Genomic DNA, 54422 nt, shown 5'->3' on the forward strand with positions numbered 1-54422 from the left:
GAGCGACATGATCGCCTGCGCGACTACCTTGCCCATGGTGCCTCCACTTTCTCAGGTGTGTTGTGGCCGGTAGATGTGAACCACGGTGCCGCTGGGAAACGGCAGGGCCTCGATGAGGTTCAGGTGCCTGGAGTCTGGCAGTTGGTCGAACAGGGCCTGTCCTGTTCCGAGCACCAAGGGCTGGACGAGGAGGCGGTATTCGTCGATCAGGTCGGCCGCGGCCAGAGCGCCGGCGAACCGTGCACCGCCCCACACGATCACGTCCGCGCCGGGTTCGGCCTTGATCGCGGCGATCTCGGTCGCGAGGTCGCCCCGCGCGACCCGGGTGACCGGCCAGGTCGCCTCTGCGTCGCTGAGCGTCTTGGAGAACACGACCTTGGGGATGTCGTTCATCGGGGTCGCGTACTCGTCGTCCGACTGCGGCCAGTACGACGACATCTCCTGGTACGACGTGCGGCCCATGAGGTGGGCGCCGGCCTTGCTGATCCGGTCGAGTTTCCACTGCTTGAGTTCGGCGTCGGGGATCGCGGTCCCGGGGTGCTCACGGTCGCTGCCGACGAACCCGTCCAGCGACATCGACATGTACAGAATGACGTTTCGCATGACCTATCTCTCCTCTGTCTTGTTCCCGTCGGGCCGACGGTCGTCGAACAGCTTCCCGAACCCTCGTACGGTCACCGGTGCTCCGGCGTGCTGGAGGACGGACCACAGGAGGACCTGGTTCGCCTGCAGAACGAGGCGTCCGGTCCGGGACTCCAAATGGTGGATGGCGCGAGCGGCTCGCAAGCCGTTCCCGCCGATGAATACTGCTTCGGCGCGGTGGCGGAGGTGCTGCGCGACCCACTCGACGACCATGGCCGGCTGGACTTGATCCGGGTCGTCGGGAAGGGCTGCCAGCCGAGCATCGACGACCTCGAAGCCCTGGCTGCGGAAGTACTCCGCGCCGAGCTCGTTGAGCGAGGACCCGAACCACGGCGGGTGGACGAGGCTGATGCGCTTGACCTGTCGGGATCGCAGCGCCGACACCGCTGACAGGGAGGTGGCGCACACCGGCACGTCCCACCGCTCCCGGAGTCGCCTGACGAGCGCGGACTCCTCGTCGTAGCCCAAGGCGTACCCCGAGCCCGTCGACGCGAAGGCGAGCACGTCCACGGCAGGCAGCAGCGCTGAAGCCTCCTCGTCGAGGGCCGTCGCGCCCGCCTGTGCCCGAAGGCCGTCCGGTGAGGTCGACGCGGCGTCACGAGAAGAACAGGACATCGCGTTCCGGGTCCTCGAGACCTCAACGCGGACCTGCCCCGGCGCCATGTCCGGCATCTCGGTCTCCGGACCAGGCGCCGCGTGGGGTGTGAGTACGCCCACCGTGAACACCTTGTCGAAGTCCATGCCCCGACCCTCGCAGGGTGAGCGGGCGCCATCAAGATCGAGTTGCTGCACGCGATGCGTAGCATCGCTTCACGATGCCGGGACGTTGAGTTGCGTGAGCTGCGCTTGTTCCTGGTGCTCGCCGAGGAGCTGCACGCCGAGCTCGTCCCCGCGGTGGCGGGCCTCGCCGTATCCCGCAACTGATGGTTGTGTTGCATGGCCTGCAGCCTGAACCTGCTCGACGCCTCCGGCTATTCACCTCCAGTCGATGACGGTGCGGTAGACCGCCTCGAAGCAGTGGTCCCGAGCCGGACCACCTGGAGCCAACTGAGCCTAAGGTCTTGGTCATGAGTGAACGTGTTTTCGTCCCGGACGACTTCGTTGCGCCGATCGAGTTTGCCGGACCGGGGTTCCGGCTCGAGCCGCTCGGCCCGCAGCACAACGTCTCCGATCACGCGGCCTGGAGTGGCAGCATCGAATACATCCGGGCGACCGCCGAGATGGGCAACTGGCCGCCGGTGGAGGGGTTGTCGCTGGAGAAGAACCTGGCCGACCTCGACCGCCATGCCGCCGATTTCGCGGCTCGCCGCGGCTTCACCTACACGGTGCTGGAGCCGGGGACGAGCACGGTCATCGGGTGTGTGTACATCTACCCGGCCAAGGAAGCGGAGTACGACGCTCGTCTCAACACCTGGGTGCGAGCCGATCGGGCCGAGTTGGACGAGGTTCTGCACCGAACCGTCGTGGACTGGATCAGCACCTGGCCGCTAGGCACGCTGCGGCATCGGTGAGGCGAGTTGACCCACTCCCGCCATGTACTACGCGCTCGTCAACGGCGCCCCCGCCATCCTCTTCGTGGTCGGCGACCAGGTCGTCGGCGCCGTGACGTTCGACGTCGCCGACGGCAGGATCGCGACCGTGCGCGGCATCGCCGCCCCCACCCGCCTCGCCCGCCTCATCGAAGCCTGGCGGCAGCACGAACCGGACAGGCCACTCATCACTCACTGGTAATGCGGATGCTGCGCGAACACGACGACAGGCCGCCGGGGATGGTAATTCCGGTGCAGCGATGAACTGCGAGCCCTAGATTGTGTGGATGAACCTTTCGCAGCTCGGCGCGCCGATCGGGCCGGTGATCCGCGTCCACGGTGGGTTCGCCAACCGGATGTACCGGCTCGACACCGACCAGGGGTCGTTCGCGGTGAAGGAGTTGAACCTCGTCGACCGCCGCTGGACCTACCGCGTCGAGGACGTGTTCAGGTTCGAGCGGGCGGCCTTCGCTGCCGGCATACCGATGCCAGAGCCGATCTCGGCCGACCACCAAACGCTTGTCCACCGATGGGTCGAGGGGGAGAAGGTGCCGGAAGCGCCGGTGTCGGCGGCGTACGCGTTCGAGGTCGGTGAGATCCTCGCGCGCATCCACGCGCTCGACGTCGAGTGGACCCACGGGTCGATCGAGGACCCGGCCTCACGGGACTGGCCCGAGCTTGCCGAGCGGGCGGCGGCGACCGGACAGCCGTGGGCCGACGAACTCGCCTCCCGCGTCGAGATGTTCCTCGCGATTGCCCACTTCGTCGACAGCTGCCAACGGCCGGGCCCCGTCGTGCTGACCCACAAGGACATCCAACCGTGGAACCTGCTCGCTCGAGACGGCCGGCCGGTGGTGCTCGACTGGGAGCTCTCGGGGAGGCTCGACCTGTCCGGTGAGCTCGGCTCGACCGCGCTGAGTCTCGCGAAGGGACCTGGCTTCGACAACATCGAGCCCACCATCTTCCGCTCGGTCCTCGACGGCTACGTCGCAGCAGGCGGAGTGCTGCCACCGTCGGGTCCAAGCTGGTTCGTGTTCATGATCGGCGGCTGGCTGGGGCACACGAGGTGGAACATTCTCCGCTGCCTCGCCGGTGTCGAGGCGAGCACCGGCCCTGACCTCGCGCTGTCGCACGAGTCCGTGCGCAACGGCGTACGCGGCCTCCCCGACCTGTTCGGCCGACTTCCGGAACTCGAGACGCTGCTCGTGTGACAGGTACTGGCGGTCTGGTCAGAATGTGGCGATCGGGTTGACTGGGCTGCCGGAGGTGCCGGCGAAGCGGACTGGGGCGACGGCTAGGTGGAAGTCCCACTGGTTGAGCTCGGCAGCTGTTGTTGCGCAGGCCTCGAGGTCGCAGTTGTCGAGTAGCCATAGGCCCATCGCGACGAGGCTTACGGCGTGGACCGGCATCAATATGTCTTCGTAGCCTGACGGCTGGACGTCTTGGGGGGTGTCGGCGGCGATCAGCGCGACCTGCCGTTCATGTAGCCACGGCAGGCAGGACGCGTGCCAGCCGGCCTGCGTGAAACCGCCGGCATCGCCGGCCTCGTGCCGGGCGCGGCCGTAGCCGGTCCGCAGGAGTACCGCGTCGCCGGGCCGCACCTGCACACCTTGGCACCGCTCGGCCTCTTCGAGATCTTCGGGGAACACACCCTGGCCCGGTTCGAGCCACGGCACGTGGCGGGCCCTCGCGATGTCGAGCAGGACGCCACGCGTGACGATGCCGTTCGCCGCTGCCGTGACAGCCGCCCAGGCCGATCCCGTTGCGGCGTCGACCAGCGAGTGCGACCGCCCGTTGTACATCGTGCCGTCCCAGAAGATGTGGCACGGCGAGTCGATGTGGGTGATCGTGTTGCCGTGGAACATGATGCCGAGTCGCTCGTTCGAGAAGCCCCAGCGGCGGTCGTTGCGGAAGGCGGCCACCGGCATGTTCTCGGCACCCGGCATGTCGGCGGCGCACGGGCACGTCGTTGTCGAGCGCTCCATTTCTTCCGGTACGGCGACCTCCCAGGCGCACGACACGCTCCTGCCGTGGCGCACGGCCCGTGCCGCCGCCAGCCGGACGTCGTCGGTGATGTGGTTCAGAGTGCCGCGCTCGTCGTCGTCGCCCCACCGTCCCCAGTTCGACAGCGTGTCGAAGTACCTGAGCACTTCGTCCTGTGTGGGTAGCGATCGCCCTGCCGTCATCCCAGCATCAACTCCTCGTCTCGCGGCTCAACAGCACTTACGCAGCGACCGGTTCCGTCCTCATTCCTCTCCTTGTTGGCGATCAGCGGGAACGCGAACAGCAGGGTACGTGCGCATGTCAGGCAGTCTCGGCAACGCCGCCTCATCGGCCCGGCACGCGCGACCCTGTAGCCGAGCCGTCAGGACTTGTTCCCAGCTCTACGGAGCGCAGATGGTTTGTGGACCGCGGTACCCCAACGGACGGAGGAGAACAGCGAAACTTATGCAGAGGTTCTGCGCGCCGGCGATCGGGTACCGAACGCCAATGACGAACCTCTCACGCCGCACGGTCACGGGACTGCTTGCCGGCGGCATCATTGTTTTCGCCGCGATCTGGGGCGTAGTGGTGCTGTGGTCGCCGTCGGTTGCCGGGGTGCTCGAGGTCGCTCCCGCCATCTCCGCGACCGACAGCCCACCCGTGAGTCCTGGCGTCGGATCTGCGGCGACGCCGAACCCGGAGCCGAGCGGATCGGCAGACGGAGACCGCGACGACTGGTCGGGCATCGGCTGGCTCGGATTCGGACTACTGATCCCGGTGGTGGTCGTGGGCGGCGTCATTCTTGCCAAGCGCCGCGCGAGAGCGACCCCGGACGACCCGCGGCCCGCCGACCCGCGCCGGACACCCGGCCTTCCCTGAGTGGTCCCTAGTCTCTCGGTACTCGCAGCGATCGTCAGTGGTTCCTACCACCTGCGTCTACTCGGCCATCCCCAGTTCTGCGCGCTCCCAGACGCGGTGACAGCCGATGGCTGCGAACAGTTCGGTGGTGTAGGGCTTGGCCATCGACTCGGCGAGAAGAATGCCGGGCGCGGTCGTGTCGATGCCGGCCGCTGTGAGGACCTGGTCCCCGTTGCCCCAGGCACCGATGACCTTGCAGTGCCGGAAGAGTTCGCCGAGTAGGACGGTCAGTTTGATGTTCTTGAGGTCGGGGTTGCCTGCCGCGACCACCAAAGCGTCGTACTCGATGGAGCGGCTGGTCAGGAGAGTCCGCTCGACGGTTTGCGTGGAGCGCGCCGTCTTGATGGTGCCGCCGGCAGGAGCGAGCAACCGGAGTACAGCGCCTTGCGCTTCGACCGCGCGGCGAAGCTTGTTGATGCCGGCCAGATCGGCGCCGTCAGCGGCGACGACGCCGATGACCCGTCCCGCGATCGGTCCAGGCACCGTGATGATCTGGGACAGGGCAGGAGAGGTGACGGCAGCCGCCGTCGGTGCTCCGCCCGGGGCCGCGAGTCCGAGACCTTTCGCGACTGCGCTGCAGAGGTCGGTGTCGACGTTGGCCAGTACGCCGAGCATTCGCTCGCGGATCGGCTGTTCGAAGCACTTACCGAGCTCGAAGGTGAAGGCCTCGATGATGTGGCTGCGCTCGACCTCGGTCATGCTGGCCCAGAACAGGGTGGCTTGGGAGAAGTGGTCGGAGAAGGATGCCGGGCTCTCGCGCACCTTCGGGCCACTGACCTCGCGAGGTACGTGAACGAAGGCGCCTTCGCTCGCCTCGGCGGGTACGGGTTCCCCTTCCTGGCCGAGACTGTTCGGCAAGTACGGAGCCACGCCGTGGGGCACCGCGGTCTGGTGCATGCCATCACGCAGGTTGTCGTTGACTGCCGCGTGCGGGCAGTTGATCGGCAACTGGGTGAAGTTCGGGCCGCCGAGCCGGGTGAGTTGGGTGTCCAGGTAGGAGAACAGGCGGGCCTGCATCAGCGGATCGTCGGTCACCTCGATACCCGGTACCAGGTTCCCGGTGTGGAAGGCGACCTGCTCGGTTTCGGCGAAGTAGTTCGTCGGATTCCGGTCAAGGGTCAGTTTGCCGACGAGCTGGACCTCGCACAGCTCCTCCGGAACGATCTTCGTCGGGTCGAGCAGGTCGAGGCCTTCGAAGGTCTGGTCGACCGAGTCGGGCATGATCTGCAGACCGAGTTCGTACTCGAACGGTGCACCGGCATCGATGCCGTCGGCCAGATCGCGGCGGTGGAAATCCGGGTCGACGCCGGCGGCGATCTGAGCTTCCTCCCAGACGAGCGAGTGGACGCCGGCGATGGGCTTCCAATGGAACTTGACCAGACACGTCTCGCCGTCGGCGCTGACGAGGCGGAACGTATGGACCCCGAAACCCTCCATGGTCCGGAAGGAGCGCGGGATCCCACGGTCGGACATCGCCCACATCACGTGGTGGGTCGCCTCGGTGTGCAGCGAGACGAAATCCCAGAACGTGTCGTGAGCGCTCTGTGCCTGCGGAATCTCCCGGTCCGGGTGTGGTTTCGCGGCGTGGATGACGTCGGGGAACTTGATGCCGTCCTGGATGAAGAAGACGGGCATGTTGTTGCCGACAAGGTCGAAATTGCCTTCGTCGGTGTAGAACTTGACCGCGAACCCCCGCACGTCTCGAACGGTGTCCGCCGAGCCACGAGAACCGAGTACGGTCGAGAACCGGACGAAGACCGGGGTTTCCCGACCGCGTTGCAGGAACCCGGCCTTCGTCGCGGACGCGGCGTTGCCGTAGGCGGTGAAGGTGCCGTGGGCAGCCGCTCCGCGGGCATGGACCACCCGCTCGGGGATCCGTTCGTGGTCGAAATGGGTGATCTTCTCGCGCAGATGGAAGTCGTCCATCAGGCTGGGGCCGCGAGGACCGGCCTTCAGCGAGTGATCCGTGTCCGGAAGACGCACCCCCTGGGCAGTGGTGAGCAGAGCGCTGGTCTGCAGCCGGCCCTTCGCCGCCTCGACCGGACGGTCGTCGGGCCGCTGCGCAGGAGCGATCGGCTCCGTCGTGAACCCGCGAGAAGTGCCGGAAGTCTTGCGTTTCGGGGGCATGACCCTCCTCCAGAGTGGTGTTGTCGATCGCCGGTACCCCGGCATCACACATCGGGGAAAGCGCCATACCTGTTCTCGCTCGTGCACAACTTGGTACGCGGCGGGCGACCGTTGCCGATTCACGCTCGCCGGCGCGGGTACCGGCGGCCACATGAAGGCACTGACTTGGCAGGGTAAAAGGAAGATCGAGTATTCAGAGGTGCCGGATCCGGTGATCCAGGAGCCGACCGACGCCATCATCGAGGTGACGTCGACCGGTATCTGTGGGTCCGACCTGCACCTCTACGAGGTGATGGCGCCCTATCTGGAGCCGGGCGATGTGCTTGGGCACGAGCCGATGGGGGTCGTGATCGAGACAGGCTCCGCGGTGACGAATCTGAAGGCGGGGGACCGGGTCGTCATTCCGTTCGGAATCGCGTGCGGCCATTGCTTCATGTGCGACCGGGGTCTGCAGTCTCAGTGTGAGACCACTCAGGTCCGCGAGGAGGGCATGGGCGCAGCCCTGTTCGGATACACCAGGTTGTACGGACAGGTGCCGGGCGGCCAGGCGGAGTACCTGCGGGTGCCGCAGGCGCAGTACGGGCCGATCATCGTTCCTGCGGGTCCAGCTGACGATCGCTTCGTCTTCCTCTCCGATGTCCTGCCGACCGCCTGGCAGGCAGTCGAGTACGCCGGTGTGCCGGACGGTGGGACCCTGGCTGTCATCGGTCTCGGGCCCATCGGGGACATGGCGGCCAGGATCGGGCTGCACCGCGGGCATCGAGTGATCGGGATCGATCTGGTGCCTGAGCGCTTGAAGCGTGCCCAGGAACGCGGCGTGGAGGTGCTCGAGTACTCCGGCGACGTGGCTGAGCAGGTGCGTCAGCTCACCGACGGCCGTGGCGCGGACTCCGTCATCGATGCCGTCGGAATGGAGGCGCACGGGTCGCCGAAGGCGCAGGCCGCGCACAAACTGGTCGGTCTGATGCCGGACGCTCTGGCGGAGAAGATGATGCAGACGATCGGGGTCGATCGTCTCGCGGCGCTCTACCTGGCGATCGAACTCGCCAGGCGTGGCGGGACCGTCTCCTTGAGCGGCGTGTACGGCGGTGCGGCCGACCCGTTGCCGATGATGACGATGTTCGACAAGCAGCTCCAGCTCAGGATGGGACAGGGCAACGTCCGGCGCTGGGTGGATGACATCCTGCCGCTGTTGACCGATGACGACCCGCTGGGTGTCGATGGATTCGCAACGCATCGACTGCCGCTGAGCGAAGGGCCGGCGGCGTACGAGATGTTCCAGAAGAAGCAGGACGGTGCGGTGAAGGTGCTGTTGACGCCGTGACGGGGGCTGTCGTCGTCACCGGCGCCTCGAGCGGCATCGGGCTCGCGACCGCCAGAGCCTTTGCCAGGCAGGGCGCTCGGCTGGTGCTTGCGGCCCGCTCGATCGACAGCCTCGCTGTCGCTGAGAAGCTCTGCGTCGGTGACGGCGGCGAGGTTCTGGTCGTCCCGACGGATGTGGCGGATGCCGATCAGGTCGACGAGTTGATGGCGGCTGCGGAGCGACGATTCGGCAGCATCGATGTCGTCGTCCATGCCGCGGCAGTCCTCGCGTACGGCCGGTTCGAGGACGTTCCGGCCGGCATCTTCAATCAGGTGGTGACGGTCAACGTCCAAGGCACGGCCAACGTCGGCCGATCGGCGTTGCGCGCCTTCCGTCGCCGAAACGGCGGCACGCTGATCGTGGTCGGATCCCTGCTCGGCACGATCGCGACGCCGTACCTGAGCTCCTATGTCACCAGCAAGTGGGCGATCCACGGACTGACCCGCTGCTGGCAGATCGAAGTCAGATCCGACCCGGGAATCGAGGTCTCGCTCGTCTGGCCGGGGTCGGTGAACACACCTGCCTACTCGCAGGCGGCGAACTATGCCGGCCGGATCGGCCGTCCGCCGCCTCCGGTAGACCCACCAGAGAAAGTCGCACGGCGAATCCTGCGCCTGGCCGACCGACCGAAGCGGTCAGCATCTGTCGGCGTGGCAAACAAACTCACCCGGTTCGGGTTTCGCCGTCTGCCGGCCGTCTTCGACATGCTGGTGACTCCGCTGATGAAGGCAGGAGCACTGTCGCGCGATGAGATCGGCGCGCATCCGGGCAACGTGATGGTGCCCCTGCCGGTGGGGGATGGGGAGTACGGGCGCTGGGGCCGACATTGGCTGCGACCATTGACCGGAGCGGCGCTGGCCGCCGCGGCGGTGACCGTTGGCAGGAAGGCGATTCGCCGCTAGCGGGCGTGGAAGAGGGCGGCGCGAGCCGCGTTGGAACCACACGCGCCATGTACTCCGCCCCCCGGGTGGGCCGATGCTGACGCGAGGTACAGCGACTTGATGGCGGTCTCGGCCCGTCCGAAGCCCGGCATCGGCCGGAGGAAGAGTTCTTGCCTCAGGCCCGCGGTTCCGCCGTTGACGGCTCCGCCGACCAGATTCGCGTTGCGCCGCTCGAGTTCTCCGGGGCTGAGGATCCGGCGGCCGATGATCCGGTCCGTGAAGCCAGGGGCGTACTCCTCGACCCGTGCTTCCATTCGCTCGGCAAACGCCTCGGCCTCGGCGGTGTCCCACTCACCTGTGAGCCGGCCGCCGGCATCCCCTCGGGTGGCATGCGGTACGTGGGTATAGGCCCAGGCCGACTCGGTGCCCGCTGGAGAGCGGCTCGGATCTGCCGTCGTCATCTGCCCCATCAACAGAAACGGCCGGTCCGGAATCCAGTCGGCGGCGAGTTGGGCGGACCATCGGCGCAGGTCCTGGACAGAATCGGCGATATGGGCGGTGCCCGGGGCAAGAGCGGGGGCGTCCCGCCAGGGTATCGACGAGCTGAGTGCCCAATCGACTTTGACGGTACCGGGATCCCACTTGAAGAGCCGAAGCCGTTGCCGCACGTGGGAAGGGAGATCCTGCTGACGGATGAGCTCGCTGTAGAGCGCGGGAGCCGAGACATCCGCAAGCACAGCACGGCCGACCGGATACTCCGTGCCGTCGACAGTCCGTACTGCGACCGCCCGGCCGCCGCGAACCACGATCTGATCGACTCGTGCCTGGCAGACGATCGAGCCACCCCGCGAAGTGAAACGGTCGGCCATGGCCTGCGACAGCCGGCCGGCCCCGCCACGGGGAACGGGATAGCCGTACTGCTGCGCGATCATGACCAGCAACCAGCCCATAAAACCCGAGCCCCAGGAGGTCGGAGCGATATCCGCGTGCTGAGAGTTGGTGGCCAGGAGCAACTTCGCGGCCTCGCCGGCGAATCTCTTGTCGGTGGCTGAGCCAACCGGACTGATGAGGAGTTGCAGCCGCTTCAGTCCTCTCGGACCCAGGAGGTGCCGGACCAGGTCGATCCCCGCGCGGACAGGCGGAAACGGGGTGAGCAGGGCTTGGGTGATCGCCGGACCGACGCGCTCCCAGTCGGAGTACAGGTCGAGCCAGGCTTGGCCGTCTCCCGGAGTTTGGGCGTCAAGGGCGGCCGCGGTGTCGGCCGGATCGGGATGAACGAGCGCCCACCCGCCGGTACGCAAAGGGTTGCCGACCGGGGAAGGTGCGTTGGACCATTCCAGGCCGTACTCGTCGAGGTGCAATGCCTTGATGGTGGGAGACACCGCGGCGAGTGGGTAGAACGAACTGAACGTGTCATGCACGAAGTCGGCATCAACGTCGGTCGAACTGCGGACAGCGCCACCGATCGCGTCGTTCGCCTCGAGAAGAACCACATCCCAGCCGGCGTCGACCAAGAGGTTCGCCGCGACCAGCCCATTGGGCCCGGCACCGACGACCACTGCATCACTCACTGGCTCTGCCTTCGGTAGCTCAGGAACTGTTGGTCCAGCCGGTACCCGGCCCCGATCTGCTCAACCGTCGCCTCGATCGGGAGTGCGATCCCGACCCTCGCCGGGTCCGGCCCCGCCTGGCTGACCACCCGAATCAAGCAAGCAGCACCCCAAGCGCTGATCGGCGGCAAAGTGATGACGACGATTCGGTGACCGAATGCCGGGCATGATCGCCGATCGGATTGAAGGAGAGCGAAAGTGGGCACCAAGGGGTGACTTGTCTGGCAGTAGGCGGGTCTCGGCCGTCGCGTGACCGCAGGAGGTCCGGATGACCAGGGTTGGTGTCGAATCCCGTCGCTTTGTTGTGGTGGCGCCCTCGTTCGCAGAACAGGTTCGGGTTGAGGTCGCAGACGGTTACGTGCGGGTGGTGGTGACCGGGCCGTTGGACGCCGACGCCGCGGCGACGGCTCGCGAAATGCTGCTGGAAACCGGCGAGCTGAGGGTCCGGGCGATCGTCCTGGATCTCGATCTGGTCGATCGGTTGGACGATCGCCAAGCGCTGATACACCTGTTGGACCTCGCCGAGAGACGGTGCTGGTCGGCCCGCTGCGGCCTCCAGGTGACCGCCAAGCACCCCGATGTCGTCGAAGCTCTCGCCGCTGCCGGCCTGTGAACCGTCGACAGGTGGTTGGAGTATCGGCGCGAGCTTCCGGTGATTGGAAGCCGGACGCGCGGGAACCGGTCGGCCCTGTCGACAACTGAGGAGCTGGGATGCGAGCGCTGGTGCTGAACTGCACGTTGAAGCCGTCGCCGGGTGATTCGAACACGGACGAACTGGCGGATGTGGTGGTCGACGCGCTGAAGAAGGAGGGCGTCGAGATCGCCCGCGTGCGGCTGGCGGATCTGGATATCAAGCCCGGCGTCAGCAGCGACGAGGGCGACGGCGACGAGTGGCCGGAGGTTCATCAGCGGCTGCTGGCCAGCGACATTCTGGTGGTGGCGACGCCGACCTGGGTCGGGCGTCCGTCGTCGATCGCGCAGCGGATGCTGGAGCGGATGGACGCGATGCTCAGCGAGACCGATGACGACGAGCGGCCGGTCGCCTACAACAAGGTGGCCGGGGTGATCGTGACGGGCAACGAGGACGGTGCGCATCACGTCATCTCCGAGATCAGCGGCGGGCTGGGCGACATCGGCTATACGATTCCGGGCCAGGCCTGGACCTATTGGAACAAGGGACCCGGTCCCGGCCCGAGCTACGCCGAAACCGACGAGGGCCACGACTGGTCGGCCAAGACCGGCCGGGCCATGGCCGCCAACCTGGTCGCCGCAGCGAAGGCTTTGGCCGCGAACCCGATCCCGGCCCCGCCCAGCTGATACCCGCCCAGGTTCCCGACGCCTGGATCTGGGTACCGGCAGTATCCGAAGAACTTCTGGAGGTACTGCGATGAGCACGAACCCGATTCCCCCCGTTCCCCCCATCGTGCCGACCGGTCCGGGCAGTGACCCAGAGAACCCGGACTTGGTCGACCCCGACGAGAACCCCGATCTGGTCGACCCGATCCCGGCTGACCCCGACGAGGATCCGAACGAGCAATTGCCACGGGATTGATCGTCGCCGGCGACCCGGTTCGCAGCAGGTCGGCAGCGACGACGCACGTGCTACCCGGGCGGCACCGCCGCCCGGGGTTCAGTGATCAGGGGTCTTGAGCGGGCTCACCGCGGGGCCGTCCAGAACTGAGCCGTCGGGGGCGAAGCGAGACCCGTGGCAGTTGCAGTCCCAGGTGGCGTCGCCTTGGTTCCAGCGCAATGGGCAACCAAGGTGAGTACAGACCGGTACGACGGTGTGCAGCCGGCCATCGGGATCGCGGTAGGCGCCGACCGTATGCCCGTCCGCATCGTAAAGGCCACCTTGGCCGACCTCGACGTGATCGAGCCCCGAGTCGAGGAGGCGGCGCAGGTGACCGCCCGCGAACTCCTTGCCCACCTTGAGATTGTCCTTGACCAGTTCCGCCACCGCACGCGCGCCGCCGATCCGGCCTGCGTCGTACGCGCTGCTCCACGGGTTCTCCCGGCCCAGGACCAGATCGCGGAGGATGCCGGCGGCAACCATCCCGTTCGTCAGTCCCCACTTGTGCATGCCGGTGGCAATCAAGATCGACGAGCCAGGAGCCTTCCCGACGTACGGCAGCTGGTCCGGCGTGCTGTAGTCCTGCGCTGACCACCGATACTCGGCCTGCGCCTGGGTGTTCCACAGGGAGCTGACCCAGTCGATCAAGCCCCGGTAAACGGCGTCCGTGTCGTCCTGATCGCCGGTTTCGTGATCGCCGCCGACCACGATCAGCCCGTTCGGACCCCCACCTGGCCATGGCCTGGTCGACCGGACCGGATCGTCCACCGAGATCGCCATTCCGCTCGGTGCCTGCACCGGAAGCCGGACAGCGATTCCGTGCGACTGGTTCGGTCTGGTGCGAGCGAAGTACCCGCCCAGCAGCCCGATCGGCAGAAGAGTCGCCACGATGGCGTGGTTGGCCCGAACCGTTGATCCGGGCTCGGTCCTCGCTTCGACCCGGTCGCCTTCAGTGTTCAGCTCCGTCACGCGGGTTCGCTCGAAGATTCGACCGCCCGCGCGACTGAAGGCGGCCGCCAGCCCGCCCAGGTAGCGGCTGGGATGCAGTTGCACCTGATTGTCGAAGCGGACGACCTCGGTGGCGGTCAGAGGTAGGCCTAGTTCCGTCGGATCGACGTTGTGCGCCGGAAGACCGAGCTGCGCCGCGACTTCGGCTTCCCGGCTCAGGTCCGCGGACTCTGTCGAGTAGACGAAGGCCGGCGATCGGACCAGCTCACAGTCGATGCCGAATCGACCGACCAGTTCGGCGACCTCCTCGACCGCGGCCTGGTTCGCCGTCGCGTACTGCCTGGCGGTGTCGATTCCATGCCGGTCCAGCAATCCGGCGTAGATCGCGCCATGTTGGGAGGTCACCTTGCCGGTGGTATTCCCACTCGTTCTGGCGCCGATCCGGCCGGCCTCGACCAGGACGACATCGGCCCCCTCCAATTGGAGCTGGAGGGCGGTGGTCAGGCCGATCACGCCGCCGCCCACCACGAGCACGTCGGCTTGCTGGTCCGTAGCGAGTACGTCGTACCGCGACATGCGCGCGGTCGCGAGCCATACCGAACCGTGGGTCGTCATAACGTCGCCGGTACCCAGCGGAATGCGGTCACGGTAGTGGGAAAGTACGGGGCTATGCACCGCTTTGTGGCTCGACCGTGTTGTTGATCTCTTCGGCAATCCGGCGGAGTTTGACGTTGCGGTGCTGCGAGAGGCGGGCGAGGAAGGCGAAGGCGCGCTGGTCGTTGAGTTTGTACCGCTCCATCAGGATGCCGACCGCCTGGCCGATGGTGGTGCGGGTGTGCATCGCTTCCTGCAGGCTCTGGATCTCTTTGGCGTACTCGATCACGGTCGCGGCCTGATGGGCGAAGAGCCGGCTCAGTACCTCGAAATCCGCGAAGGCTCCGACGTTGCGGGAGTACAGGTTGAGTGCGCCCTGCGATTTGGGAGCGTCGAACAGGCGGATGCCGGCCTGGGCCCGGATGCCGGCCGCCACCGCGGCGGCGGCGTACGCCGGGAAGCGCTCGTCAGCGGCAAGGTTGGGCGCGGTGACGTGGACCGTGTCGGTCGCCGCGTCGTAGCAGGGGCCTTCCTTGAGCCGGTACTGCGTCGCGTCCAGGTCAACGATCAGGTCATCGGTCGGCGCCGCGGTCTCGAGGCTGCCGTCGGCGTGCAGAACGGTGATGCTGGCGTACTCGACGCCAGGGAGCACTTCGACCGCGGCCGCGGTGATCTTGTTCAGCGTCTGGTCCAGATCGCCGGCTGAGAGCGCCAGCGACAAACGTCGTGCGGTCTCGATCAATCGTTCGTCGCCCATCGGCGCCCGGTACCCAACCCGGGTGGTGACAACCGACCACAGTGATCCGAATCATCGGTTGCAGCGCGATCGATCACCTCAACGGCCCGCGAACCGAGGACGACACAGGCGGAGTGCTCAGGATTAGGCTGGGAGCCTCGGGGTACAGGTGCCAAAGTGCTTTTAGCTGAGCGGTACGCGGTAGGTCACTCCTTGGGGCGCGGCGGGATGGGAGAGGTCTTCCGTGCCACGGACGAACAACTGGGGCGTGCGGTCGCGGTCAAGTTGATGCTGCCCTCCGACGGCGATTCCATCTCAGCCGAGCGATTCCGTCGCGAGGCCCGCGCCGCTGCCATGCTGAGCGACCCCCACCTCGTCGCCGTTTACGATTTCGGCAATTATGGCGACCAGTTCTTCCTGGTGATGGAACTGGTCGAGGGCCACACGGTTGCCGCCGAGCTTGCCGAGCACGGGCCGTTGCCGAGGGATCGTGCGATAGACATCGTCGAACAGAGTGCCGCCGGCCTCGCCGCGGCGCATCATGAAGACGTCGTCCATCGCGATATCAAACCTGGCAACCTGTTGCTGACGTCGGACGGCACCGTGAAGGTCGCGGACTTCGGGATCGCCCACGTTCCGGGTGATGGCTCGACCACCCTGACGGCAGTCGGTCAGATCATCGGCAGCGTCCGCTATCTGGCCCCGGAACGGGCGCGGGGTGGGCGGGGCGACAAGGAGTCGGACGTCTACGCGTTGGGCTGCGTGCTCTACGAACTGGTCACCGGTCAGCCGCCGTTCACGGGTGAGCATCCGACGGCGGTCCTGTACCAGCACGTCGACACCGAGCCGGTGCCACCGAGCGCGATCCGCCCCGAACTCGCCGGCGCGTTCGAGACGGTGCTGCTCCGTATGCTCGCCAAAGACCCTGCGGGCAGGCCAACCGCCGCCGAGGTCGCAGCCGGTGCTCTGCGCGCGCTGCCGCTCGACGAGGCCAGCGATCAGCCGACCGCGGCTGTTGCTCCGGAGGTTCTGAGCGTCGATGATGCCGCCGTCCCGCCCAGTCCAGTGCAGCCTCGGCAGGATCGGCGGAACGTATTGGTGGCCGCTGCGATCGCTGTCGTCGCGGCGACGTTGCTGGCTGGAGTCCTGATCTTCAACGATGGGCCGCGACTGCCGGCGACGACTGACGTAGGTCCCAAACCGGGTGTCATTTCCGGTACGCCGGGTGCCAAGTCGACCACCGTACCCACAACCGGTCCTACCCGGACCGACGGCACGAACCAGACCCCATCGCCACAAAGCTCGCAAGATGCCGCTCAACAAGCTTCAGGTACACCGCAGACCCCGTCACCTGGCGATCCGTCGACAGGCCCTCGGTCCCCGAGTACGACGTCGCCGAGCGGGCCCACCGCGAGCACCACCAGATCCAGTGCTCCGACTCGAGCCACCCCTACGCCGACCGCTTCTCAATCGACTACGCCGCCAGCCGATCCTCCGACGAGCACGCCGCCGGCAGCCACACCCACCCCAGACACCCAGAACCTCAGTACGAAGATATCCAAGGACTAGGCGCGCCCCTCGACGAGGAGGGTGACCCGACCTGGGCTATCCGCACCATCCCGGACGAGTGGGTCGAGCCATGCTCCTACGCTTACCTTGAGAAGCCAAGGTAAGGAGCCCGAGCGATGACCGACGTCGAATTCGCCATTGACCGGGACGACGTCGTACTCCGGGGTACCGGGACAGGTCGCGGGCCCACAGTCCTGTTGCTTCACGCCGGTGGTGAGCGGCGCCAGGTCTGGGATCCTGTGGCGTCGGTGCTGCGCCACCACGGCCTCCGCCCGGTGGCCTTCGACCAGCGGGGCCACGGCGAGACCGGCGGCCCGCCCGGCACCCTTCTCGAGTTGGCCGGCGACGTCAGAGCCATGATCGCCAGCCTGGAAGGGCCTGTGGCGGTTGTCGGCGCGTCGCTCGGAGGCCTGGCGGCCGTGGCCGCCCTCGCCGACCCATCGACGGCGGACAAGATGAGCGGCCTTGTACTCGTCGACGTCGTCCCTGACCCTGACCCCGCGGGCACCCGGAGTTGGCTCGACCGACAAGGGCTCGGCGCGGGTCGCCACGCCCTCATCGACGATCTCCTCGGCCGCGGGCCGGAACTGCGAGCCGTCGTCGCCGCGACAGACGTGCCCGTCGTACTCGTCCGGGGTGGGACAGATTCACCCGTCACCGATCGCGATGCGTCGCGGCTGCTCGCCGCGAACCCGCGGGTACGCGTGACCTCCATTCCCGACGCCGGCCACCTGGTGGCGCGCGATGCACCTCTTGCGCTGGCGGCGATCATCGTCGAGACCACCAGCCAATGGGCCGATGCCGCGGCCCAGTCCGGCTAACGAAGATCAGGCCAGCGCCTCGCTGCCGTCTAGTGCCCAGGGTGCCGCCGCTCCTCAGGTGTGTTGTGGCCGGTAGATGTGCGCCACGCTGCCGCTGGGAACGGCAAGGACCTGGCCCATGCCCCGACCCTCGCAGGGTGAGCGGGGGGTGCTATCAAGGCCGGTTTGCTGGATGCGACGCGTAGCATCGCTTCACGATGCCGGATGTTGAGTTGCGTGAGTTGCGCGTGTTCCTGGTGCTCGCCGAGGAGTTGCACTTCGGGCGCACAGCTGGACGCCTTGGTCTCACGACCTCGCGCGTCAGCCAGACCGTGCGCGCTCTTGAGCGGAAGCTGGGCGGTCAACAGCTGTTCCGCCGCACCAGCCGTGTTGTCGAGTTGACTGTGGCCGGGCGCGCGCTGCACGCCGAGCTCGTCCCCGCGGTGGCGGCCCTCGAGCGAGTGCTGCGGACTGCCACGTTTCGGGGCGCCGGGCCGGGCGTCGTGCGCGTGGGGCTGCTGAACGCCGCCTCGGGCGTGGACGTCCTGAGCCGCGCCATTGAGCGGTTCGAGGCCGCGTACGCCGGGGCCAGTGTGCAGCTGAGCACGACGCCCTTCGACGATCGCCTCGGTCCCTTGCGCCGTCGCGAGGTCGATCTGGTCGTGACGCGGCTTCCGCTCGACCAGCCCGACATCGTCGTCGGTCCGGTGCTGAGCGCTGCGGACCAGCGCGTCGTGATGGTCGGCCGGACCCATCCGCTCGCCGGCCGCGCCGATCTGTCCGTCGAGGACCTCGCGGATCACGACGTCAGGCGGCCCTATGGACTCACTGCGGAGGCGGCCGAGGCGACCTGCCCGGCCAGGACGCCGTCCGGCCGGCAGATCCGGTTCGTCGACGCGGCGGTCGATGACAACGCCGAGCTGCTCTACCTCCTGGCGCGAGGCCGTCTCGTGCACCCGACGGTCGCACCGTTCGCGGAGCACTTCCAGCACCCCGACGTCGTCGCCATCCCGCTGCGTGACCTGCCACCCTCTTCCTGCGCGCTGGCCGGACTGAGAGACGTCGAAGACCCAGCCCGCGACGCCTTCGTCGACATCGTGGACGCGCTCTCCAGCGCCTAGAGAGCAATTCCTGGACCTTCGCCTTGTAGAAGTGGTGCTGGAAGTCGCTACCGGTGGTTGTGGCTGGAGAGTGCTTCGGAGGCAATCGCGGCCAGTGCTGCGTAGCCGGCGTCGTTCGGATGCAGGTGGTCGCCCGAGTCGTAAGCCGGGTTGAGTCGCTGCTGGTCAGTTGGATCTCCGACGGCGTGAGCGAAATCGGCCACTGCGTCGTACTGATCCGAGGTACGGATCCAGTGATTGACCTGAGCGCGGATCGCCTCCGCCCGCGCGAAGTCGGCCGGGTCCAGGTAGTCGGCCTTGAACGGCGTGATGGTGGCTCCGACGATCCGCACGCCACGGGTGTGCGCGGCCGCGATCAGGCCGCGGTAGCCGGCGATGAGTTGCGCGGCGGTGATCCTCGGGGTGACGCCGCAACCGAAGTTGCCCTCGCTGTCCCAGATGTCGTTCTCGCCTTCCTCGACAATGACCGCGCGGACACCTGGCTGTCCCAGCGCGTCCCGCTCGAACCTGGTCACGCCGACTTCGCCGAAGCAGGGCAACTCGCTGAGTAGGAGGTTCCCGGTGATGCCGACGTTGGCAACCGCGAGGCGGGACTTCCTGAGCCGTCGGGCCAGGTCATCGGAGTACCGGCGGTCGGCGCCGATCGTTGAGTTGTGCCCATTGGTGATCGAGTCGCCGTACGTCACGACGGTGCCCGCCGGGCCGGTCACGTCCACGCCGGTGAGGTAGTACACGGAGTGGTTGCCCTCGGCCCCGACCGCATCGTCGTACAGATGGTCTCCGGAGATCGCGTGGGTGTTGGTGAGGCCGTCTTCGTGGAACGTCGCGGGCCCGGTGGCGCCATCGACGTACAAGGAGACGGTGAGTTGCTCGCCGGACTCGGTCGGGATCGTCGCGGCGTCGGACGTCGCCGTCCGGCCGGGGGCGATGGTGGTACGGCGGGAGCCGCCGAAGGTCACTGTGCTTCGACTTTGGCTGCCGACTCTGGCCAGCGTCATGCCCGCGATGTGCAGTGGCTTGGTGCCGTACCGGTTCGACAGCCGGACCCGCAGGCTTCGACCGCCGGCACTGACCCGGATCGTCTGACGGATCGTCTGGTGATCGAAGCCGGCCAGGCTCCAGTTCCCGGTGCCGGGAGTGGGACGTTGCATCGCGGACGCCCAGGCAGCGGACCAGGGAGTGTCTCGTGGATGGGCTTCGGCCGGACTCGCGAAGATCGGCGTGGTGGTCATCGCAAGGGCGGCAAGGGCTGCCGTCAGGGCGGGGATGCGCATTTTGGTCCTCTCGTGTGAATATGGACCTATAGTTGCATAGCTACTAGTTGCAGTGCAACTAGTTTTGATAAACGGCCGCGCTCGGCGCCGTCAGGAGAAGGCGGCGTCGAACCGGCTGTTCAGGTCGCCGAGGCGGTCGAGGGGTTCGTTGGCGAAGACGAGGCGGAGATAGCGCTCGCCGGTAGGTCCCCAGCCGTTCATCGGGGTGGCTGCGACCTGAGCGCGGTCGAACAGGCGCTGGGATGCTTCGGCCGGCGTGAAGCCCATGCTGACGGTGTCGATCAGCAGCGACCAGCCGCCGTCCGGGCGGATACAGGGATAGCCGTCCAGAGCCGCCAGGATGTGGTCACATCGGTCCTGCCAGATCCTGGTGGCAGCGGCGACATCCTTGGCGGCGCCCGGGTCGCTCAAGGCGGCTGCGACGGCCTCCTGCGCGATGCCGACCTGGCAGACGACGTTGGTCATTCCAACGAGGCCGACATCGCTCATCACCGCTTCCGGCCCGACCACCCAGCCGACCCGCCAGCCGATCATCCGCAGTTCCTTCGATGCCGACCCGACGGTGATCGTCCGGGCCTCCAGGGCCGGGATGGGCGGCCGGATGCGCGACCGGCTTCCCGTCGAACCGGATCCGCTCCATCGCCGCGTCGTAGATCACCCAGACGCCGTACCGTTCCACGGCGTCCGCGATCGCGTCGAAGTGCTCCCCACCCAGTACTGCGCCCGTCGGCATCGCGGGGCCCATCAGCAGCACAGCGGCCGTGTTCGGCCCGATCGCCGCGGCCAGTTCGCCAGGATCGGTGACCCATCCCCGGTCGGTGGGCGTGCAGCGCACATGCCGCGGGACGCCGCCGACCAGCCGGATGCGATTGACCAGCCCGGCGTAGATCGGATCGCAGATGACAACTTCCTGTCCCGGCTCCACGGTCGCCAGCAGCACGTTGAGGATTCCGTTCAGTCCGCCGGCGACGCTGACGCATTGGCTGTGCGGGTCGTACTGCCGGCCGGACAGTGCGCCGACGTGCTCCGCGGCCGCTTGCCGGAGAGACAGGTGTCCCTGGAACGGCAGATAACTGTTGGCGTCGTCGCGCTCCACCGCCGCCAGCGTCACTCGCCGCGCTATGTCCGGCGGCGCGAGATCGGTATCCAGGTTCTCCAGCCGCAGGAACCGGGGATCGTGGGCGGCGTCCGCGGCATCGCCGATCTTGTCCACTCCGATACCGGGGATGTGGTGGAGTCGTGAGACAGACATGGGTGGCTCTCCAGTCGAGTTCGGTAAACGGAACGAATGTACCGCTATAGTGACACCCGTGACGATCTCCAGAACAGTCGGGAGCAACCTGCGCCAGCACCGCCGATCGCGGCAGTTGTCGTTAACGGATCTCGCCGCCGCCGCGGGGATCGGAAAGACGACCCTGCATGCGCTGGAGTTGGGGGAGGGCAACCCGACCTTGAGCACGTTGTGGGCACTGGCCGCCGCGTTGGAGGTCCCGCTAGGTGCTCTGCTGGAGGACGAGCCTCAACCGGTGACAGTGGTCCGTGCCGCAGAAGGTCCCAGGGTCGACGGAGACTCGGTCCATGCCCGCCTCCTGCACAGGCTGAACGTCCGCGGCAGCGTGGAGGTCTACGAACTCGCCCTCGACCAGACGCAGCAACTGTCGGAGGCGCACCTGCCAGGCGTTCAGGAATGCCTGGTGGTCACTCGCGGTCGAGTGAAGGCAGGCCCGGCGGACGCCCCGGTCGACCTCGCCGCCGGCGACTCGGTCCACCACCAAGCCGCGCAACCGCACGTCTACGAAGGCCTGGCTGACGACAACCAAGCTCTATTGCTGATGATTTACGACTCCTAACCGCGACGGGCCGAACCAGGTGGTCAGGGCGGTGTGCAGCTCGGTAGTGGCTTCGGGGAGCCAGGCCACGTGGCCGTCGGGGCGAATGAGCAGTGCCATGGAGGCCTGAATATCGCCGACGGCGGGGATGGCCCAGCGATCGGTGGGCCGGATGGCTTCGATGTGGTCGACACGATCGGTCCAGCCTTCGAGGCCTGAACCGAGACCGGCGCCGAAGTCGAGCAGGATGGGCCGGCCCGGGTGCAGAAGCTCGTAGAGGCGGACGGTGCCGTCGATGGTCTTCAGATCGAGGTCGGGGACGCGACGACCGAGGAGCGGGTGTTCGTCGCCGATCGGGTACTTGAGATCGAGGGCGGAGATCATCGTGCCGAGCGTCTCGTTGGCACCATCGGCCTGGAGGAGCGCGGCGAAGGTCTCGCGCAGAGCGTCGACGTTCGGACCTGGACGGCTGAGGAGGACTTGCGCACGGGTGTTTCGCAGGACCCGATCGGCCACCGGGCGGCGCTCTGTTTCGTAGCTGTCCAAGAGGGCTTGCGGGGCGCTGCCGGTGACGACGAGAGCCAGTTTCCAGCCGAGGTTGACCGCATCCTGGATTCCGGTGTTCATCCCCTGCCCGCCGGACGGGAAGTGGATGTGCGCGGCGTCCCCGGCGAGCAGAGCGCGGCCGCTCCGGTACCGGTCGGCGAGTCGGGCGGCGTCGCCGAAGTGAGAGACCCAGCGTGGGCTGTGCATGCCGAAGTCCGTCCCGGCAACGCGGACCATGGCCGACCGTACGTCGTCGAAGCTGACCTTCGCCTGTCGATCCAGAACCCGGTCGTACTGCTGAACCATGACCCGGTACCAGCCTGGTTCGAAGTCGAGCACCGCGAAGTCGCCCAGTTCGGTGCGCTCCAGAAGATAGGGCCGGTCCGGCGGATCGGCCAGTTCGACGTCGGCGAGCAGCGCTGTCATCGTTGCCGGCGTACCGGAGAAGCCGATGTCGGCGAGTCTGCGCACCGTGCTCCGGCCGCCGTCGCAGCCGACCAGGTAGTCGGCCCGGAGCTGCCCCGAGCCGTTGAGCCGCACAGTGATGCCTTCGTCGTCCTGGTCGATGCCGGTGATCTCGGACGACCATCGGACCTGGCCGCCCAACTCGACGAGGTGCGCCTCGAGCAGTCGCTCGACCCTCGATTGGAGCAGCGCCAGCGTGTACGGGTACCGCGTGTCGAACTTGCTGAAGTTCAGCCGGATCCCGGCGAAGTGCCCGGCCTGGATCGGGCGACCCTGGGTCAGGAACGGCGCGAGCAGGCCGCGCTGATCGAGAACCTCGAGCGTGCGCGGGTGCATGCCGCCGGCCCGCGATTCGTCGCCGCGATCGTCGAGACGGTCGATTACCTGGACGTCGATGCCCGCCAGGCGAAGCTCGCAGGCCAGCATCAGGCCGGTCGGGCCGGCGCCGGCGATCAGGACGGTCGTGGACTCCATCATTGCTCCTTAACGTTGTTCAGTGAACGTTGTTAAGGATGAACAGAACAGTGTTAAGCTGTCAAGTGTGGGTGACGAAGGAAGCAAGATGAAGCTCAACAGCCGGCTGATCGCCAGGACCGCCCTCGGCCTGCTCAACGAGGTCGGCCTCGACGGACTGACCATGCGCTTGCTCGCCAAAGAGCTCGGCGTCCAGGCGGCGGCGCTGTACTGGCATCTGAAGAACAAGCAGGAACTCCTCGACGCGATGGCGGCGATCATGTTCCACGAGCTCAACGACGGGCTGGAAGCGCCGAGGAAGAACACCGACTGGGCTGACTGGATCGGCGACCGGGTCCGCGCCATGCGCCGGATGATGCTGACCTACCGCGACGGCGCCCGGGTGTTCGCCGGCAGCTACATCGCCGAATCGGAACTTCCCAGATCCATCGAACTGACCCTGGCCACCATGGTCGACGCCGGATTCTCGGTACGCGACGCGGCCCGCGGCTTCCCGGTCCTCCTCCACTACGTGATCGGCTTCACCATCGAGGAACAGGCCCGCGACGGCGCTGCCTACCTCGACCAGAACCCGTACCAGACCGACGACCCGGCCCAAGGCGTCGATGAGCAACGTTTCCCCCTCGCCGCCCAGGCCGCCGCCGACCTCCTCGACGCCCAAACCGAAACCGGCTTCGAAGATGGCCTCCAGGTGATACTGGCCGGCCTCCGAGCCCGCTACCTCGACAACTGACCGGACCGCAGGCAGCTGTTCGGGGTCCAGCGTTCTGCGGGTTTGGGGTGTCTGGGCGATCACCGCGGGCGTCGTCCAGTTGATCGTTGCGATCCTGCGTTACCGGTTCGGTGGACAGTGGGCGATGATTCTCAGCGGTGGGATCTCGACCCTCGCAGGCAACTACCTTCATCCTGCAGGCCGGCGGGTCGAACGCTTCGCTCACCAACGTCGCCGGATACGCGACGCTGGGCGGCGTCTTCTTCCTGAGCTCGGCGATCCACCTCCACCGTCGTACTGTCAAGGCGAAGTGACATTCAGAGAAGGGGCACGGCGTGTCGGTAGGGGAAGAAGGCTTCGATCGTCTGGTCGAGCCGTTCCGGACTGAGTTGCTGGCGTACTGCTATCGGATGCTCGGCTCCGCTCACGACGCCGAGGACTTGGTCCAGGACACGTACCTGAGGGCGTGGCGGGCGCGGGCGCAGTACGACGAAACTCGCAGCTCACTGCGTACCTGGCTCTACCGGATCGCGACCAACGCCTGCCTGACCGCCTTGAAGGGGAGCGGCCGCCGACCGCTGCCATCGGGTCTGGTGTCCGCGGCGGACCCGCTCGGGCCACTCGTCCAGGGAGAGAGCGCAGCCTGGCTCCAGCCCTTGCCGGACTCGTTGCTGGACGCGGGCGATCCGGCGAGGGCCGTGGTCGACCGCAGCAGCCTGCGCTTGGCGTTCGTCGCCGCTCTGCAGCACCTGTCGGCACGTCAGCGCGGTGCGCTGGTACTGCGTGACGTGCTCAGCTTCTCCGCATCCGAGGCAGCGGAAATCCTCGGCACCACCGCCGTGTCGGTGAACAGCTCCCTGCAACGGGCGCGGACCCGGGTGAAGGAAGTCGAGGTCCGTCAGGAAGGCCTCAGTGAGCCCTCCACCGCCGAGCAGCGCGCCTGGGTCGATCGCTACATGAAGGCGTTCGAGCTGGCCGACGTCGAGGGGCTCAAGCGGCTGCTCACCGAGGACGTGCTGATGGAGATGCCGCCGGTGCTCAACTGGTTCGTTGGCCGCGGCAACTACGGCCTGTTCATGGAATGGGTCTTCGAGAAGGCTGGAACGGACTGGTGCCTGAAGGCGGTCGCTGCCAACGGCCAGCCCGGGTTCGCCGCCTATCGGCGCGTCGGTGACGGGTACGAGTTGCACACGCTCCAGGTCTTCACCGTCACCGCCGAGGGCATCAGCCGGAACTCGGTCTTCCAGGATCCCGAGGTCTTCGCATCCTTCGGTCTGGCGGCCGGACTCGACGCCCAGGGACAGGTCCGCGGCGGAGACGGTCCGTAGCCCTCAGCATCTTTTTCCGTCGGCGCGATGAGTTTCGGCTTCGTCGCCGGTATGTATTGGCGAGTCCTCCCGGGTACCCCGGGTGGGCCGCTTACAAGGGAGAATCCGATGTCAGACAGTCGTGCCGATGACCAGGCCGCAATCAAGGCCGTACTGGTTGACTCCTACCAGGCGTGGGAGGCCGGCGACGCCGACGGCATGGTCGCCGACTACACCGCGGACGCGACCGCGATCATGACCGGCTCGCTCCGCAACAGCCGTGACGAGATCCGCAAGAGCATGGCGCTGGGCTTCGAGGGGCCGCTCAAAGGCACTTCGACGTACAACAAGCAGCTCAGTATCCGTTTCGTCGGCCGGGACGGTGCGATCGTCATCAGCGAATCCGGCATCCTGTTCGGCGACCAGACCGAGGTTGCCGACGCGGGCAAGGTGAACTGCACCTGGGTGTTCGAGAAGCGGGACGGCCAGTGGCTGATCGCCGCGTATCACAACAGCCCGATGCTGGCGCCCGGGCAGTGAGCCGAGCAGCCACGCGCTGAGCAGACTGCGCCCCGTCCCGTCAGCCAGGACGGGGCGCAGCCGTCAGCGTGACGGCGGGCGGGTCAGCCCGGAACACCAGCGGTTGTTGGCGAGTCACTGGCTGTTTCGCCCTGCGGCCATAGGAGCGCCTGCGCAACGATCACACGCTCGCCGTTGAAGGTCACGGCGGGGCCCTCGTACAGGCAGTAGCCGAGCGCGATCGCCTCGCTGACCCGATGGCAGAAGGCGGCGTCATCGGGACCGGTCAGGACTCGGTAGGCAGGTAGGCCGTTCGGAGGCACACTCATGCCCCCATCATCCCTGCTCTGGATCAGCCGCTCGACGTCCACTGTCGTCAGCGCCGACCCGTCCCGGGGCAAGGGGCTATGTGCCCCGCGGCCGCCGGTCAGTACGGGCCGAAGACCCACTGTGACGGGGACTTGGGGTCGTCGCCGCGCCAGAGGCGTCCATCGCGTGGAACACCCAGCGATCTTGTCCCGCTGAAATTCACTAGCAATTCGTCCTCCCTATCACCGCTTCCCCTGTCCTTTTCGGACGATACGCGGCTCATTGCCGGAGCGTGCGGTCACTCTGTGTGTCGACTCAACCCCACCGAGCAGCAGACCGCAACCCGCCTAGGAACGATGCGCTGGTCGCCGAGCGCGGCATCGGGGCGTACAGCTCCGAGACCTACCGTCAGGTCGAGTCGTTCCTCGACACTCTCGAACAGCGCCTCGTCAGTATGTGAGTTCCGCCAGTTCGTACTCGAGCTGGGCCAGCGGCTCCCCGTTGCCGAAGTCGCGCGGCCGGGTGGCGCCGGTCTCGGTGAAGCCCGTCTTGGTGTAGAACCGGCGAGATTGCGGGGTGTCCCGCAAGGTCCACAGATGCACCTGCTCGAACCCGTCGGCCCGCAGTTGCCGCAGCGTCTCGTCCATCAGCGTCGCGACCACACCGGTGCCCCAGCCGTCCGGATGCCCGTAGAAACTGAGGATCTCGGCCAGTCCGGGACGCTCCACCGAACTCAGACTCCAGGAGAACGCCAGCACCCGGTCGTCCACCGCGCCGACCATGATCAGTCCGTCGCCGTCAGCCACCCGCTGATGCCAGCGGTCCAGCCGGGACGCGATCTGCTCGGCGGCGAAGTCCTCGTCGAAGAACGGCGCATACGCCGCCTGCCAGGACGACGCATGGACCAGGCCAATTGCCTCAGCATCAGCTTCCCGCGCGCGGTAGACCTCAATCACTGGTCCATCGTGCCTCTAGATGCGACGTTGTCGCAAGAAGGATCACTGCGGAGCCGTTATTTCGGTGGTCGATCGGATGGTTCGGCCAGCTCGCGGTCGGCCGCTTGTTCCAGATAGGCGATCCCGAGTAGCTCGCCGTCCACCGGACCGAAGGCGTCAAGCGCCTGGTGATAGAGGCGGCCGACCGCGGACGACACGTCGTACGGCGTGCGCCGCGTTTGCGCGAGCTCCTCCAGCGAATCGAGCTCTTCCACGCAACGGTCCAGTCCGAAGTTCGGCAGGTAGTCGCCGGCGAACACGGACGGCAGGTAAGAGGCGATGAACTCCGAGGAGGCCGCGCTGTCGAGCATCACCTCGGTCAGCCGACGAGGATCGAGTCCTGCGCTCTGGCCGAGCAGAAGTGCCTCACCGGTTGCGACGGCCTGACCGAACCAGAGCAGGTTGATCAGCAACTTGGTGAGATAGCCGGACCCGGCTTCGCCCATGTGGTGGATCTGGCCGGCGAAGCAACCGAGGATCGGGCGGACCCGATCGAGCACCTCCGCATCGCCCCCGACGTACAGCTTCATGGACCCGTTCTCCGCGGCACTCACACCACCGCCAAGGGCCGCGTCCAGATAGGCCACTCCGCGTCGAGCGGCTGCCGCAGCCAACTCGGTGCCCAGTGCGGGTGAGGCGCTGGTGAGGTCGATCCAGGTGCAGGCCGGATCGAGTCGATCGAGCAGTCCGCCGAGCATCACCTGTCGAAGCTCAGGGCTGCCCGGCAGCACCGTGATGACCACCTCGGCGGCAGTGGGTTCGCCCCACCCGGCGCCGACGCTGGCAGCCGCTGCCTCCACCTCAGGACGGACATCGAACACCCGCACAGGATGCCCACCCGCCACGAGCCGTTCCGCTACAGGCAGCCCGATCCGGCCGCCTCCCACTACCGCGATCTCAACAGTCATAGACCTGATGGTCGCCGATGTTCAGGCAAGGGGTCAGGACGTGGAGGCGCGGAGAGCTTGCTGGTAGCGGCCGGAGTCGGTTCGGGTCCAGGGTGTGCCGTTGACGAGCAGGGTGCGATCGGCAATGGGTGCCTTGGCGGTCGCAAGTACTGGCTTTCGTTGCCAGCGGCATCCGGTGCTGGTCTGCTGAGTCACTCGTACTGCGACCGCTCCCGCGCCTTCCGCGAAGGCGACGGCGCGAAGGTTCTGGGCGCAGCCGACCGGCGTCGCCACGATCAGTACCAGTTGACGCGGGTCGGCAACTACCGACCGGACCTCCAGCACCTGCGCGGCACTCGTCCGCGCGACCGGCGTCGGCGCGGCGGACGGCTGAGCTTGTACAACCTCGGGTGCCGGCGGGCTCGGCTCAGGTGACGACGATCCGAAGACCTTCGACAGCACGAACACACTGAACGCCAGCAGGCCGATCACGAAGGTGACCAGCACAGCCACTCCGTACACGAACCAAACGCTCCCCGACACCTTCACCCTGCCGATCCTCCCAGCCCATCCGGTCCAACTCCTGCAGGAAACGCGCAGCCGCCGGATGATTGGTGCCGCCCGCGTCAGGTGGCGAGAGCGGCGTCCAGCGTGTCGGTGAGGGTCGCGATCGTGGCGGGTGACGGCGGCAGGTGCTGAGTCATCAGTACTGCGCCGATGCCGTGATCGGGGTAGTTGTACCAAAGGGTGCCGAGACCGCCGCCCCACCCGTAACGGGCGGGAATGCCCGGACCCGATCGACGAACCTGTACGCCGTACCCCCACCCTTCGCCGTCGAGGAAGATCTGCGCAGACGCGCCCAACCGCTGCTCGGGCGTGAGCCGATCAACCGTCATCGCGCTGCTGTCGCCGGACAGCAAACTGCCCGCGAAGGTGAGGTAGTCCGCCGCCGTCGAGACCAGGCCGCCGCCCGCATGGGGAAAGGCCGGAGCTCCCAGCCAGTCGCTGTCGGCCACACCATCGAAGACAGCCGAACCGTTGGTGAAGCACGGGATCAGCCGCTCACGCGCATGCTCCGGTACGACGAACCCGGTGTCGCTCATACCCAGCGGATTGAGAACACGGTCAGCCAGCAACGCAGGCAGGTCGACGCCACTCGCACGCGAGAGCACAACCCCGAGTACGGCGTACGCGAACTCGTACCGCCAATGCCTGCCCGGCTGCTCCATCAACGGCAACTCGGCGAACCGGCGTACCCACTCGTCCGGCTCATGTGAAACCGCGGACGGCAACGGCGGCCCCATCCCAAGCCCCGCCTGAACTGCCGCATCAGCCACCGGACACTGATCAACCTCAAAGGCGAACCCGAAACCAAGCCGCATCACCAACAAATCCTCAACCGTCGGCACGCTTTCAGCAGCCACGGTGTCCTCAACCGGCCCATCAAGCCGCCGCACAACCCTCTGCCCAGCCAGCTCAGGCAGCCAACGCCCCACCGGATCATCCAGCGCAAGCACCCCGTCATCAACCAACCGCAGCGTCAGAGCACCCATGAGCGGCTTGGTCATAGAACTAACGCGAAACACCGCATCCCCGGGCAGCACTTCACCCCCGGGCCGATCCACCCCCACCGAGCGCACCCACTGCCGCTCCCCGTCAGTCACCCCAACCACAACCCCCGGCACTTCACCCGCAGCAACCAGCCCCTCAGCCGCCCCCACCAACTCCCCAATCACATCCATCCCAGCACCCTACAAACACCCGGGGAAAGCAGCCAAAGGTAGGCGATGCGACGGAGGTGAGGGGAAGGCGCGTGGGCGGTGGCGAGGGAAGGTGGGGAGAGGGAAGGCGGAGGGGCTGGTTGGTCCTCAGCCGGTCGCAAAGCTCAACCCCAGCACGGGGACGCGGGTGTGGCCGTCTACTACGCCGGGGATCTCAGCGATCGCGGCTGCCTGGACGGTGCGGCTGGGGTAGTCGCGGCCATCGGAGCTGAAGTACCGCCGCCTCCCCAACGCGCCAACCTTGAACTGAGGTGCCACGCGCTTTCCGGACAGCTTTTTGATGGCTGATTCAGGCGGCGGATTGTGTTTCCAGGTAGTCGTCGTGGGCTTGCTGTGGGGTCCGGTAGCCGAGCCCTGAGTGACGGCGTTTAGTATTGTAGCGCAATTCGATGTAGCGGGCGATATCGCGGCGTGCATGGTCGCGGGTCGGGTACTCGGTTCGGTGGGTACGCTCGTTCTTGAGAGCGCCGAAGAACGATTCGGCCATCGCATTGTCGTAACAGATACCGGTCCGCCCGACTGATTGGCGAAGATTATTGTTCTTCAAAGTCGCGGCGAACTGGGCGGAAGTGTAGTTGCTGCCCCGGTCGGAGTGAAAGATTGCGCCGTCGACAAGATCGTGATTCCGCACCGCCATGTCGATCGCGGCTTCGATCAGCGGGGTTTTGTAATTGTCGTCCATGGCCCACCCGATCACAGCTTTGGTGTGGCAATCGAGCACGGTCGCCAGATAAAGCCACCCTTCCCAGGTCGAGACATAGGTAATGTCTCCGACCATCTTGTGCCCCGGAGCATCAGCGGTGAAGTCCCGATCTACCAGATCCGGGATCGGGCCGGCCTGGCCATCCTGCTCGGTCAGACAGTGCCGCCACGGCCGCGGCTGGCACGGCTCCAAACCCAACTCACGCATGAGCTTGCGCACCAACTCCAGCCCACAGGTCACACCCCAGGCCACCAGGTCGGCATGCACCCGCCGGTACCCGTAGGTCTCGTCGGACTCTTCGAACGATTTGACGATGATCAGCTTGAGTTCGCCTTGGCGGCGCGCAGTCGCCGACATCGGACGGCTCCGCCAATCATTGAAACTGGACCGTTTCACCTCGAGCCACCGGCACATCTTCACAATCGACGGCGCATTTCCGTTCTCTCGGGTCAACCTGTTGGCATACTCCGCATCGATGAACTCGAACTTTTCGCTCAACGATGATCCTTGGCAAAGTATGCTGCGGCTTTTTTTAGGAACTCGTTTTCCATCCGGAGTTCTCGCGTCTCCCGCTCCAGCTCGCGGAGCCGCGCACGCTCGTCCATGCTCAATGCCGGTTCCTCGCCGGCATGGTCTCGCTTAAAGGCGCTCACCCAGTTACTGAGGGTTCCCGGGTTGATGCCGAGCTCTCTCGCGACCTGAGTGACAGAACGTGAAGTCTCAATCACCGACTTCACAGCTTCCTCCCGATACTCAGGAGTGAAATTCTTCTTCGGACGCGGCAACATCTTCCCTTTCCGGACAGCTCAATCTTAGTTGAGCCGCTGTCCGGAAGGTTCGTGGCACCTCAAACCGAGGACATGTCCATGACGTGCGAGGCGCCGATACACGGGGGCGCGGACGACAAGACTTGGAGAACGGTGTTGTCCGAGGTCGCACGTTACGTGTTCAACACGTCGCGGACTCGCCGATGGGCGTCCCGGGTCGCCGGGCTCAGGGGGCTTGAGCTTGCGGACGATCTTCGCGGCCTCGTCGGAGGGTTTCGGTCAGCTGTCGTTGGAGGCTGCCAGTTCTTGGAGGCGGGCGGCGCTGGTGGGGTCGGCGGGGAGGAAGGTTTCGATGGCGAGGCTTGCTGCGGTTACTTCGAGGGGGGCTCCGATGGTGGCGATCAGGGTGAACAGGCGGATGTCGCCGAGGCGGGTGCGGAGGTCGAGGGTGACCATAGGCTGGGTGGCGGCCGTGGGTGCTTTGTCGGGTAGATAGGACTCGACTTCATCGACCAAGGCGGCCAGGGCCTTGTCGGCGTTGTCGCGGCTTTTGCGTTTCAGTTGGTGGATCAGTGGGGCGCTGCAGGCGGCCGTCATCGACGAGATGCTGGGGATGCCGCCGGGATGCACCGACAGCCGTAACAGGTTGACCGGCGGTTTCAGGAGTTCGGGGTCCACTCCGGCCCACAGCAAGGACGCCGCGTCGTTGGCGTCGATCAGGTTCCACAGTCCGTCGACGATCAGCGCCGGGTTGGGCATGTGCGCGTCGAGCAACTGGTGCAAGGATTCGCGCAGCGGCCGCATCGTCTCGGATTCGTACGGCTTCTCCAGGTATATCGGCGCGAACCCACCGGCCAACAGGAGACGGTTGCGTTCGGCCATCGGCAGGTTCAGCTGGTTGGACAGATGGACCAGCAACTGCCGGCTGGGCTGGGCACGCCCTGTCTCGACAAAGCTGAGGTGCTTGGTCGACATCTCGGCATCGAGGGCCAGGTCGAGCTGACTCAGCCGCCTGTGCACCCGCCAGAAGCGGACCAGTTCGCCGACGGTCTGTGGCTCTACGAGAGGTTCTGCAGTCATAGCGGTCGCATTCTTGGCCGTAGTGGTCACGCCAGCTTAGGGCGCTGGCAGGCGAGCGACCATTACCAGTCAGGTAACGCGGTTTGCTGCACCAAGGAGGTAATTGAGGCTGTTCCGGATGGAGGTGATCGTTGACAGCGTTCGCAAGTACACCAGGACGGAAGGTAAGACCATGAACCCGACGTACACCGGCGTCGCCACCTCATCTGGACGCGACGCCCGCGCTGTCAGCTCCGACGGACGGCTGGACGTCCAGCTCGCAATGCCCAAGGAGATGGGTGGAACAGGCGACGGCGTCAACCCCGAGCAGCTTTTCGCCGCGGGCTGGGCCGCCTGCTTCTCCACCACGATGGGTCTCATCGCCCAGAGCCAAGGCCTGGACGCCAAGGATGTCGCGGTCACCGCCGAGGTCAGCCTCGTGCCGACCGGGCCGGGCTTCACACTAGCCGCCGTACTCCGGGCCGAGCTCCCCGATCACCTGGCCGGCGATACCGGCAAGAAGTTGCTGGAGGCAACACACCGTTCCTGCCCGTACTCCTTGGCCACCCAGGGGAACATCCCGGTCGAGATCGTCATCGAGTGAGGCAATCCAGGACCTTACGCGGACAGGCTGGGGAGCAGGTGAAGGAGAACAGACGGTCGATCTCGGTCAGGCCATCGTTGGGACGACGAGACGCCGATCGAGGAGACGTGCCGAACACGTAACCTGCGACCTCAGATAACGCCGTCCAGTACTACGCCGGCGGGCAGCTGGGCACTGGCCGCGGCCGCGACGTCGGGGAACCGGTCGGTCAGGTCGTTGTGCTGCCGCGACCGCAACCTCGCACCGTTACTCGAGCGGACGACGGCGAGCCGGCTAATTGACTGAACTCTTTCAGCGCGGCAGTTGGCGGCGTAGGGGTAAGGGTGGAGGGCTTGCTGACGTGGGTCGAGTGGTGGAGTTCGGGACCGATGGTCCGATCGAAGGTGGCTTTCGCTGTCACCACTCGGCGACGAGTGGGGCCTTCGGTTCGTGCCGCCGCCAGGTGGTGGTGAGACGGGTGAGTCTCGCGGGTGCGGCGATGCCACGTACTGTCGCGATCTTTCCGTTGGTGATGTCGAACGTCACGGCTCCGACGATTTGTTCGTCGACCACGAAGAGGATCGCGGGCCCGCCGTTGACCTCTGCGTAGTGGATCGCGGGTGTGCCGCCGGCGAAGCGGCGTTTTGCGGGGGTGGGTTTGAAGCCGCCGCGGACGATCGTTGCAATCCGCTGTGGTGTGTTGTACTGCAGGAGGGTCTCGGTCAGGCCTGCGCCGTCGGATATCGCGGTGGCGTTGTCGGTGAGAAGTGCCACCAGGCGCTCAGTGCGTCCGGAGGAGGCGGCGGCGAGGAATTCCTCGACGATGCTGCGGGCGGATGCGCGATTGACTTGTCGGCCGCGGTGAGGTGCGCTGGTGATGCGGTGCCGGGCCCGGTGGAGGTGCTGCTGGCTGGCGGACTCGGTGATTTCGAGGATCCCGGCGACCTCGGCGTGGCTGTAAGAGAAGGCTTCGCGGAGGACGTAGACGGCTCGTTCGACGGGCGTCAGGCGTTCCAGCAGGGTCAGCACGGCCAGCGAGACCGATTCGCGCTGCTCGAACGTGTCTGCCGGGCCGAGCATCGGGTCGCCGTCGAGGAGCGGTTCGGGCAGCCAGTTGCCAGCGGTGCGTTCGCGGCGGTGCTGCGCCGAGCGAAGCCGGTCCAGGCACAGGTTGGTGACGACCTTGGTCAGCCACGCTTCCGGCACCTTGACCTGTTCCCGATCGGCTGCCTGCCAGTGCAGGAACGCGTCCTGTACCGCGTCTTCGGCATCGACCGCCGAACCGAGCAGACGATAGGCCAGCGAGGCCAGCCGGTTCCGGCTGGCCTCGAAGCGATCGATGGCGATGCTGTCCACGAAAGGTGACCCTAGTGGCGGTCAGGCGATCTCGGCCGGTGTGTCCGGCCTGCGTACGGCGGTCAGCGTGCGCGGCTCGGTGGTGACCCGGTGCTTGCGCTTGGGCATGCCGAAGGTCGGATGCGAGGTGGCCCACAGCGACGCCTTGATGATGCCGGTTTTGATCATCGCGGCGTTACGGCGGCCGGTGTACTTCGGTTTCGCGGCTCCTTCGTCGTCGACCATCTGCACGATTCCGTCGCGTCGGCCGAGGCTGATGTGGTTGCCGTAGTACAGCAGTTTGGTCTTGTGTACATCGCGGCCGGTGAGTCGGGCGATGATCGCTTCGATCGCCTGCGTTCCGGTGTAGCCGGCCGAGGCGCAGGACATCGGCAGCGGTCGTCCGTTGTCGCCGATGGCGTAGGCGGCGTCACCGATCGCGTAGATACCTGGGTGTGACACCGATTGCATGGTGCGATCGACGACGATCCGGCCGTCGTCGGTGACGTCCACCCCGGCCTCGGCGGCGATCGGATCGACCGCGAACCCGGCCGTCCAGACGGTCGCGTCGGAGGCCACGACGGTTCCGTCGGCGCAGAGCACTCGTTCGGCCTCAACGGTTTCCACGCTGGTGTGTTCGAGTACGGCGACCTCCAGCCGGTCACAGACCCGGCGCAGGTGCTTGCGCGCACCGGTCGAGAGCCTGGCGCCGAGTTCACCGCGGGCGATCAGCGTCACAGACAGTCCGGGTCGGGACTCGGCGATCTCGGTGGCGCTCTCGATGCCGGTCAGCCCGTCGCCGATGACCAGGACGCTGCCGCCTCCGGCTCGCTTGTCCAGCATGTCCAGGCGCTCGCGCAGGCGCAGTGCCGATGGGCGGCTGGCGATGTCGAAGGCGTGCTCAGCGGCACCGGGAAGGCCGCTGTTGCTGCCGTGGCTGCCGAGCGCGTAGACCAGCGTGTCGTATCCGAGCTCGCCGCCACCGTCAGCGTCGGCGACCGTGACGACCCGGCGCTCGGCGTCGACGGCGGTGACGCGGGCCAGCCGCAACTGGATCCCGGTGCCGGCGAAGACCTCGGTGAGCGACGGATTCTCGATCTTCTGCCCGGCCGCGAACTGGTGGAGCCGCAGCCGCTGGACGAAGTCCGGCACAGCGTTGACGACGGTGATCTCGGTGTCGGCCCGGGACAGCCGGCGGGCCAGCGTCCCGGCCACGAAGGTCCCTGCGTAGCCGGCGCCGAGGATCACGATCCGGTGCTTCATGTGGTGCTCCTGTCGATTCGGTTGCTCTTGTGGGGTTGAGCGGGACAGCGCCCCGATTGCTGACAGGAATGAGTTGTGGCCTGAGTCACAGCACCGACCGGGTGACCTGCGCCACATCCTGTCAGGACTGGCGAGGCTGTGGCGTCTTGTGCTCGAGGACGCTCAGAGGGCCAGATGAAGGCCGCGGCGACTGTGCGCCAAGTCATCCGCGGCCGCGGTCCGAAGACGAGCCAGGCCAGCAACGTGGGCCATGGCGAGACGTAGTGGAAGCCGATGGTCGCGACCATCGTGGCACCAGTCAGGTGTACCTGCGGGGCCAGCACGATGGCGAAGACCAGGCCGGTGATCACGATGCCGAGCAGCGAGTCGAGCCGGGCCACTTTCCACACGTGCCCATCGCGGTCCGGCCGCAGCACGAGGGCCACGCACGCCGCCAGTACGATCAGGTTGCTCTCGATGGTGAAGTAGCTGAACAACCGCCACGGCCGCACGCCTATGCTCACCGCTTCGCCGGTCTGGCCGGAGTTGGCGTCCGCGCCGCCGGTGAACAGCAGCGTCAGTTGAATGACCAGTGCGCCGAGGATCACCAGCGCGATCGCGGCGTGCGCCCACCGCAGGGCGGCCACAGAGGTTGGCCTGGCAGAGGTCGCTGTAGTCATGCCCCCCCATCATGGGCACCGCCTCGCGAACTCGCGAACTCGCCGCGCCACGGGCCGCGACCAAGCCGCCGCCGTCGACCGCTCTTCGAATAACCGACAAGCCCCCCGCATCGGAACCATGGGTGGCGGCACGCCTGTCGATGTCCGAAGTCGTCTGCACACCGCACTTAGTGTCGTTGTGGAAGGTGGCGGGTCGCGATCAGCTCGTCGGCGATGACACGCAATTTGCGGTTGATGTCTTGGGAGTAGCGTTTCAACACCTCGAAGGCCTGGTCGGTGTCCAGGTTGTAGCGTTCCTGCAGGATCCCGATCGCTTGCCCGATCGCTCGGCGGGCATCGACGGCCTGGTCCATCGAGGCCCGGTGCCGGGCAGATGAGATCGCGACCGAGGCGTGCCGGGCCAGGATGTGCGCCACCGCGACATCGTCGTTGTCGAACCCGTGCGGCTGCTCGCTGTAGAGGCTGAGCACCGCCTGAGCTCGGCCGGCTACCAGCAAAGGCAGGTGGATCGCGCTGCCGATCCCGGCCGCGAGCAGGCCGCCGCGCCATTGCGCAGGCCACCGGGTCTCGGTCTTCACGTCGGTGATCAGCAGGGCTGCTTCGTCGTGGATGACGGTGAGCAGCGGCTCGGCGGCGGCGTCGATCTGGCTTTGGTACAGCTCGGTGAGCGTGAGGATCTGTGGTCGCCGGCTCTTGGCGATCAAGACGACCGAGGCGCAGTTGCACCAGGCCGCCTGCAGCGCGAACTGGATCACGTGCTCGACGGTCGCCTCGACGTTGTCGAGTTCGTGCAGTTCAGCGGCCAGCCGACCGAATGACTGCGCTGAGGAGTGGTCCCCGGGCATACCAAAGCTCCAACCGATCCAACGGTGGTGTGCCCGCGCTTCCGGAGCGACCCGGCATCATCATCTCCCGCCGCCTGGTACGCCCCTTGGAAGGACGCGCTGCGGGTGCCGCTCGGGCAGGTGTCACTTGTTGGTGGGGGTGGGGCGGCGTCCCGCCAGGCGGCGCCGTAGCTGGGTGATGCGCGCGGTTCCGACCAGCAGGGTCAGCAGGGTCGCTGCGACGGCGGCGATCAGCAGGGTGACCGCGAGCGGCGCCGATCCGTCTGGTCCTGACCGTGTTTGAAGGTGTCGGATCTCTGTGGATTGCGATGTCACCCTGGGATTGGGCCGGAGGTTGTCGGTGAATCTTGATGTCGCTGCAGGGGTTGTGGTGGCAAGGTAGACGTGCTTGTTGACGGAGCACTATGGATGTGGCCGAACTAGGTGAAGTAGCCGAGTGAACCATCGCGGGGGATCGTTGAGGTGAGGGACACCAGGAGGACACCAACGCTAGTCAGGGCGTGCCGCCTGCTCGTGCTCGTGCTGGCGGCGGTGCTGACGTTGTCGGCCTGCGGCAGCGGTGAGGGGCTGCGGGTCGAGGGAGCCGGGACGCCGGTCCTTTCCGCCCCGTCGTCCGAACGCGGGTTCTTGCCGACGCAGGCTCCGACGAAGAGGACGCCGCCCGCCGTCACGGTCAACCTAGCGCAGGTCCGGCTCGCGTTGCTGGGAAACAAGGAGCTGGATCCGTTCTTCCGCACCGTGCTGGCGACGTGCTTCGTGTTCGAGCGCTGCATGATCCGCGGACCCACAGTGAATGTGCTCCAGTCCAACTATCCGCAGCTCGTCGTGATGATTCACACCGGGGACAAGTTCGTCTACGGTGCCGTCCTGATGGCCATCGAACCACGCGGTCCGCGCGAGGTCTGGAGTCTGCGCGGCGAGCGGTTGAAGATCACTGAAAGCCAGCAGAAGGACTTGGTCGTGGAGTCGGGAATCTTCGCTGTCGACGACAAACCTTGCTGCCCATCTGTAACCCGGGTCGAGATCTACCATTGGAATGGCCGGCAAATGATCAAGCTGAGCTCGCAGGACCAAAAGGGAGACTGACCAGCCATCGGCTAGCGCATAGGAGACACCTTCCGCAAGGAAGTGACTGTGCGACGAATTTCCTACCTGAACTAGACCGCCGCGCCGCTGCTCTATGTCCTCACCGAACGCGAGAAACAAACTCTGTCGCGAACGCGTCCAACGAGTCGTTCACCGGCTGGAGCAAGACCTTCACCGATCCATGTCTCCGCGCTGCAATCGTCGGCCGATTCACCTTTGGCGGCAAAGTCATCAACCGGTACTGACTCCTGCAGGCTCACCCACAGCCCCAACGATCTACACAGCACGCAACCTACCGACATCAAAATTCACGGAGATCACGCCACCCGACCAAGCCCCAACAGCATCCGAACCCACAGACAAACGACATCCGATTTCACGGTCAAGGCCAATCCGTCCATCCACAGGAACGACACCTGTTGAGGTGCCACGAACCTTCCGGACAGCGGCTCAACTAAGATTGAGCTGTCCGGAAAGGGAAGATGTTGCCGCGTCCGAAGAAGAATTTCACTCCTGAGTATCGGGAGGAAGCTGTGAAGTCGGTGATTGAGACTTCACGTTCTGTCACTCAGGTCGCGAGAGAGCTCGGCATCAACCCGGGAACCCTCAGTAACTGGGTGAGCGCCTTTAAGCGAGACCATGCCGGCGAGGAACCGGCATTGAGCATGGACGAGCGTGCGCGGCTCCGCGAGCTGGAGCGGGAGACGCGAGAACTCCGGATGGAAAACGAGTTCCTAAAAAAAGCCGCAGCATACTTTGCCAAGGATCATCGTTGAGCGAAAAGTTCGAGTTCATCGATGCGGAGTATGCCAACAGGTTGACCCGAGAGAACGGAAATGCGCCGTCGATTGTGAAGATGTGCCGGTGGCTCGAGGTGAAACGGTCCAGTTTCAATGATTGGCGGAGCCGTCCGATGTCGGCGACTGCGCGCCGCCAAGGCGAACTCAAGCTGATCATCGTCAAGTCGTTCGAAGAGTCCGACGAGACCTACGGGTACCGGCGGGTGCATGCCGACCTGGTGGCCTGGGGTGTGACCTGTGGGCTGGAGTTGGTGCGCAAGCTCATGCGTGAGTTGGGTTTGGAGCCGTGCCAGCCGCGGCCGTGGCGGCACTGTCTGACCGAGCAGGATGGCCAGGCCGGCCCGATCCCGGATCTGGTAGATCGGGACTTCACCGCTGATGCTCCGGGGCACAAGATGGTCGGAGACATTACCTATGTCTCGACCTGGGAAGGGTGGCTTTATCTGGCGACCGTGCTCGATTGCCACACCAAAGCTGTGATCGGGTGGGCCATGGACGACAATTACAAAACCCCGCTGATCGAAGCCGCGATCGACATGGCGGTGCGGAATCACGATCTTGTCGACGGCGCAATCTTTCACTCCGACCGGGGCAGCAACTACACTTCCGCCCAGTTCGCCGCGACTTTGAAGAACAATAATCTTCGCCAATCAGTCGGGCGGACCGGTATCTGTTACGACAATGCGATGGCCGAATCGTTCTTCGGCGCTCTCAAGAACGAGCGTACCCACCGAACCGAGTACCCGACCCGCGACCATGCACGCCGCGATATCGCCCGCTACATCGAATTGCGCTACAATACTAAACGCCGTCACTCAGGGCTCGGCTACCGGACCCCACAGCAAGCCCACGACGACTACCTGGAAACACAATCCGCCGCCTGAATCAGCCATCAAAAAGCTGTCCGGAAAGCGCGTGGCACCTCATGTATCGCTGTGGCGGTGTGGCCGACGGGTTTGGGGGAACGCGGGACGCCCGCCCGGCATCTGATGAGGCCAGCACGCCGGGCGGGCTCGTGCCGGTTCCGCCCCTCGATGCGGATCCCCGGCTTCTTCGGCGCTCTCCACGTGTACCCATCGCCTCCCGCCGGTACGCGCCGCTGTGCCGCGCGCTCATTCGGGCGCCAGGTCGAGGTCGCCCGGGCGGTGCCGGCATGACGATGGGCCGGATCCCGCTTCCCCGTCAGAGCGGGATCCGGCGCCGTGCCAGGCGCATCCCTGACCCCTCTAGTGCCCCTGTCAGGGCCGCCTCGGCGGCGCCCACTCTAGAGGGCCAACCCCAGCCCCCTCAGCGGCGCCCACACTGTTTCAGTGTTAAGCCCGGCGACAACCCCGCCAGGATGGATCCCCTCGCCAGCCCGGAGCCACCCTGGCGACTTAACCAAGAAGTGGTGTCCTGTATCGCGTCCGAAGGGGTACTGGACTCGCGCAGCCCTGAGCCGGCGGGACCCCCCTTTTCGCCGGTTCGCTGCGGGGTTCCCGGGTCGGCAGCCCCACCCGGGAACCTCAACCACAGACCGACCGCCAGGCGGCCCTTCGCCGTACGAGGTCTGCTGCGAACTCTCGATGCCGGTCATCGTGGCTGACAGATGCGCCGGCGCTGACCGCCGACTAGATCCACGACCCCCCAGTTTCGGGCGGCTCCGGCGCTCGCTGCTGAACACCGGAGCCTCGGCACCTGGATCCTCGGGTAACACGGTGCCGTGCGATCGCCAGTGCCCCCGCCAGGTGTCCGACACACCCGCTTCCTCGATCCCCAGACTCGGGGTGTCGGTATGGGAGCTGTCAGTGCGCCAGATCGGCCTCGGGACCAACAGAAAGCCGTTAGCGGTGAGGGCCTGTTATGGCCTTCGCGCGCCCGTGCCGGTACGACGGAGGCGTTGGCGGGCCTCATTCTCCGACAGTGAGGTGACGGGCTGCCCGACCGCGTGCTGATACTTGGCGTCGTAGGCCCTGGTCCAGACGCCAGCCGCCCACGACTGTTGAAGCTCGCCGGCGCTGAACTCCCGGCCACGCGCATGGCAATACGCGACGAGGAACCGCTCAGTGTCCTCGACGGTGGCCAGTTCGTCCGCGCTGACGGTCGAATACAGCGCGGCAGCAAAGCCGACCAGGACGGCTTCGCCGGCGGCGGTCACGCTGTCCCAGTCATGCACCACCAGCAGCCCGTCTCCGCTCCAGCGCAGATTGCCCGCAAGCCAGTCGCAGTGGCCGATCACGGCTTCGGAATCACCGACTCGCAGCCGGTCCCGGGCACGGCGCCCGGCATCGTCGATCCACTCCGCGCCGGCCACCTCGTTGAGGTCCACATCAAGGTCCTCCGGACGCGGCCACAGTCCGTCCCCGGCGTGGTTCCAGGCTGCCCACGACGGTGCCGGGTCGAGCGTGGACACCTCGCCCGGCCGGGGAGCTAGCCGGATCAGCCGTTCGAACGCCTCAGCGAAGGCCACGGCCGCGTGGTCCGCGCTCGGGAGCGTGGCACCGCCGGGGACGTAGACCTCCGCGGTTGCGACGTCGCTGCCGAAAGGTGTGGGGCCGGTGAGCGGCCTCGGGCACGGGTAACCGGCCTGGAACATGCGTCGCTGGACTTCGACGCATGCCGCGATCCGCGGCGAGTCCGGACGGACTTTGACCACGACCTCACGGTCGTCAGCCAGCCGGAGTCCTGTGACGGTAGACAGGTGCCCGGCTCTGAATATCTCGTCGGCTGGCGGGCTGCCCAGATGCTTGATGCACCACCGGGCAAGGCGGCCAGGATCGACGACACCGGCGCGAGGCGACATCTGAACATCCTCACATGCGCTGGTAAGTGATCGCGGAAGCTGGGACGGCAGGACGACGGGACAGCTCCGCCGCCCCGATGTGAAGGCCGATCAGCGTCGCGCTATCGGCACCAGTTCGTTGCCGCGCTCGGACGGGCCGGGCGGATGCTGCCGCCCGGCCCGTCTTTCGGCTCGAGCTGAGGGTGAGGTTGAGGACCTTGAGGAGGCCACACCGCAACTCGGAGCGGCGAATCTAACCGTTACCACGCGACCGCACCAGCCCGGCGCTGAGCCGAACGGCGCCGGACCGCTCACTGTTTTGACGTTGGCATGTTCGCGGATTTGCTGCCTGGCCTGGCGGTTGGGGCCGAGTGCCGGTCGACCAAGCTTCTTCACCAGCCGCGCGGCCGCCGAAGCCTGGACCACCGCACACCTCCAGGTTCCAGGCCAGATCCTCAACCACGCGCAAGCCGAAGAACTCGGCCTGCTCACCACCGCAGCCCCTACGGCAACCTCACGTCGATCCGCCGCAACAGGGCACCGATCACCGGAAGCTCGTGCCAGCGACGACTGATCACCCACTCCCGCACCGAGCGCACCACGCCCCGCAGGCGAGCCCCACGCGTCGGGCGCAGCTGATCTTCCCGCTCTTCGGCCCTGCGTTGCAGGAACCGGGCGCACCCCAGACAGACACCGACCTCGGGGTGGGCACCCAACCGCACCAGGTCTCGATCATCGAACTCACGGCCACAACACCAGCACACCGTTGCCGATTGCTGGACACTCTCGGGCGCAACAGTCATACGCCCATCCTCCGCGCCGCCACCACCAATAGCTATCTGCCCGAACAGGCCCATCCACACCCGCGCTCCCGAGTCCTACGCTCGGAGTAGGTCACCAACCAGCGAGGTGGAAGCGATGTTGACGCGAACTCCCCAGTTACGGATCTCCGGGCACGGTGCAGGCCTGCGCCTCAGTCACCGCGGCAGGTGGCAGCGCGATCCGCTCCAGGCGGTGCAGGAGTGCTGCCTTGTCGATCGCGCTCGACAAGGCACTCGGCGAAGCTGTCCGAGAAGCCCTCGCGACAGGCGCCTCCTGGCGCGACATCGGCCTGGCGCTCGGCGTCACTGAGAACGCCGAAACAGACCAAGACGTCATCGACGCCCTCGGTCAGGCAAAGCGCGCCGTCTGGAGCCGGTTCTGGAAGTAGCCGGGGCATCCCCGGCGGTTGACAGAGTTCAGTGAATGAACCCGTCCCACTTCAACTCGAAGCGAGATCCGCCCGACATCGCGCGCTCATCGGGCCGCGAAGATCGGGTGCCAAGGCAACCATGTCGCCAGTCTGCGCCCGGCCGCGCCCGCTAAGCTGCTCCCCGCCGGCCACGGTTACCCCTCGGTCCAGTCTCAGCATCGCAACCGCCACACGCAGCGCTGGATCAGCCGGCCGATTCCAGACGGCTCTTCAACCGCGCGACGTTGCGCTGCATCTCCTTGCGGGACTGTGGGCGCACCAGCAGCGGCACGAGTACCTTGCCGATCCCGTGGCCGGCGAAGTCCAAGTCGATGGTGACCCGGGACGCCTGCCCGTCGCCGATCGGCTCGACGGCCACATTCACCATCGACCGAATCGGCCCATCGGTTCCCCGCACAGCCCAGGCCCGCGGCGGATCCAGGACCGTGACCTCGGACGAAACAGAACGCTCACTGCCACCGATGCGCCGGGTCGTGCTGCAGATCGAACCGACACGAGTCGGCCCGTCGTCCATGTGGCCGCCGGTCACGTTGTCCTGCCACTCGCTGAAATTGGCGGGGTCGGTGACGTAGGCGAACACCTCTTCCGGTTCCCGATCGATCTCGACCTGCGTCACGATGGATGACATCTCAACTCTTCCTCTCGCTGGTGCGCGTGCCGCGATGAAGCCGGGTTTCACTGGCTTCTACTCAGCATGACGAACAGGACCGCACGGAATCGACAACCGCGCCAGGCCCCCGTCGGTCTAGTCCAGATTGCCCCGGGGCCTGGCAGAGTCGGCGCGATGGCAGACGAGCCCACCGGCGAGGGGCGTCCAGGTGATCGGCCTTCCCGTAGCTTCCAGCGCAAAAACAATGATTAGCCCCTCGGTGCTTGGGCAACTGTCCCAGGCCGCTAGCTCCCGCAAGTTCACGCTAACTGAACGTTTCCCAGCCGAAACCCACGGGGCAAGGGCTGAAACTACTGGGCCTGTACCCGTGGGTTCGATCCAATCCGAGCGGACGAGCTGCAAGTTGGCGGGGGCCGGGAGACCTCGCTGGGGCTGTGCCATGGCATGGAGGATCCAGCCATCGGCGACCAAGGCCCGGCTGGGTTCGCGTTCCTCCGGGGGACTTGAGGAACTGCTGAGCTGGTCGCATTTGTGCCAGTTTCGAAGTCACGATGGTGTCACCTCGGGCCGGCGACGAGGTGTGTCGCCAGCCCGGGCTGGTGGCGCTAGCTTCGAGTCAGAACGGCTTTCGCTCCGGACCGCGGGAAGCGCAATGCTCCATTTCCCAACGGAATCGTTGCCAACCGAAACCCGCCCGACCAGGCGGCCCCCAGGAAGCGGTTCGAACCCAGCTGTGACGTCGATGCTGTCGGCCCCATAGCTGGCCAGCGCTGTGAAACCTGTTCAACCGGATGCTCGGTCAGCTCTACTACTGCCTGCAGACAGGACAGCTCTACGACCCGGTCAAGGCCTTCCCGAACCAGCTGACGTCGCCGGCACCGACCGGTGACCTGGCGGCTTGACCGGGGGCGGTCGCCCCGGCGCAGCCGACAAACCGACTGGCAGATGCCGCGCGACCGGTTAGAATCGCGCTGAATGGACGGCCGGTGTTTGCGGGCCCGTTCCTTGAATTTTCGTTGGAGAGGCTTCTCATGGCGGATGGCGGATGGCGGATGGCGTCTGGGGTCGGGTGCGTCGCGACCTACCCGGCCGGCGGCGCACGCGCTGACACGGTAGGTACGGACGTGTCGTCGCGTGCTGCGCAGGTATGCAGCAATGCGATGCTGCCGGGAGCTTCCTGATCGCGGGGAGCCTTGCCCGGTGGCCAATTCGGCGGGCATGGCAGTCGTGAGAACGCTGTCAGCTCCGCCGGGGCATCCTTGATCCTGCCGTGTCGCAGAAGGTCATTTGCCAGCTTCGACACGACGGCGCAGACAGCCTTCATGTAGTCGAACCTGGCACCGCTGCGACCCTGCGAGGTGTCATGTACCCCCACGAAACGCAACGCCGCATCGTCGTCACGGGGATGGCTGGATCCGGGAAATCCACGTTCTCCCGGGCACTTGCGGTCAAATCCGGCCTACCGCTCATTCACCTGGACCTCCACTTCTGGAAGGCGGGCTGGACCGAACCGTCGGAGGCCGAGTGGCGCGAGAAACAACGTGGCCTCCTTGCCAACGACGCGTGGATCGCCGATGGCAACTACACCGAGACGCTCGATCTCAGACTCGAACTCGCCGACACCGTGGTGGTCCTAGCCACGCCGTGGTGGCGGTGCGCGGGACGAGCGTTGCTGCGCGGCTGCCGAATGCCGGACACGCTGCCTGAAGGCTGTGAGTACTCGGCCTGGCAACGGTTGCGCGATGAATGGCGCCTCATCCCGCTGATCTGGCGGAACCGGCGCGCGGAACTCGAACGCGAGCAAGCGATCATTGCCCGACACGGGCACCACGCGACCCGGCACGTGCTCAGGTCCAAACGGGCGATCAGGGAATTCCTCGACGGGTCAGTCGACGTCGCGGGGAGGGGACACGGAGATGGAAGCAACTGAGGCGCGGCGTGCGGTGGCTGCGGCGATGTCGACCGCCTCAGATCTCGACTTGGCCGTCGACGACGCGATCGTTCTCAGCGACTCCAACCGACTCGTCATCCGCCTGACGCCATGCGACACCGTCGCCCGGGTCACGCCCATGACGCATTTCGCAAGCGCAGAGCAAGAAGTTGAACTCGTGAGACGGCTAGCGCAGACGGACAGCCCGGTCGCCCCGCTCGAGCCTCGGGTCGAACCACGCGTCTTCGTGCAGGACGGCTTCAAGATCGCCCTGTGGGCCCACTTCGAACCTGTGCGGTCTCGAATGCTTCCGCCGGCCGAGTACGCGCAGGCGCTCGCACGTCTTCATGCCGGCCCTGCGGCGGATCGAGGTCACGACGCCACACTTCATGGATCGAGTGGCTGCTACTCAACGAGACGTTGCCAGCCGTGACGTCACTCCCGATCTCGCGGATACGGACCGGGCGCTGCTCGCCGACACGCTGCGCGATCTGGGCGATCAATCGTCAACCGGCGCGGCGCCGAACAGCTGCTGCACGGCGAGCCGCATCCGTTGAACATCCTCAACACGAAGAACGGGCCGCTCTTCATCGACTTCGAAAACACCGCCCGTGGGCCTGTCGAGTACGACCTGGCCTGGGTGCCCCGCGAGGTCAGCCAGCACTATCCCGACGCTGACCAAGATTTGGTCGGCGAGTGCAGGGGCTCGTACTCGCGATCGTCGCAGCGCATCGCTGGAGTCTCGACGACCAACACCCGAGCGGCAGACAATCGGGAGTGGCGTTCCTTCGCGGGTCAAGTCCAGCGGAGTGGTGTAGCGGTCGTGTCGCGTGATCCTGTGGTTGGTTAGGCGCTGAGCGCCGGGATTTCGGTGTTGGTGGTGGCCTCCTTGGTGGTGTCGATGAGGGTGGTGCGGGACTTGGTGAGGACGTCGAGGCCGAGGTATCGGCGGCCTTCGATCCAGTCGTCGTGTTGTTCGGCGAGCACGGCGCCGACCAGGCGGATCAGGGCGTCTCGGGCTGGGAAGATGCCGACCACGTCGGTGCGGCGGCGGATCTCGCGGTTCAGTCGTTCTTGGGGGTTGTTGGACCAGATTTGTCGCCAGATTTCCTTGGGGAACGCGGTGAACGCGAGCACGTCGGCGCGGGCTTGTTCGAGGTGGTCGACGACCGCGGGGGAGTTTGTCGGCCAGGGCGTCCAGGACCCGGTCGAACTGTTGATGGACGGCGTCTTTGTCGGGCTGGTCGTAGACCGAGTGCAGCAGCGTCTTCACCCACGGCCAGGACGCTTTCGGGGTCGCCGACATGAGGTTGGCGGCGTAGTGGGTGCGGCAGCGCTGCCACGAACGTGTACGGGCCCTGGTCGAGCGGGCGGGTGCGGAACTGGTGGACCTGCTCGTCGAGCTCGGCGGCCATCACCGAGACCTGCGACTTGGACAGCCGGGTGATGCCGAGGGTCTCGACCAGCTTCTCCATCCGGCGCGTTGACACCCCGAGCAGGTAGCAGGTTGCCACCACCGTGGTCAGCGCCCGCTCGGCGCGGCGGCGCCGTTCCAGCAGCCAGTCCGGGAAGTAGGAGCCCGAGCGGAGCTTGGGGATCGCGATGTCCAGGGTGCCGGCACGGGTGTCGAAGTCACGGTGCCGGTAGCCCTTGCGGGAGTTGGTCCGGTCCGGACTCGGCACACCGTACGGGGCGCCGCAGACCGCGTCGGCATCCGCCGACATGAGCGCCTGAACGAACCTGGTCAACATGTCACGCAACAGATCCGGCGACGCAGCCGCCAACTGGTCTTGCAGGAACTGATGGTCTGGTGGGGGATGAAATGGTGATGGGTTTTGACGTCATTTGAGGTGGTGACTTGGGTGCCAGTGGCGGAGTTGAATGGTGGTCCGTAGCCGTTCTGCCTGAGTTGATTCATCCGGGACCGGCGGCCAACCCCGGAAATCCGCACTTGCGTGCGCCGCTCTACTCACCGTCCCGGTGGCCGTGTGGGTGGCGGGGGCGCCTGGTGCCGACGTTGTCGGTCAGGGCTTTGAGCAGGCCGGGGATTTCCGCCACGGTGTGGGCGGGTAGGCCGGTCACGGTTTCCTCGGCCAGTGCCCGCCATAGCTGCTTGACCTGATCGGTGAGCGCTCTGCCGCTGTCGGTTAGCTCGACGATGGTGGCACGTTTGTCGGTGGGGGCGGGTTTGCGGCGGATGTGGCCGGAGGCTTCGAGTTTGCGGGTCATGAGTGTGACGCTGGGCGGCTCGCAGCCGAGCGCCTCGCTGAGCTGGGCCTGGATCATGGGGCCGGTGCGGGCGAGTTCGAGCAGAAGCGCTTCCTGGCCGGGGTGCAGGCCGAGCGGAGCCAGCAGCGTGGCGGCCCTGGCCCGGTGGCGCAGGCTCAGCAGGCGGATGGCCTGGTTGAGCGCTTCGGCGTGCTCGAAGTCCATGGGCTCTCCTTGACCAGAATTGGTTATCTGCATAACGTTATGCGCATAACCAATTCTATACGACACTGTTGGGAGCTGGACATGACCGTGAAGGTCGCCGTCATCTACTACAGCGCGACAGGCGCTGTGCACGCATTGGGGCAGGCCGTCGCCGAGGGCGCTGCCTCGGCCGGCGCCGAGGTGCGGCTGCGGCGGGTCGCCGAGCTGGCATCCGACAGCGCGATCAACCAGAACCCGCAGTGGCGGCGCCACGCCGACGCCACCACATCGATTACCGAGGCCTCGGTTGAGGACCTGGCGTGGGCCGACGCCTTCGCGTTCGGGACGCCGACCCGGTTCGGTGGGCCGGCCGCGCAGCTCAAACAGTTCATCGACCAGGCCGGCGGGTTGTGGCGGGAAGGCAAGCTGGCCGACAAACCGGTGACGGCATTCACCTCGGCGTTCAACCGGCACGGCGGCAGCGAGGCCACGATCTTGTCGCTGGGCAATGTCTTCTACCACTGGGGCGCGCTGATCGTCCCGCCCGGATATACCGATCCGGCCGTGTACGCCGCCGGCGGCAACCCCTACGGCACGTCGTTCGTAGCCGGCCCGAACGGCGACAGTCCCGACGCCGCGGCGCTGGAAGCGGCCAGATACCAGGGACGGCGACTGGCCCAGATCACAATCCGGCTGGTGGGGGCCGACCGCGCCGCCATGGCCAGTGTGAGCGGCCGGTCATGACAACGGAGGAAGTCATCGAGCGGGCGACGCCGCGCGCCTTCCCCGCCTGGTTGATCCTGTCATTGGCGTGTGCCTGCCAGTTCATGGTGATCCTGGATTCGGCCATCGTGAACGTCGCCCTACCCTCGATCCGCAGCGACCTCGGCTTTAGCGCCACCGGCCTGGCCTGGGTGGTGAACGGCTACCTGCTCACCTTCGCCGGCTTTATGCTGCTGGGTGGCCGCGCCGCCGACCTGTTCGGCCACCGCCGAATGCTGACCGCCGGGCTGATGCTGTTCTCGGCCTCGAGTCTGGTCGGCGGCCTGGCAACCGCTCCTGAGGTGCTCGTGGCGGCCCGCGTCGCGCAGGGCGTGGGAGCCGCCATGCTGGCCCCGGCGACGCTGGCCGTCATCAACACCAGCTTCACCAAAGGGCACGCGCGCGCCCGGGCATTAGGCGCATGGTCCGCCTCGGGCGGCATCGGCGGGATGGCCGGCGCGCTTGCGGGCGGCGCCATCACCACCGGTCTGTCGTGGCGGTGGGTCTTCCTCATCAACGTACCGATCGGCGCGATACTGATCGTGGTGGCCATGATGTCGCTGACCGGCACCCGGACCGGCCGGCGAGAATCGCTCGACCTCACTGGTGCGGTCACGGCGACGGCGGGTTTGGCCGCGCTGATCTACGGGGTCATGCGGAGCGCCGATCATGGATGGACGTCCGTGCCGGTCGTCGGACTCGTGTCCGCGGGCCTGCTGCTGCTCGTCGTGTTCACCCTCGTCGAGGCACGGGTCGCCACCCAGCCGATGATGCCCCTGCGGCTGCTCAGAATCCGAGGGGTGGCCGTCGCCAACGGCATGCTGCTGCTGTTCGGCGGCATTGCGATCGCGATGTGGTATTTCACGTCGCTGTTCCTGCAGAACGTGCTCGACTTCAGCGCGCTGCAAGCCGGGCTCGGGCAGACGCCCGCGGCGGTGACATTCGTGGCAGTCGCACGATTGGCCGCCGCCCTGCTGCCGCGTACCGGTGTGCGCACTCTGGTGCTGGCCGGCAGCGCCGGGTTCCTTGCCGGTTTCGGTTGGCTCGCCCAAGCCGATGCCGGCAGCGGCTATGTCATCAGCGTGCTCGGGCCGACGCTGCTCATCGCGGTCGGCATCGGGCTGACCTTCCCCACCCTCATGGCCGCGGCGACCACCGACATTCCCGAGGGCGACGCGGGAATCGTCGGTGGTGTGGCCAGCACCGCCAGTCAGGTGGGCGGGTCGATCGGGCTCGCGATCCTTGCGACGGCAGCCAGCGCCACAGCCGACACAGGGGTCGGGGGGACTTCCCCGACCGCTAACCTCGCCGCCGGCTACGACCTCGTCTTCCTCATAGCGGCCGGGCTCGGCCTGGCCATCGCGGTGGTCAGCCTGCTGCTGCCACGGCACCAGCGCGGCCAACCTACGACGACGCACTGACGGCGAGGGGCACGACCTTGAGCTTCCCGAGCCAGCTCATCGGCCGTCTTGGCGGATGAGCTGGTCGCGTTCGGGAGGCGTCCACGGGCCGGGTGCGGGGTGGCGGCGGCTGGGGGCGAGGCGGTAGGACTCGGTACCGGTCTCGAGGATGTTCCCGCCGAACGTCAAGCGGTCCACGATCGCGGCGCAGAGCCTCGGATCGGTGAAGGTCTTACCCCAGCCGGCGAACGATTCGTTCGAGGCGATCGCGACGGAGTTCTTCTCCTCGCGTTCGGTCAGTACCTGGAACAGCAGTTCAGCGCCCCGCCGGTCCAGCTGCATGTAGCCAAGTTCGTCGATGCATTGCAGGTCGACGCGGCCGTAACGGGCGATCGTCTTGGTCAAGATCTTGTCGTCGGCGGCCTCGACCAGTTCGTCGGCCAGCTTGGCCGCGAGGGGCGTACTTGACCCGGAAGCCGGCCATCGCCGCTTCGGTGCCGAGCGCGATGAGCAGGGATCAGCCGCTCGTGCCTGGCGACCTCGGTGCGGCCGTCGAACACGAGCAGGTCGGAAGCGTTCAGCAGCACCTGGACCTGGCGGCCGATCAGCCGCGACGGCACCGAATGGTGGTTGGTGCTGACGGTGATCTGGGTGTAGCGATCGACCTGTTGGGTGAACCAGCGACCGGTCTCGAACCGCTCGAACGGCAGCGGTGCCAGCAGTGACTGCTCGACAGCGAACATCTCCCCGATCGGCCGCGGCCGCGACCGGATCCGGCGGGCATCATCGACGGCATCTCATACGTCGATCATCTCGTTGAGTTGGGCCAGCGAGTCGATGTCGGGAACCGGGACGAGATGGTTGCGGCGGACGTAGCCGATCTGTCCCTCGACGCCGCCCTTCTCGTGTGCGCCTCTCAACCCAGGCTGGCAGTAGAAGGTATCCAAGCCATAGTGGGACCGGAACGCCGTCCACCGGTCGGTCTCGACCCGGGTCCGGGCGAACCCGATCACCTGCGCGACAGCGGCCTTCAAATTGTCGTAGCGAACTTTGCCGGTCGGGACCCCACCCAGCACGCTGAAGGCGTGCAGATGGCCCTCCAGGAAGGCCTCCTGCCTGGAGGAGGCGAACACCCGGTGCACGGCGTTGCCCGAATGCGACAGCCGGAACGAGAACAGGTAACACGCCACCTGTTCGCCGGCCAGCTGGACCGTGATGTCACCGAAGTCGGCCTCTGCCTCCGTACCGGGCAGATGCGGCTGTGGAACGTACGCCCCGCCACGCCCCGACCCGGATCTCGTTGCGCCGCGTGGCCACGTAGCTCTTCACCATCTGATACGAGACCCGCGCATCGGCCGCCTCGTGCTCGTCCAGCAACCGGTCATAGATCCGCTTCGCGGTGTGGCGCTGCTTCCTCGGCGCGGTCAAGTCGTCCCGCAGCCATCCGTCGACCACCGCCGTGAACTCGTCCAGCCGGCTGCCGCGCTCTGGTAGCTTCTTCTGCGGCTGCGGCTGCGGCTGCGGCTGCGGCCATACCGAGATTAAGGCAGCAGCGACCGTGCGGTAGCCCACCCCGTGCTTGCGCTGCAGCGCACGATTCGTCATACCCGCCCGGGCATCAGCAGATCGAGGCGGTGATCGTGGCGACGCTGGAGCGGACGCCGAAGGATGCGACGTACTGGTCGCGGTCCGGTCCCTCGCCCTTCACACCCGTCAGACTCCCGGTTACCACCTGGTGGCAGCCGGTGCCGCTCGATGTCGCCAGCGGCCAGGTGATCGGCTCGCTGCACCGCAGCCACCGGGCGATCGAGTTCAAGACGTTCCTCGCCAAGATCGACGCCGAAGTCCCCGCCTGCCTCGACGTCCACCTGGTCTGCGACAACCTGTCGACGCACAAGACCCCGGCCATCATCAAGTGGCTCGACGCGTACCCGCGGTTCCACCTGTACTTCACCCCGACCAGCTCGTCATGGCTCAACCAGGTCGAACGCTGGTTCGGGCTGCTCACCGACAAGCAGCTCCGCCGCGGCGTCCACAATCCCTGCAGGCACTGGAGAAAGACATCCGTGCCTGGGTCACCACCTGGAACGACAACCCGCGACCATTCACCTGGACCAGACCGCCGACCAGATCTTCGAACGACTCAACTCATATATTCAACGGATTCCCTGCGCAGGGCGCTAGCGCGAACGTTCACGATCTCGATGAGACAGCCAATTTGGTTCGCGACGATGACTAGGTTGTCTACGCCGACGCCGGATACCAAGGCGTGAGAAGCAGCCCGAGGTGATCGGTGACGAGCACCTGTCGAGCGTGGAGTTCCGGATCGCGGCCCGGAAGGGAGACTCGCGGCCAGCCCTGACCGTGTCTGGCAGTCGCGTCAGGCGGGCGTGCGGGCCAAGGTCGAGCATCCTTTCCTCATCGTGAAACGGGATCTCGGGTTCACCAAGACCCGCTACCGCAGGCTGGCCAAGAACCTCAATCACCTGTAGGTCCTGTTCGCCTCAGCGAACTGGCTGATGCGTGCCCGTGCCGTCACTCTGATGGGGGTGACGGCATAGCGCCAGCCTGCCCACAACCCGCCAACGAGGCCGGGATCTGGCCAGGAACACACCGTCACGACCCTGACCAATCCGCGCAAACTCTCCCGGGCACTACCGCATCATCCAGCGCGTCACACAACCCCAATATTCAGCGATTCCCTAGGAATGGACTACTCATTATGGATTCAGATTTCGCGTCGACCACACCGGAACGCATCGCATCGACGATGCCCGTTGAGCCGCTTGTCCCCAGCCTGACAACTCGTTCTCCCATTCGCCGGAAAGGCTCGTACCTTCCCTAGTGCCGCTCTCCCGCCGACCCCAGCTCCGGACCCGGAAGGCCGCCGGCAATCCCTCTCCCGACTCCAGGCCGCGAGCCACCATCAGGACCCCCGGGACTCTGAACCAAAGTCAGCGGTCGAGGGCGGCGATGAAGGTGGAGCAGCACCTCGGCCGGACGCTCCTCGGGGATCCAGTGGCCGCAGTTCGGTATGTCGATCACAGCGCGGAGGACAGTGACGATACCGGGGAGTTGCTCGATGAAGTCGGGTGGGAAGAAAGTCCGGACCAGGTCGCCCTCGCCGCTGGTGAAGAGGGCCGGCGAGGTAGTCACTGCATCCTGCCGCGATGCGGCCGGAGCCCAGTCGCGCTCCATGTTGCGGTACCGGTTCAGCGGGTCGGTGAACCCGATCCATTGGTACTGCCGGGCGTACTACTCGTTGTCGTCATCGGTCAGACACGGAGGCAAGTTCGGCCCGAAGTACTGACACAGGAAGGTCAGTGTGGATGCGGCGCCACGCCGTGTCAGGGGTACGGACACCCCTGGCAGCCACGTACCAGATCGTGGCGCGACGTCGCGCTGCGCCAGTCCACGCCGCAACCCCAGTCATGGCCGACCACGACAGCCTTCTCTTCACCGAGTGCTTCTGCCGAGTACTGCCGCGCCGATGGCGCCGCCTAGGTCTCCTAGCGTCGACGGCACGATGACGGGGGAGGGGAAGCAATCGACGATCCCTTGGAGCGAAGCGAAAAGCGACGGCGAGAACGCGTCGAACAGTTGCGCCGCGCTTCCACCGAGCACCACGATCTCGGGGTGGTAGATGGTCAGGAGGTCGGCGAGGCCGGCAGCCACTCGCTTGCCGTAGGCATCGAAGACGGTCCGGGCCTCGGGCTCACCGGCGGACGCGTCGCGTCCGATCGCCAGCAGCGCCTCAACGGTGATCTTCGGACCGTTGGATCCTTGGAGTCCCTCGACGAGGCTTTGCAGTCCGGAGCGCGAGGCCGCGATCTCCCAGCAGGCGCTGCGCCCGCAGTAGCAAGGGGCATCCACGTCCGCGATGCTCAGATGACCCGCCTCGGGGTGCTGACCGTCCGCACCGCGGACCGGCTCGCCTGAACGCAGCATGGACACCCCGACGCCGGTGCCGAGGGTCACCATCAGGACACCTGAGTACCCACGGGCAGCGCCCACTGCGGCCTCACCGATGCAGGCCGCGACGGCGTCGTTCTCGATCGGCACCGGGATCCCGTAGAGGGCCGACAGTTCTTTGGCTACATCGACCCCGGTAAAGGCCGGCAGAGTCGCCGGATTCTGAATCACTCCAGCGTTGTCGATGGGACCACTGGCGCCGATGCCGAGCGACCCGATCACCTGGGAGCCGGCTGCGGTGTCGACGAGCTCGCGGAGAAAGGCGACGACCTGCGCTGGAGATCCCGCGGCAGGTGTTGCCGCGGTCTCCTCGTTCAGCACAGAGGTGTTTCGATCGATCGCGACGACGCGTGTTCCGGTGCCTCCGAGGTCGACTCCCAGCTGGACACTCACAGCGTCGTCGTCACTTTGTTGCCAAAGACAAACGCACCCGGCTGGACACCGTTGGCATGAGCGACCTCGACCGCGAGGTGCTGCGCGACGACCGCCCCTGTCATCAGTGACTCCAGACCGTTCCTCCCGCCAGTCGGCAGTGTGCGCGCTCCCGGCAGCTCAACGTCGCCTACTAGAATCACGGAGGTTCCGACCGACAGCAGGTCCTCCGCCAGGCGGTTCAGGCTGGTGTCGTCCTCGCGAGTCTCCGCACCGTAGAGCATCGCTGTCATGCCTTCGCCGGCAAGCTCGAAGGGGCCGTGGCGGAACTGCCCACCGACGAACCCTTCCACCGCGACCTT

At 66.5% G+C, this 54422-nt stretch carries 63 protein-coding genes and 5 pseudogenes (2 of these 68 only partly in view); 30 read left to right on the top strand and 38 right to left on the bottom strand.

Annotated elements, in window-relative coordinates; translation table 11 throughout:
* The 3 genes in view from F1D05_RS30260 to F1D05_RS30270 are tightly spaced (at most 15 nt apart) and all read right to left on the bottom strand, a layout consistent with a single transcriptional unit that may run on beyond the window.
* Positions 1-36: the beginning of a dihydrofolate reductase family protein gene (locus tag F1D05_RS30260; RefSeq protein ID WP_185443805.1), read on the bottom strand. Its footprint begins 567 nt before the window's first position; the window shows 36 of its 603 coding nt (coding positions 1-36); it begins with the start codon at positions 34-36; its stop codon lies off the left edge, out of view.
* A gap of 15 nt (positions 37-51) precedes the next feature.
* Positions 52-603: a dihydrofolate reductase family protein gene (locus tag F1D05_RS30265; protein WP_185443806.1), complete on the bottom strand. Its 552-nt coding sequence runs from the start codon at positions 601-603 to the stop codon at positions 52-54.
* Between the two features lie 3 nt (positions 604-606).
* The gene (locus F1D05_RS30270) at positions 607-1383 is read right to left on the bottom strand and encodes a maleate cis-trans isomerase family protein (RefSeq protein ID WP_185443807.1); all 777 of its coding nucleotides are present in this window, start codon (positions 1381-1383) and stop codon (positions 607-609) included.
* Positions 1384-1437: 54 nt separating this feature from the next.
* Between F1D05_RS30270 and F1D05_RS42285 the strand changes: the two genes are divergently transcribed.
* The 4 genes from F1D05_RS42285 to F1D05_RS30285 all read left to right on the top strand — a co-directional run bounded on the left by F1D05_RS42285 (position 1438) and on the right by F1D05_RS30285 (position 3382).
* Positions 1438-1566, top strand: coding sequence for a hypothetical protein (locus F1D05_RS42285; RefSeq protein ID WP_281388792.1), 129 nt, complete (start codon positions 1438-1440; stop codon positions 1564-1566).
* 143 nt (positions 1567-1709) lie between these two features.
* Complete coding sequence (locus F1D05_RS30275) at positions 1710-2153, top strand: N-acetyltransferase (protein ID WP_185443808.1); 444 nt, start codon at positions 1710-1712, stop codon at positions 2151-2153.
* A 22-nt stretch (positions 2154-2175) separates the two neighbouring features.
* Entirely contained in the window at positions 2176-2373 is a 198-nt protein-coding gene (locus F1D05_RS30280; protein ID WP_206685887.1) for a hypothetical protein, read from the top strand.
* Between the two features lie 85 nt (positions 2374-2458).
* Positions 2459-3382 carry a phosphotransferase family protein gene (locus tag F1D05_RS30285; protein WP_185443809.1) on the top strand — a complete coding sequence of 308 codons (924 nt, stop codon included), beginning with the start codon at positions 2459-2461 and terminating at the stop codon, positions 3380-3382.
* 18 nt (positions 3383-3400) lie between these two features.
* Here F1D05_RS30285 and F1D05_RS30290 read toward each other — a convergent pair whose 3' ends face one another.
* Complete coding sequence (locus F1D05_RS30290) at positions 3401-4357, bottom strand: cyclase family protein (RefSeq protein WP_185443810.1); 957 nt, start codon at positions 4355-4357, stop codon at positions 3401-3403.
* Positions 4358-4661: 304 nt separating this feature from the next.
* On the opposite strand from F1D05_RS30290, the gene F1D05_RS30295 reads away from it, so the two are divergent.
* Positions 4662-5033: a hypothetical protein gene (locus tag F1D05_RS30295; protein ID WP_185443811.1), complete on the top strand. Its 372-nt coding sequence runs from the start codon at positions 4662-4664 to the stop codon at positions 5031-5033.
* 57 nt (positions 5034-5090) lie between these two features.
* Here F1D05_RS30295 and F1D05_RS30300 read toward each other — a convergent pair whose 3' ends face one another.
* On the bottom strand, positions 5091-7199 hold the full coding sequence (locus tag F1D05_RS30300) for a catalase (RefSeq protein ID WP_185443812.1): 2109 nt from the start codon (positions 7197-7199) through the stop codon (positions 5091-5093).
* A 151-nt stretch (positions 7200-7350) separates the two neighbouring features.
* Between F1D05_RS30300 and F1D05_RS30305 the strand changes: the two genes are divergently transcribed.
* Together F1D05_RS30305 and F1D05_RS30310 are read left to right on the top strand one after the other, a co-directional pair.
* The gene (locus F1D05_RS30305; RefSeq protein WP_185443813.1) at positions 7351-8523 is read left to right on the top strand and encodes a zinc-dependent alcohol dehydrogenase; all 1173 of its coding nucleotides are present in this window, start codon (positions 7351-7353) and stop codon (positions 8521-8523) included.
* A complete protein-coding gene (locus F1D05_RS30310) occupies positions 8520-9464 on the top strand; it encodes an SDR family NAD(P)-dependent oxidoreductase (RefSeq protein WP_185443814.1) in 945 nt (314 codons plus the stop codon). The genes F1D05_RS30305 and F1D05_RS30310 overlap by 4 nt, the downstream gene beginning before the upstream one ends.
* Here F1D05_RS30310 and F1D05_RS30315 read toward each other — a convergent pair.
* Entirely contained in the window at positions 9461-11014 is a 1554-nt protein-coding gene (locus F1D05_RS30315; protein ID WP_185443815.1) for a phytoene desaturase family protein, read from the bottom strand. The genes F1D05_RS30310 and F1D05_RS30315 overlap by 4 nt on opposite strands.
* Before the next feature lie 307 nt (positions 11015-11321).
* On the opposite strand from F1D05_RS30315, the gene F1D05_RS30320 reads away from it, so the two are divergent.
* The 3 genes from F1D05_RS30320 (at position 11322) to F1D05_RS30330 (ending at position 12605) form a co-directional block, all read left to right on the top strand.
* A complete protein-coding gene (locus F1D05_RS30320; protein WP_185443816.1) occupies positions 11322-11666 on the top strand; it encodes a hypothetical protein in 345 nt (114 codons plus the stop codon).
* A 98-nt stretch (positions 11667-11764) separates the two neighbouring features.
* Entirely contained in the window at positions 11765-12370 is a 606-nt protein-coding gene (locus F1D05_RS30325; RefSeq protein ID WP_185443817.1) for a flavodoxin family protein, read from the top strand.
* Positions 12371-12440: 70 nt separating this feature from the next.
* Positions 12441-12605 (top strand): hypothetical protein, encoded by a 165-nt coding sequence (locus F1D05_RS30330; RefSeq protein WP_185443818.1) that lies wholly within the window; start codon positions 12441-12443, stop codon positions 12603-12605.
* Between the two features lie 78 nt (positions 12606-12683).
* Here the strand turns inward: F1D05_RS30330 and F1D05_RS30335 are convergent, their stop codons facing one another.
* Positions 12684-14186 carry an FAD-dependent oxidoreductase gene (locus F1D05_RS30335; RefSeq protein WP_185443819.1) on the bottom strand — a complete coding sequence of 501 codons (1503 nt, stop codon included), beginning with the start codon at positions 14184-14186 and terminating at the stop codon, positions 12684-12686.
* A gap of 52 nt (positions 14187-14238) precedes the next feature.
* Positions 14239-14922 carry a GAF and ANTAR domain-containing protein gene (locus F1D05_RS30340; RefSeq protein ID WP_185443820.1) on the bottom strand — a complete coding sequence of 228 codons (684 nt, stop codon included), beginning with the start codon at positions 14920-14922 and terminating at the stop codon, positions 14239-14241.
* 156 nt (positions 14923-15078) lie between these two features.
* Between F1D05_RS30340 and F1D05_RS30345 the strand changes: the two genes are divergently transcribed.
* The 3 genes from F1D05_RS30345 (at position 15079) to F1D05_RS30355 (ending at position 18391) form a co-directional block, all read left to right on the top strand.
* Complete coding sequence (locus F1D05_RS30345; protein WP_185443821.1) at positions 15079-16470, top strand: serine/threonine-protein kinase; 1392 nt, start codon at positions 15079-15081, stop codon at positions 16468-16470.
* Positions 16471-16586: 116 nt separating this feature from the next.
* Positions 16587-17291 (top strand): alpha/beta fold hydrolase, encoded by a 705-nt coding sequence (locus tag F1D05_RS30350; RefSeq protein WP_185443822.1) that lies wholly within the window; start codon positions 16587-16589, stop codon positions 17289-17291.
* Between the two features lie 197 nt (positions 17292-17488).
* The gene (locus F1D05_RS30355; RefSeq protein WP_185443823.1) at positions 17489-18391 is read left to right on the top strand and encodes a LysR family transcriptional regulator; all 903 of its coding nucleotides are present in this window, start codon (positions 17489-17491) and stop codon (positions 18389-18391) included.
* 47 nt (positions 18392-18438) lie between these two features.
* Here the strand turns inward: F1D05_RS30355 and F1D05_RS30360 are convergent, their stop codons facing one another.
* From F1D05_RS30360 to F1D05_RS42295, 3 genes and pseudogenes are all read right to left on the bottom strand, one after another.
* Positions 18439-19665, bottom strand: a complete 1227-nt coding sequence (locus F1D05_RS30360) for an SGNH/GDSL hydrolase family protein (RefSeq protein WP_185443824.1) — start codon at positions 19663-19665, stop codon at positions 18439-18441.
* A 90-nt stretch (positions 19666-19755) separates the two neighbouring features.
* Positions 19756-20199 (bottom strand): aminotransferase class I/II-fold pyridoxal phosphate-dependent enzyme, encoded by a 444-nt coding sequence (locus F1D05_RS42290; protein WP_281388793.1) that lies wholly within the window; start codon positions 20197-20199, stop codon positions 19756-19758.
* Between the two features lie 115 nt (positions 20200-20314).
* Positions 20315-20917: pseudogene (locus tag F1D05_RS42295) on the bottom strand (aminotransferase class I/II-fold pyridoxal phosphate-dependent enzyme); the annotation flags it as partial.
* A 58-nt stretch (positions 20918-20975) separates the two neighbouring features.
* Between F1D05_RS42295 and F1D05_RS30370 the strand changes: the two are divergent.
* The gene (locus F1D05_RS30370) at positions 20976-21515 is read left to right on the top strand and encodes a helix-turn-helix domain-containing protein (protein WP_206685890.1); all 540 of its coding nucleotides are present in this window, start codon (positions 20976-20978) and stop codon (positions 21513-21515) included.
* Here the strand turns inward: F1D05_RS30370 and F1D05_RS30375 are convergent.
* Positions 21489-22979 carry an FAD-dependent monooxygenase gene (locus F1D05_RS30375; protein ID WP_185443826.1) on the bottom strand — a complete coding sequence of 497 codons (1491 nt, stop codon included), beginning with the start codon at positions 22977-22979 and terminating at the stop codon, positions 21489-21491. The two genes, F1D05_RS30370 and F1D05_RS30375, sit on opposite strands and share 27 nt — an antisense overlap.
* An 88-nt stretch (positions 22980-23067) precedes the next feature.
* Here F1D05_RS30375 and F1D05_RS30380 point away from each other — a divergent pair, with 88 nt between their 5' ends.
* The 4 genes from F1D05_RS30380 to F1D05_RS30395 all read left to right on the top strand — a co-directional run bounded on the left by F1D05_RS30380 (position 23068) and on the right by F1D05_RS30395 (position 25538).
* The gene (locus F1D05_RS30380; protein ID WP_185443827.1) at positions 23068-23712 is read left to right on the top strand and encodes a TetR/AcrR family transcriptional regulator C-terminal domain-containing protein; all 645 of its coding nucleotides are present in this window, start codon (positions 23068-23070) and stop codon (positions 23710-23712) included.
* Between the two features lie 137 nt (positions 23713-23849).
* Positions 23850-24005: a hypothetical protein gene (locus F1D05_RS41190; protein WP_246486094.1), complete on the top strand. Its 156-nt coding sequence runs from the start codon at positions 23850-23852 to the stop codon at positions 24003-24005.
* A 21-nt stretch (positions 24006-24026) separates the two neighbouring features.
* A complete protein-coding gene (locus tag F1D05_RS30390) occupies positions 24027-25019 on the top strand; it encodes a sigma-70 family RNA polymerase sigma factor (RefSeq protein WP_185443828.1) in 993 nt (330 codons plus the stop codon).
* Positions 25020-25127: 108 nt separating this feature from the next.
* Positions 25128-25538: an SgcJ/EcaC family oxidoreductase gene (locus F1D05_RS30395; protein WP_185443829.1), complete on the top strand. Its 411-nt coding sequence runs from the start codon at positions 25128-25130 to the stop codon at positions 25536-25538.
* A gap of 83 nt (positions 25539-25621) precedes the next feature.
* Here F1D05_RS30395 and F1D05_RS30400 read toward each other — a convergent pair whose 3' ends face one another.
* The gene (locus tag F1D05_RS30400) at positions 25622-25846 is read right to left on the bottom strand and encodes a DUF1737 domain-containing protein (protein ID WP_185443830.1); all 225 of its coding nucleotides are present in this window, start codon (positions 25844-25846) and stop codon (positions 25622-25624) included.
* 287 nt (positions 25847-26133) lie between these two features.
* Between F1D05_RS30400 and F1D05_RS30405 the strand changes: the two genes are divergently transcribed.
* Entirely contained in the window at positions 26134-26286 is a 153-nt protein-coding gene (locus F1D05_RS30405; protein ID WP_185443831.1) for a hypothetical protein, read from the top strand.
* On the opposite strand, the gene F1D05_RS30410 is transcribed toward F1D05_RS30405, so the two are convergent.
* The 7 genes from F1D05_RS30410 to F1D05_RS30440 form a co-directional block, all read right to left on the bottom strand.
* Positions 26276-26782, bottom strand: coding sequence for a GNAT family N-acetyltransferase (locus tag F1D05_RS30410; protein ID WP_185443832.1), 507 nt, complete (start codon positions 26780-26782; stop codon positions 26276-26278). The genes F1D05_RS30405 and F1D05_RS30410 overlap by 11 nt on opposite strands.
* A gap of 56 nt (positions 26783-26838) precedes the next feature.
* Entirely contained in the window at positions 26839-27729 is an 891-nt protein-coding gene (locus F1D05_RS30415) for an NAD(P)-dependent oxidoreductase (protein ID WP_185443833.1), read from the bottom strand.
* 33 nt (positions 27730-27762) lie between these two features.
* Positions 27763-28257: a hypothetical protein gene (locus F1D05_RS30420; RefSeq protein WP_185443834.1), complete on the bottom strand. Its 495-nt coding sequence runs from the start codon at positions 28255-28257 to the stop codon at positions 27763-27765.
* Positions 28258-28334: 77 nt separating this feature from the next.
* A complete protein-coding gene (locus tag F1D05_RS30425) occupies positions 28335-29450 on the bottom strand; it encodes a serine hydrolase domain-containing protein (RefSeq protein WP_185443835.1) in 1116 nt (371 codons plus the stop codon).
* A gap of 126 nt (positions 29451-29576) precedes the next feature.
* Entirely contained in the window at positions 29577-29720 is a 144-nt protein-coding gene (locus F1D05_RS30430; protein WP_185443836.1) for a hypothetical protein, read from the bottom strand.
* Between the two features lie 58 nt (positions 29721-29778).
* Positions 29779-30977 (bottom strand): IS3 family transposase gene (locus F1D05_RS30435; RefSeq protein WP_185449045.1). Its coding sequence is split into 2 segments (ribosomal slippage): positions 29779-30713 and positions 30713-30977, totalling 1200 coding nucleotides; the frame shifts between segments, so codons are not numbered across the junction.
* A 261-nt stretch (positions 30978-31238) separates the two neighbouring features.
* Positions 31239-32039, bottom strand: coding sequence for a helix-turn-helix domain-containing protein (locus tag F1D05_RS30440; RefSeq protein WP_185443837.1), 801 nt, complete (start codon positions 32037-32039; stop codon positions 31239-31241).
* 118 nt (positions 32040-32157) lie between these two features.
* Between F1D05_RS30440 and F1D05_RS30445 the strand changes: the two genes are divergently transcribed.
* Positions 32158-32622, top strand: a complete 465-nt coding sequence (locus tag F1D05_RS30445; protein ID WP_219732970.1) for an Ohr family peroxiredoxin — start codon at positions 32158-32160, stop codon at positions 32620-32622.
* Positions 32623-33018: 396 nt separating this feature from the next.
* Here F1D05_RS30445 and F1D05_RS30450 read toward each other — a convergent pair whose 3' ends face one another.
* From F1D05_RS30450 to F1D05_RS30470, 5 genes are all read right to left on the bottom strand, one after another.
* Complete coding sequence (locus F1D05_RS30450; protein WP_185443838.1) at positions 33019-33957, bottom strand: sigma-70 family RNA polymerase sigma factor; 939 nt, start codon at positions 33955-33957, stop codon at positions 33019-33021.
* A 21-nt stretch (positions 33958-33978) separates the two neighbouring features.
* The gene (locus F1D05_RS30455; RefSeq protein ID WP_185443839.1) at positions 33979-35199 is read right to left on the bottom strand and encodes an NAD(P)/FAD-dependent oxidoreductase; all 1221 of its coding nucleotides are present in this window, start codon (positions 35197-35199) and stop codon (positions 33979-33981) included.
* Entirely contained in the window at positions 35196-35858 is a 663-nt protein-coding gene (locus F1D05_RS30460) for a Pr6Pr family membrane protein (RefSeq protein ID WP_185443840.1), read from the bottom strand. The genes F1D05_RS30455 and F1D05_RS30460 overlap by 4 nt, the downstream gene beginning before the upstream one ends.
* Before the next feature lie 167 nt (positions 35859-36025).
* Positions 36026-36703 carry a GAF and ANTAR domain-containing protein gene (locus F1D05_RS30465; RefSeq protein ID WP_185443841.1) on the bottom strand — a complete coding sequence of 226 codons (678 nt, stop codon included), beginning with the start codon at positions 36701-36703 and terminating at the stop codon, positions 36026-36028.
* A gap of 123 nt (positions 36704-36826) precedes the next feature.
* On the bottom strand, positions 36827-37018 hold the full coding sequence (locus F1D05_RS30470; protein ID WP_185443842.1) for a hypothetical protein: 192 nt from the start codon (positions 37016-37018) through the stop codon (positions 36827-36829).
* Between the two features lie 198 nt (positions 37019-37216).
* Between F1D05_RS30470 and F1D05_RS30475 the strand changes: the two genes are divergently transcribed.
* Positions 37217-37789: a hypothetical protein gene (locus F1D05_RS30475; RefSeq protein WP_246486095.1), complete on the top strand. Its 573-nt coding sequence runs from the start codon at positions 37217-37219 to the stop codon at positions 37787-37789.
* A 485-nt stretch (positions 37790-38274) separates the two neighbouring features.
* Positions 38275-39473, top strand: a protein-coding gene (locus F1D05_RS30480; RefSeq protein WP_185449045.1) for an IS3 family transposase whose coding sequence is annotated in 2 segments (ribosomal slippage) — positions 38275-38539 and positions 38539-39473 — 1200 coding nt in all. Because the reading frame shifts where the segments join, the coding sequence is not laid out codon by codon here.
* Between the two features lie 956 nt (positions 39474-40429).
* On the opposite strand, the gene F1D05_RS30485 is transcribed toward F1D05_RS30480, so the two are convergent.
* Both F1D05_RS30485 and F1D05_RS30490 read right to left on the bottom strand, forming a co-directional pair.
* Positions 40430-41371: a phosphotransferase gene (locus tag F1D05_RS30485; RefSeq protein ID WP_206685891.1), complete on the bottom strand. Its 942-nt coding sequence runs from the start codon at positions 41369-41371 to the stop codon at positions 40430-40432.
* Positions 41372-41853: 482 nt separating this feature from the next.
* A complete protein-coding gene (locus F1D05_RS30490) occupies positions 41854-42153 on the bottom strand; it encodes a hypothetical protein (RefSeq protein ID WP_185443844.1) in 300 nt (99 codons plus the stop codon).
* A gap of 227 nt (positions 42154-42380) precedes the next feature.
* Here F1D05_RS30490 and F1D05_RS41195 point away from each other — a divergent pair, with 227 nt between their 5' ends.
* Positions 42381-42560, top strand: coding sequence for a hypothetical protein (locus tag F1D05_RS41195; protein WP_246486097.1), 180 nt, complete (start codon positions 42381-42383; stop codon positions 42558-42560).
* A 226-nt stretch (positions 42561-42786) separates the two neighbouring features.
* Here the strand turns inward: F1D05_RS41195 and F1D05_RS30500 are convergent, their stop codons facing one another.
* Positions 42787-43230, bottom strand: a complete 444-nt coding sequence (locus tag F1D05_RS30500; RefSeq protein ID WP_185443845.1) for an SRPBCC family protein — start codon at positions 43228-43230, stop codon at positions 42787-42789.
* A gap of 1345 nt (positions 43231-44575) precedes the next feature.
* Here F1D05_RS30500 and F1D05_RS30505 point away from each other — a divergent pair.
* The 3 genes from F1D05_RS30505 to F1D05_RS41205 all read left to right on the top strand — a co-directional run bounded on the left by F1D05_RS30505 (position 44576) and on the right by F1D05_RS41205 (position 45992).
* Entirely contained in the window at positions 44576-45142 is a 567-nt protein-coding gene (locus F1D05_RS30505) for a DNA topology modulation protein FlaR (RefSeq protein ID WP_185443846.1), read from the top strand.
* A 347-nt stretch (positions 45143-45489) separates the two neighbouring features.
* Positions 45490-45699 (top strand): hypothetical protein, encoded by a 210-nt coding sequence (locus F1D05_RS41200; protein ID WP_246486098.1) that lies wholly within the window; start codon positions 45490-45492, stop codon positions 45697-45699.
* Entirely contained in the window at positions 45696-45992 is a 297-nt protein-coding gene (locus F1D05_RS41205; RefSeq protein ID WP_246486099.1) for a hypothetical protein, read from the top strand. The genes F1D05_RS41200 and F1D05_RS41205 overlap by 4 nt, the downstream gene beginning before the upstream one ends.
* Here F1D05_RS41205 and F1D05_RS41210 read toward each other — a convergent pair.
* From F1D05_RS41210 to F1D05_RS30520, 4 genes and pseudogenes are all read right to left on the bottom strand, one after another.
* Positions 45989-46279, bottom strand: coding sequence for a transposase (locus F1D05_RS41210; protein WP_246486100.1), 291 nt, complete (start codon positions 46277-46279; stop codon positions 45989-45991). The genes F1D05_RS41205 and F1D05_RS41210 overlap by 4 nt on opposite strands.
* Before the next feature lie 82 nt (positions 46280-46361).
* Positions 46362-46448, bottom strand: a pseudogene (locus tag F1D05_RS43230) (hypothetical protein); the annotation flags it as partial.
* A 28-nt stretch (positions 46449-46476) separates the two neighbouring features.
* Positions 46477-46893, bottom strand: a pseudogene (locus tag F1D05_RS43235) (transposase); the annotation flags it as partial.
* Positions 46894-47107: 214 nt separating this feature from the next.
* The gene (locus tag F1D05_RS30520) at positions 47108-47575 is read right to left on the bottom strand and encodes a MarR family winged helix-turn-helix transcriptional regulator (RefSeq protein WP_185443847.1); all 468 of its coding nucleotides are present in this window, start codon (positions 47573-47575) and stop codon (positions 47108-47110) included.
* Positions 47576-47656: 81 nt separating this feature from the next.
* On the opposite strand from F1D05_RS30520, the gene wrbA reads away from it, so the two are divergent.
* Together wrbA and F1D05_RS30530 are read left to right on the top strand one after the other, a co-directional pair.
* Complete coding sequence (gene wrbA / locus F1D05_RS30525) at positions 47657-48298, top strand: NAD(P)H:quinone oxidoreductase (protein ID WP_185443848.1); 642 nt, start codon at positions 47657-47659, stop codon at positions 48296-48298.
* Positions 48295-49737, top strand: coding sequence for an MFS transporter (locus tag F1D05_RS30530; protein ID WP_185443849.1), 1443 nt, complete (start codon positions 48295-48297; stop codon positions 49735-49737). The genes wrbA and F1D05_RS30530 overlap by 4 nt, the downstream gene beginning before the upstream one ends.
* 36 nt (positions 49738-49773) lie before the next feature.
* Here F1D05_RS30530 and F1D05_RS30535 read toward each other — a convergent pair whose 3' ends face one another.
* The 4 genes from F1D05_RS30535 to F1D05_RS39180 are packed head-to-tail and all read right to left on the bottom strand — an operon-like array spanning position 49774 to position 51321.
* Entirely contained in the window at positions 49774-50121 is a 348-nt protein-coding gene (locus F1D05_RS30535; protein WP_281388794.1) for an ATP-binding protein, read from the bottom strand.
* Entirely contained in the window at positions 50118-50459 is a 342-nt protein-coding gene (locus tag F1D05_RS42300) for a Mu transposase domain-containing protein (RefSeq protein WP_281388795.1), read from the bottom strand. The genes F1D05_RS30535 and F1D05_RS42300 overlap by 4 nt, the downstream gene beginning before the upstream one ends.
* A 54-nt stretch (positions 50460-50513) precedes the next feature.
* A complete protein-coding gene (locus tag F1D05_RS39175) occupies positions 50514-50906 on the bottom strand; it encodes a hypothetical protein (protein ID WP_219732971.1) in 393 nt (130 codons plus the stop codon).
* 28 nt (positions 50907-50934) lie between these two features.
* Entirely contained in the window at positions 50935-51321 is a 387-nt protein-coding gene (locus tag F1D05_RS39180) for a hypothetical protein (RefSeq protein WP_206685893.1), read from the bottom strand.
* A gap of 146 nt (positions 51322-51467) precedes the next feature.
* Here F1D05_RS39180 and F1D05_RS30545 point away from each other — a divergent pair.
* Positions 51468-51900: pseudogene (locus F1D05_RS30545) on the top strand (transposase); the annotation flags it as partial.
* A 200-nt stretch (positions 51901-52100) separates the two neighbouring features.
* Positions 52101-52205, top strand: a pseudogene (locus tag F1D05_RS43240) (IS5/IS1182 family transposase); the annotation flags it as partial.
* A gap of 967 nt (positions 52206-53172) precedes the next feature.
* On the opposite strand, the gene F1D05_RS30550 reads toward F1D05_RS43240, so the two are convergent.
* Complete coding sequence (locus F1D05_RS30550) at positions 53173-54081, bottom strand: ROK family protein (RefSeq protein WP_185443850.1); 909 nt, start codon at positions 54079-54081, stop codon at positions 53173-53175.
* Positions 54078-54422, bottom strand: partial view of an SIS domain-containing protein gene (locus F1D05_RS30555; RefSeq protein ID WP_185443851.1) — the 3' portion only. It continues 696 nt past the right edge of the window; the window shows 345 of its 1041 coding nt (coding positions 697-1041); its start codon lies off the right edge, out of view; its stop codon occupies positions 54078-54080. Before F1D05_RS30555 ends, F1D05_RS30550 begins: the two co-directional genes overlap by 4 nt.

It is taken from the genome of Kribbella qitaiheensis, assembly GCF_014217565.1.
GTDB classification, from domain to species: Bacteria; Actinomycetota; Actinomycetes; order Propionibacteriales; family Kribbellaceae; genus Kribbella; species Kribbella qitaiheensis_A.

Bases quoted from the DNA above. Each gene is read 5' to 3' on its own strand.
- F1D05_RS39180 (WP_206685893.1), bottom strand. From the start codon at position 51,321: ATGACGAATCGTGCGCTGCAGCGCAAGCACGGGGTGGGCTACCGCACG.
- F1D05_RS30300 (WP_185443812.1), bottom strand. From the start codon at position 7,199: ATGCCCCCGAAACGCAAGACTTCCGGCACTTCTCGCGGGTTCACGACG.
- F1D05_RS30455 (WP_185443839.1), bottom strand. From the start codon at position 35,199: ATGAAGCACCGGATCGTGATCCTCGGCGCCGGCTACGCAGGGACCTTC.
- F1D05_RS30440 (WP_185443837.1), bottom strand. From the start codon at position 32,039: ATGACTGCAGAACCTCTCGTAGAGCCACAGACCGTCGGCGAACTGGTC.
- F1D05_RS42285 (WP_281388792.1), top strand. From the start codon at position 1,438: ATGCGTAGCATCGCTTCACGATGCCGGGACGTTGAGTTGCGTGAGCTG.
- F1D05_RS30305 (WP_185443813.1), top strand. From the start codon at position 7,351: ATGAAGGCACTGACTTGGCAGGGTAAAAGGAAGATCGAGTATTCAGAG.
- F1D05_RS30485 (WP_206685891.1), bottom strand. From the start codon at position 41,371: ATGTCGCCTCGCGCCGGTGTCGTCGATCCTGGCCGCCTTGCCCGGTGG.
- F1D05_RS30460 (WP_185443840.1), bottom strand. From the start codon at position 35,858: ATGACTACAGCGACCTCTGCCAGGCCAACCTCTGTGGCCGCCCTGCGG.
- F1D05_RS30400 (WP_185443830.1), bottom strand. From the start codon at position 25,846: ATGAGTGTGCCTCCGAACGGCCTACCTGCCTACCGAGTCCTGACCGGT.
- F1D05_RS30280 (WP_206685887.1), top strand. From the start codon at position 2,176: ATGTACTACGCGCTCGTCAACGGCGCCCCCGCCATCCTCTTCGTGGTC.
- F1D05_RS30335 (WP_185443819.1), bottom strand. From the start codon at position 14,186: ATGACGACCCACGGTTCGGTATGGCTCGCGACCGCGCGCATGTCGCGG.
- F1D05_RS30290 (WP_185443810.1), bottom strand. From the start codon at position 4,357: ATGACGGCAGGGCGATCGCTACCCACACAGGACGAAGTGCTCAGGTAC.
- F1D05_RS30340 (WP_185443820.1), bottom strand. From the start codon at position 14,922: ATGGGCGACGAACGATTGATCGAGACCGCACGACGTTTGTCGCTGGCG.
- F1D05_RS30270 (WP_185443807.1), bottom strand. From the start codon at position 1,383: ATGGACTTCGACAAGGTGTTCACGGTGGGCGTACTCACACCCCACGCG.
- F1D05_RS30275 (WP_185443808.1), top strand. From the start codon at position 1,710: ATGAGTGAACGTGTTTTCGTCCCGGACGACTTCGTTGCGCCGATCGAG.
- F1D05_RS30395 (WP_185443829.1), top strand. From the start codon at position 25,128: ATGTCAGACAGTCGTGCCGATGACCAGGCCGCAATCAAGGCCGTACTG.
- F1D05_RS30445 (WP_219732970.1), top strand. From the start codon at position 32,158: ATGGAGGTGATCGTTGACAGCGTTCGCAAGTACACCAGGACGGAAGGT.
- F1D05_RS30355 (WP_185443823.1), top strand. From the start codon at position 17,489: ATGCCGGATGTTGAGTTGCGTGAGTTGCGCGTGTTCCTGGTGCTCGCC.
- F1D05_RS41200 (WP_246486098.1), top strand. From the start codon at position 45,490: ATGCCGGCCCTGCGGCGGATCGAGGTCACGACGCCACACTTCATGGAT.
- F1D05_RS42300 (WP_281388795.1), bottom strand. From the start codon at position 50,459: ATGTTCGCTGTCGAGCAGTCACTGCTGGCACCGCTGCCGTTCGAGCGG.
- F1D05_RS30465 (WP_185443841.1), bottom strand. From the start codon at position 36,703: ATGCCCGGGGACCACTCCTCAGCGCAGTCATTCGGTCGGCTGGCCGCT.
- F1D05_RS30505 (WP_185443846.1), top strand. From the start codon at position 44,576: ATGTACCCCCACGAAACGCAACGCCGCATCGTCGTCACGGGGATGGCT.
- F1D05_RS30320 (WP_185443816.1), top strand. From the start codon at position 11,322: ATGACCAGGGTTGGTGTCGAATCCCGTCGCTTTGTTGTGGTGGCGCCC.
- F1D05_RS30265 (WP_185443806.1), bottom strand. From the start codon at position 603: ATGCGAAACGTCATTCTGTACATGTCGATGTCGCTGGACGGGTTCGTC.
- F1D05_RS42290 (WP_281388793.1), bottom strand. From the start codon at position 20,199: ATGATCGGCTGGCGGGTCGGCTGGGTGGTCGGGCCGGAAGCGGTGATG.
- F1D05_RS30375 (WP_185443826.1), bottom strand. From the start codon at position 22,979: ATGGAGTCCACGACCGTCCTGATCGCCGGCGCCGGCCCGACCGGCCTG.
- F1D05_RS30350 (WP_185443822.1), top strand. From the start codon at position 16,587: ATGACCGACGTCGAATTCGCCATTGACCGGGACGACGTCGTACTCCGG.
- F1D05_RS30500 (WP_185443845.1), bottom strand. From the start codon at position 43,230: ATGTCATCCATCGTGACGCAGGTCGAGATCGATCGGGAACCGGAAGAG.
- wrbA (WP_185443848.1), top strand. From the start codon at position 47,657: ATGACCGTGAAGGTCGCCGTCATCTACTACAGCGCGACAGGCGCTGTG.
- F1D05_RS30380 (WP_185443827.1), top strand. From the start codon at position 23,068: ATGAAGCTCAACAGCCGGCTGATCGCCAGGACCGCCCTCGGCCTGCTC.
- F1D05_RS30330 (WP_185443818.1), top strand. From the start codon at position 12,441: ATGAGCACGAACCCGATTCCCCCCGTTCCCCCCATCGTGCCGACCGGT.
- F1D05_RS30285 (WP_185443809.1), top strand. From the start codon at position 2,459: ATGAACCTTTCGCAGCTCGGCGCGCCGATCGGGCCGGTGATCCGCGTC.
- F1D05_RS30530 (WP_185443849.1), top strand. From the start codon at position 48,295: ATGACAACGGAGGAAGTCATCGAGCGGGCGACGCCGCGCGCCTTCCCC.
- F1D05_RS30520 (WP_185443847.1), bottom strand. From the start codon at position 47,575: ATGGACTTCGAGCACGCCGAAGCGCTCAACCAGGCCATCCGCCTGCTG.
- F1D05_RS30295 (WP_185443811.1), top strand. From the start codon at position 4,662: ATGACGAACCTCTCACGCCGCACGGTCACGGGACTGCTTGCCGGCGGC.
- F1D05_RS30490 (WP_185443844.1), bottom strand. From the start codon at position 42,153: ATGACTGTTGCGCCCGAGAGTGTCCAGCAATCGGCAACGGTGTGCTGG.
- F1D05_RS30425 (WP_185443835.1), bottom strand. From the start codon at position 29,450: ATGGATGTGATTGGGGAGTTGGTGGGGGCGGCTGAGGGGCTGGTTGCT.
- F1D05_RS30415 (WP_185443833.1), bottom strand. From the start codon at position 27,729: ATGACTGTTGAGATCGCGGTAGTGGGAGGCGGCCGGATCGGGCTGCCT.
- F1D05_RS30360 (WP_185443824.1), bottom strand. From the start codon at position 19,665: ATGCGCATCCCCGCCCTGACGGCAGCCCTTGCCGCCCTTGCGATGACC.
- F1D05_RS30325 (WP_185443817.1), top strand. From the start codon at position 11,765: ATGCGAGCGCTGGTGCTGAACTGCACGTTGAAGCCGTCGCCGGGTGAT.